At 47.4% G+C, this 57,671-nt stretch carries 44 protein-coding genes and 1 pseudogene (1 of these 45 only partly in view); 22 read left to right on the top strand and 23 right to left on the bottom strand.

What is annotated here, in order from left to right:
- Positions 1-762: the 3' portion of an anthranilate phosphoribosyltransferase gene (gene trpD / locus ACIDITHRIX25_RS92755; RefSeq protein ID WP_052605603.1), read on the top strand. It extends 312 nt beyond the left edge of the window; the window shows 762 of its 1,074 coding nt (coding positions 313-1,074); its start codon lies beyond the left edge, outside the window; its stop codon occupies positions 760-762.
- A gap of 12 nt (positions 763-774) precedes the next feature.
- Here trpD and ACIDITHRIX25_RS92750 read toward each other — a convergent pair whose 3' ends face one another.
- Positions 775-2,565 carry an exonuclease domain-containing protein gene (locus tag ACIDITHRIX25_RS92750; protein WP_201732874.1) on the bottom strand — a complete coding sequence of 597 codons (1,791 nt, stop codon included), beginning with the start codon at positions 2,563-2,565 and terminating at the stop codon, positions 775-777.
- A gap of 524 nt (positions 2,566-3,089) precedes the next feature.
- On the opposite strand from ACIDITHRIX25_RS92750, the gene ACIDITHRIX25_RS92745 reads away from it, so the two are divergent.
- From ACIDITHRIX25_RS92745 to ACIDITHRIX25_RS92700, 10 genes are all read left to right on the top strand, one after another.
- Positions 3,090-3,314, top strand: a complete 225-nt coding sequence (locus ACIDITHRIX25_RS92745; protein ID WP_052605610.1) for a hypothetical protein — start codon at positions 3,090-3,092, stop codon at positions 3,312-3,314.
- 316 nt (positions 3,315-3,630) lie between these two features.
- Positions 3,631-4,401, top strand: a complete 771-nt coding sequence (locus ACIDITHRIX25_RS92740; RefSeq protein ID WP_052605601.1) for an FAD-binding oxidoreductase — start codon at positions 3,631-3,633, stop codon at positions 4,399-4,401.
- Positions 4,402-4,404: 3 nt separating this feature from the next.
- Positions 4,405-4,686 carry a DUF4031 domain-containing protein gene (locus tag ACIDITHRIX25_RS92735; protein ID WP_052605600.1) on the top strand — a complete coding sequence of 94 codons (282 nt, stop codon included), beginning with the start codon at positions 4,405-4,407 and terminating at the stop codon, positions 4,684-4,686.
- Positions 4,687-4,787: 101 nt separating this feature from the next.
- Positions 4,788-5,804: a tRNA epoxyqueuosine(34) reductase QueG gene (gene queG / locus ACIDITHRIX25_RS92730; protein WP_201732873.1), complete on the top strand. Its 1,017-nt coding sequence runs from the start codon at positions 4,788-4,790 to the stop codon at positions 5,802-5,804.
- Positions 5,805-6,140: 336 nt separating this feature from the next.
- The gene (locus ACIDITHRIX25_RS92725; RefSeq protein WP_052605598.1) at positions 6,141-7,322 is read left to right on the top strand and encodes a glycosyltransferase family 4 protein; all 1,182 of its coding nucleotides are present in this window, start codon (positions 6,141-6,143) and stop codon (positions 7,320-7,322) included.
- Between the two features lie 210 nt (positions 7,323-7,532).
- A complete protein-coding gene (locus tag ACIDITHRIX25_RS92720; RefSeq protein WP_052605597.1) occupies positions 7,533-8,000 on the top strand; it encodes an SRPBCC family protein in 468 nt (155 codons plus the stop codon).
- A complete protein-coding gene (locus ACIDITHRIX25_RS92715) occupies positions 8,000-8,926 on the top strand; it encodes an ROK family protein (protein WP_201732872.1) in 927 nt (308 codons plus the stop codon). Before ACIDITHRIX25_RS92720 ends, ACIDITHRIX25_RS92715 begins: the two co-directional genes overlap by 1 nt.
- Before the next feature lie 702 nt (positions 8,927-9,628).
- A complete protein-coding gene (locus ACIDITHRIX25_RS92710; protein WP_052605595.1) occupies positions 9,629-10,813 on the top strand; it encodes an aminotransferase class I/II-fold pyridoxal phosphate-dependent enzyme in 1,185 nt (394 codons plus the stop codon).
- Between the two features lie 403 nt (positions 10,814-11,216).
- Positions 11,217-11,813 (top strand): LysE family translocator, encoded by a 597-nt coding sequence (locus ACIDITHRIX25_RS92705; RefSeq protein WP_052605594.1) that lies wholly within the window; start codon positions 11,217-11,219, stop codon positions 11,811-11,813.
- A 99-nt stretch (positions 11,814-11,912) separates the two neighbouring features.
- The gene (locus ACIDITHRIX25_RS92700; RefSeq protein WP_052605593.1) at positions 11,913-12,566 is read left to right on the top strand and encodes an ACT domain-containing protein; all 654 of its coding nucleotides are present in this window, start codon (positions 11,913-11,915) and stop codon (positions 12,564-12,566) included.
- A gap of 487 nt (positions 12,567-13,053) precedes the next feature.
- On the opposite strand, the gene ACIDITHRIX25_RS92695 is transcribed toward ACIDITHRIX25_RS92700, so the two are convergent.
- The 5 genes from ACIDITHRIX25_RS92695 to ACIDITHRIX25_RS92675 all read right to left on the bottom strand — a co-directional run bounded on the left by ACIDITHRIX25_RS92695 (position 13,054) and on the right by ACIDITHRIX25_RS92675 (position 19,426).
- Entirely contained in the window at positions 13,054-14,526 is a 1,473-nt protein-coding gene (locus ACIDITHRIX25_RS92695; protein ID WP_052605592.1) for an FGGY-family carbohydrate kinase, read from the bottom strand.
- Between the two features lie 55 nt (positions 14,527-14,581).
- Positions 14,582-15,430, bottom strand: coding sequence for a transglutaminase family protein (locus ACIDITHRIX25_RS92690; RefSeq protein ID WP_160291802.1), 849 nt, complete (start codon positions 15,428-15,430; stop codon positions 14,582-14,584).
- Complete coding sequence (locus ACIDITHRIX25_RS92685) at positions 15,427-16,392, bottom strand: alpha-E domain-containing protein (RefSeq protein ID WP_052605590.1); 966 nt, start codon at positions 16,390-16,392, stop codon at positions 15,427-15,429. Before ACIDITHRIX25_RS92685 ends, ACIDITHRIX25_RS92690 begins: the two co-directional genes overlap by 4 nt.
- A complete protein-coding gene (locus ACIDITHRIX25_RS92680; RefSeq protein ID WP_052605589.1) occupies positions 16,389-17,939 on the bottom strand; it encodes a circularly permuted type 2 ATP-grasp protein in 1,551 nt (516 codons plus the stop codon). The genes ACIDITHRIX25_RS92685 and ACIDITHRIX25_RS92680 overlap by 4 nt, the downstream gene beginning before the upstream one ends.
- A gap of 512 nt (positions 17,940-18,451) precedes the next feature.
- Positions 18,452-19,426 (bottom strand): NAD-dependent epimerase/dehydratase family protein, encoded by a 975-nt coding sequence (locus ACIDITHRIX25_RS92675; protein WP_052605588.1) that lies wholly within the window; start codon positions 19,424-19,426, stop codon positions 18,452-18,454.
- A 174-nt stretch (positions 19,427-19,600) separates the two neighbouring features.
- Between ACIDITHRIX25_RS92675 and ACIDITHRIX25_RS92670 the strand changes: the two genes are divergently transcribed.
- On the top strand, positions 19,601-20,092 hold the full coding sequence (locus tag ACIDITHRIX25_RS92670; RefSeq protein WP_052605587.1) for a GtrA family protein: 492 nt from the start codon (positions 19,601-19,603) through the stop codon (positions 20,090-20,092).
- Between the two features lie 227 nt (positions 20,093-20,319).
- On the opposite strand, the gene ACIDITHRIX25_RS92665 is transcribed toward ACIDITHRIX25_RS92670, so the two are convergent.
- The 3 genes from ACIDITHRIX25_RS92665 to ACIDITHRIX25_RS92655 form a co-directional block, all read right to left on the bottom strand.
- Positions 20,320-20,754 (bottom strand): hypothetical protein, encoded by a 435-nt coding sequence (locus tag ACIDITHRIX25_RS92665; RefSeq protein WP_052605586.1) that lies wholly within the window; start codon positions 20,752-20,754, stop codon positions 20,320-20,322.
- Between the two features lie 237 nt (positions 20,755-20,991).
- Positions 20,992-23,823, bottom strand: coding sequence for a putative glycosyltransferase family protein (locus tag ACIDITHRIX25_RS92660; RefSeq protein ID WP_052605585.1), 2,832 nt, complete (start codon positions 23,821-23,823; stop codon positions 20,992-20,994).
- Positions 23,824-24,669: a glycosyltransferase family 2 protein gene (locus tag ACIDITHRIX25_RS92655; RefSeq protein ID WP_201732871.1), complete on the bottom strand. Its 846-nt coding sequence runs from the start codon at positions 24,667-24,669 to the stop codon at positions 23,824-23,826.
- Between the two features lie 701 nt (positions 24,670-25,370).
- Here ACIDITHRIX25_RS92655 and ACIDITHRIX25_RS92650 point away from each other — a divergent pair.
- From ACIDITHRIX25_RS92650 to ACIDITHRIX25_RS92640, 3 genes and pseudogenes are all read left to right on the top strand, one after another.
- Positions 25,371-28,190, top strand: a complete 2,820-nt coding sequence (locus tag ACIDITHRIX25_RS92650; RefSeq protein ID WP_052605582.1) for a vitamin B12-dependent ribonucleotide reductase — start codon at positions 25,371-25,373, stop codon at positions 28,188-28,190.
- A gap of 596 nt (positions 28,191-28,786) precedes the next feature.
- Positions 28,787-29,170: a YggT family protein gene (locus ACIDITHRIX25_RS92645; RefSeq protein WP_082058625.1), complete on the top strand. Its 384-nt coding sequence runs from the start codon at positions 28,787-28,789 to the stop codon at positions 29,168-29,170.
- A gap of 513 nt (positions 29,171-29,683) precedes the next feature.
- A pseudogene (locus ACIDITHRIX25_RS92640) lies at positions 29,684-30,146 on the top strand (transposase); the annotation flags it as partial.
- 442 nt (positions 30,147-30,588) lie between these two features.
- Here ACIDITHRIX25_RS92640 and ACIDITHRIX25_RS92635 read toward each other — a convergent pair.
- Positions 30,589-31,557: a sugar-binding transcriptional regulator gene (locus tag ACIDITHRIX25_RS92635; RefSeq protein WP_201732870.1), complete on the bottom strand. Its 969-nt coding sequence runs from the start codon at positions 31,555-31,557 to the stop codon at positions 30,589-30,591.
- Between the two features lie 177 nt (positions 31,558-31,734).
- Between ACIDITHRIX25_RS92635 and ACIDITHRIX25_RS92630 the strand changes: the two genes are divergently transcribed.
- Together ACIDITHRIX25_RS92630 and ACIDITHRIX25_RS92625 are read left to right on the top strand one after the other, a co-directional pair.
- A complete protein-coding gene (locus ACIDITHRIX25_RS92630) occupies positions 31,735-32,127 on the top strand; it encodes a hypothetical protein (protein WP_152625993.1) in 393 nt (130 codons plus the stop codon).
- A 136-nt stretch (positions 32,128-32,263) separates the two neighbouring features.
- Entirely contained in the window at positions 32,264-34,123 is a 1,860-nt protein-coding gene (locus ACIDITHRIX25_RS92625; protein WP_052605578.1) for a dienelactone hydrolase family protein, read from the top strand.
- Positions 34,124-34,485: 362 nt separating this feature from the next.
- On the opposite strand, the gene ACIDITHRIX25_RS92620 is transcribed toward ACIDITHRIX25_RS92625, so the two are convergent.
- The 4 genes from ACIDITHRIX25_RS92620 to ACIDITHRIX25_RS92605 form a co-directional block, all read right to left on the bottom strand.
- On the bottom strand, positions 34,486-34,869 hold the full coding sequence (locus tag ACIDITHRIX25_RS92620) for a DDE-type integrase/transposase/recombinase (protein ID WP_152625992.1): 384 nt from the start codon (positions 34,867-34,869) through the stop codon (positions 34,486-34,488).
- A 1,558-nt stretch (positions 34,870-36,427) separates the two neighbouring features.
- Positions 36,428-36,640 (bottom strand): transposase domain-containing protein, encoded by a 213-nt coding sequence (locus ACIDITHRIX25_RS92615; protein WP_052605576.1) that lies wholly within the window; start codon positions 36,638-36,640, stop codon positions 36,428-36,430.
- Positions 36,641-36,653: 13 nt separating this feature from the next.
- Positions 36,654-36,827: a transposase domain-containing protein gene (locus ACIDITHRIX25_RS92610; RefSeq protein WP_152625991.1), complete on the bottom strand. Its 174-nt coding sequence runs from the start codon at positions 36,825-36,827 to the stop codon at positions 36,654-36,656.
- A 657-nt stretch (positions 36,828-37,484) separates the two neighbouring features.
- On the bottom strand, positions 37,485-38,048 hold the full coding sequence (locus ACIDITHRIX25_RS92605; protein WP_052605575.1) for an NUDIX hydrolase: 564 nt from the start codon (positions 38,046-38,048) through the stop codon (positions 37,485-37,487).
- 848 nt (positions 38,049-38,896) lie between these two features.
- On the opposite strand from ACIDITHRIX25_RS92605, the gene ACIDITHRIX25_RS92600 reads away from it, so the two are divergent.
- Both ACIDITHRIX25_RS92600 and ACIDITHRIX25_RS92595 read left to right on the top strand, forming a co-directional pair.
- A complete protein-coding gene (locus ACIDITHRIX25_RS92600; RefSeq protein WP_052605573.1) occupies positions 38,897-40,474 on the top strand; it encodes a peptide chain release factor 3 in 1,578 nt (525 codons plus the stop codon).
- A 759-nt stretch (positions 40,475-41,233) separates the two neighbouring features.
- Positions 41,234-42,565, top strand: coding sequence for an MFS transporter (locus ACIDITHRIX25_RS92595; protein WP_201732869.1), 1,332 nt, complete (start codon positions 41,234-41,236; stop codon positions 42,563-42,565).
- A gap of 394 nt (positions 42,566-42,959) precedes the next feature.
- On the opposite strand, the gene ACIDITHRIX25_RS92590 is transcribed toward ACIDITHRIX25_RS92595, so the two are convergent.
- Complete coding sequence (locus ACIDITHRIX25_RS92590; protein WP_201732868.1) at positions 42,960-43,592, bottom strand: FMN-binding negative transcriptional regulator; 633 nt, start codon at positions 43,590-43,592, stop codon at positions 42,960-42,962.
- 235 nt (positions 43,593-43,827) lie between these two features.
- Here ACIDITHRIX25_RS92590 and ACIDITHRIX25_RS92585 point away from each other — a divergent pair, with 235 nt between their 5' ends.
- The 3 genes from ACIDITHRIX25_RS92585 to ACIDITHRIX25_RS92575 all read left to right on the top strand — a co-directional run bounded on the left by ACIDITHRIX25_RS92585 (position 43,828) and on the right by ACIDITHRIX25_RS92575 (position 46,475).
- Positions 43,828-44,265: a DUF1003 domain-containing protein gene (locus tag ACIDITHRIX25_RS92585; protein WP_201732867.1), complete on the top strand. Its 438-nt coding sequence runs from the start codon at positions 43,828-43,830 to the stop codon at positions 44,263-44,265.
- A 547-nt stretch (positions 44,266-44,812) separates the two neighbouring features.
- Positions 44,813-45,313: an SRPBCC family protein gene (locus ACIDITHRIX25_RS92580; protein ID WP_052605569.1), complete on the top strand. Its 501-nt coding sequence runs from the start codon at positions 44,813-44,815 to the stop codon at positions 45,311-45,313.
- A 556-nt stretch (positions 45,314-45,869) separates the two neighbouring features.
- The gene (locus tag ACIDITHRIX25_RS92575; protein WP_201732866.1) at positions 45,870-46,475 is read left to right on the top strand and encodes a TetR/AcrR family transcriptional regulator; all 606 of its coding nucleotides are present in this window, start codon (positions 45,870-45,872) and stop codon (positions 46,473-46,475) included.
- A gap of 633 nt (positions 46,476-47,108) precedes the next feature.
- Here the strand turns inward: ACIDITHRIX25_RS92575 and sat are convergent.
- The 8 genes from sat to ACIDITHRIX25_RS92535 all read right to left on the bottom strand — a co-directional run bounded on the left by sat (position 47,109) and on the right by ACIDITHRIX25_RS92535 (position 57,506).
- A complete protein-coding gene (gene sat / locus ACIDITHRIX25_RS92570) occupies positions 47,109-48,248 on the bottom strand; it encodes a sulfate adenylyltransferase (protein WP_082058621.1) in 1,140 nt (379 codons plus the stop codon).
- A 67-nt stretch (positions 48,249-48,315) separates the two neighbouring features.
- A complete protein-coding gene (locus tag ACIDITHRIX25_RS92565) occupies positions 48,316-48,972 on the bottom strand; it encodes a phosphoadenylyl-sulfate reductase (RefSeq protein WP_052605567.1) in 657 nt (218 codons plus the stop codon).
- On the bottom strand, positions 48,959-49,504 hold the full coding sequence (cysC, locus tag ACIDITHRIX25_RS92560; protein ID WP_201732865.1) for an adenylyl-sulfate kinase: 546 nt from the start codon (positions 49,502-49,504) through the stop codon (positions 48,959-48,961). Before cysC ends, ACIDITHRIX25_RS92565 begins: the two co-directional genes overlap by 14 nt.
- Before the next feature lie 185 nt (positions 49,505-49,689).
- Positions 49,690-50,289 carry an NAD(P)-dependent oxidoreductase gene (locus ACIDITHRIX25_RS92555; protein ID WP_052605566.1) on the bottom strand — a complete coding sequence of 200 codons (600 nt, stop codon included), beginning with the start codon at positions 50,287-50,289 and terminating at the stop codon, positions 49,690-49,692.
- Positions 50,286-52,040 carry an NADPH-dependent assimilatory sulfite reductase hemoprotein subunit gene (locus ACIDITHRIX25_RS92550; RefSeq protein WP_201732864.1) on the bottom strand — a complete coding sequence of 585 codons (1,755 nt, stop codon included), beginning with the start codon at positions 52,038-52,040 and terminating at the stop codon, positions 50,286-50,288. The genes ACIDITHRIX25_RS92555 and ACIDITHRIX25_RS92550 overlap by 4 nt, the downstream gene beginning before the upstream one ends.
- Positions 52,041-52,956: 916 nt before the next feature.
- Positions 52,957-53,793 carry an alpha/beta hydrolase gene (locus ACIDITHRIX25_RS92545; protein WP_201732863.1) on the bottom strand — a complete coding sequence of 279 codons (837 nt, stop codon included), beginning with the start codon at positions 53,791-53,793 and terminating at the stop codon, positions 52,957-52,959.
- A gap of 643 nt (positions 53,794-54,436) precedes the next feature.
- Positions 54,437-55,912, bottom strand: a complete 1,476-nt coding sequence (locus tag ACIDITHRIX25_RS92540; RefSeq protein ID WP_201732862.1) for an MFS transporter — start codon at positions 55,910-55,912, stop codon at positions 54,437-54,439.
- Positions 55,913-56,054: 142 nt separating this feature from the next.
- Positions 56,055-57,506 carry a DEAD/DEAH box helicase gene (locus ACIDITHRIX25_RS92535; protein ID WP_201732861.1) on the bottom strand — a complete coding sequence of 484 codons (1,452 nt, stop codon included), beginning with the start codon at positions 57,504-57,506 and terminating at the stop codon, positions 56,055-56,057.
- Between the last annotated feature and the right edge of the window lie 165 nt (positions 57,507-57,671).

Raw genomic sequence — 57,671 nt, 5'->3', positions numbered from 1 at the left:
AATATCTCAACTATGGCGGCCATCGTTGTGGCTTCTAGTGGAATTAAGGTGGCAAAACATGGAAATCGAGCTGCATCATCGCTTTCTGGTTCTGCTGACGTCCTAGAGGCTTTGGGTGTTCGAATAGATTTGGGTCCCACCCAAGTACGTCGTTGCTTAGATGAGACAAATATTGGTTTTTGTCTGGCGCCTCGATATCATCCGGCAATGGCAAATGTAGTTCCCGTCAGACGGGGACTTGGCGTTCCGACATCATTTAATTTTCTGGGGCCTCTAGTCAATCCAGCCAAAGCCAAGCGGCAGGTAGTTGGCGTCTTCAATGGTTCAATGTTAAAGACGATGGCGGAGGTCTTGTCCAAATTGGGATCAGAACATGCTCTCGTGGCCCACAGCTATGACGGCTATGACGAATTGTCAACAACTTCGCCAAATTATGTTGTAGAACTTACCCGCGACGGAGATTCGAGCGCAATTTTTGACGAGTATGTTTTGGATGCTATGGACTTTGGTCTTCGCAGATGCGATCCAAAAGAGCTTCTCGGGGGTGACGCAAGCTACAACGCATCGATCCTACTTGAATGCTTAGATGGCAAGCAAGGCGCGGTGCGAGATATCGTAGTGTTAAATTCTGGGGCAGGAATCTACGTTGGTGGGGGAGCACGCTCCATCGCCGACGGAATTGAGATGGCTCGAGAGTTCATTGACTCGGGTCGCGCTAAAAGAACCCTTGAAGGATTTATTGCCACTTCCAACATGTCATAGTTTTTCCTGCGACTAGCGAAGGATCATTTTCAAGTTTGAGGCACCACAGAGAAGTGGGTACCTTGGATTAGCGTTGTCGTACCTCTTGTTAGAAGTTGGCGAAAATGAACGGTGCGAAAGAAAAGTCGGTAGTGCTAGCGGAGTCGACGTGGTAAGGACTTCCCAATCATTGACCCTTGTTATGTACTTCCAGAGTAGCCATAGTTCATCAAACGTCTCAGGGTCGGGTGTACCATTTGGGCGCGCAAGCTTTGGCGGATGATCGCCTCTATTTGGTAGCGGTGTGCCTGATGTAATTTTTATTTGAGAACTTCCTGCTAGAGTGGAGATCTTTTTTATCTCTTTGACGGATATATCTATCTGCCCGAAGCTCAAGAGCAGACGAACGTCTTGTGAGGAAGCGTAAAGCTCAAGTATTTCGATCTCTTGGAGGTAGCAGGTTATCCATTGGCGAAGGATACCTTTGATTAGATAATCGGAACCCCTGCGGAGCAACTCGGCTCGTTCGAATTCACATGATGAGGCTAGGGTCATCATCTTTATGTGAAGGTGGTGACTTAGGTATTGTAGAATCCGTAGCGTCTCGTTTGATTTACCATTTGGCGCTGTTGGCTTTGGGGATGTCAAAAGTTCAGTGATTCCTGTGATAATATCAAAATCTTCTTTTGTATTATCTCGCGAGAATAGGTTGGGTTCTAAGATCGACTGCAACGCGAAATTGGCAAGTTTCGCAGATGCAGAAGATCGGAAAGGACCAATCGCTTGGCTATCGGATGACCACTGGGGACTACTCAATCGTCGTATTGGCAATTTGTTCGTCTTGCCTTTGGTGGACTTCCTATTTATAGGAAGCTCAATATAGCAGAGGTTGGATGCCTCAATTTTTCCCAAAGAGTTAAATCGAGGGCGTAGCTCAGCAATGAGTTTTGACTCAAGAAGTAGGGCCTCAAGTTCCGTGGCAGTGGTCGCAATGCCTACTGAGGCTAATGAGCCGAGCATGGGGTCTACCTTTTTTCTACTGTCTGAATTGAAGTAGGAACGAAACCTCTCATTGAGGTTGGTTGACTTCCCAACATAGCTGACCTCTCCGAGTTGATTTTCAATCCAGTAGACTCCGGTTTTTCTTGGAATGTAGTTGCAAATCCTAAGTTTTTTGGCATGCCTGTCGCCTATAAGATTTGGCAGTGCTTCAAACTCTTCCAGAAAGACAACTCCATAGCTCGACGAGCGCTCGATGAGGAGATGAAGTAGATCCACGGTGGCAAGTACGTCAGCCATAGCTCTATGGGCTGGCTGGTGATCAAGTTTTAGGGCACCAGCAATAGTGGACAACTTGAAATTTGGAACTTCACCGCGCAAGAGCCGTCGGGAGAGAGTCAAAGTGTCAATTGTCGCGTTATCAATCTTGGCACTTGGCCAATATCTCGAGACCGCTGCACCTAAAAACGAGAGGTCGAACCTTACGTTATGGCCTACAACCACGGTATCTTCTGTCATCTCATAGAAGCGAGTTATAGCCTCTTCAAGCGAGGGTGCTCGCTCAAGCATTGCAGGTCGGATGCCTGTCATCTCGCTTATAAATGGAGTGATCTCTCCTTTTATCGCCACTAGAGTTTCGTAAGAGTCAATCACCCTACCTCCTTGGACCACAACGGCAGCGATCTCGGTGATCTCGTTGTCGATCGCTGAAGTGCCGGTGGTCTCGACGTCGACCACTAGAAACTTGATTTTATCGAGGTAGGAATCTTGATGGTGAAATTCAAGTTGCATTGTCTGCGTCCCGGTGATATCTAGATAGAACATACGTACGACAATATCTTAGGCTTGTAATATCTGAGATGGTGTTGGTGGAGCCAAGTCAGATGAAAGTCTTGATAGCTTTTCGCATTTGGAGCAAATGTTTTTTGTAGCTGGCTTGGTCGTCGTCGCTTTATGGATCAAAGTTTTCACGAGTTTCAATTTGGCGGTTAGACTGAAAGGTCGTGTAGTGTTTCATCTTGGTTGCGTTGATTGTAGGACTTCGAGGTACCCTTGATTCGAACTGCGGAGTTGTAATGACTCTTGTTGAACGGTTGTTCTTCTCAAGATAAGAGCATTTCTGACGAAGTTTGAAGGGTTCGAGTTATTAGTAGGTGGCATCGCAATGATAGATTTGAGGCGCTTTGGTCCTCTTCGCTTATTTTGCGGTTATCCCCAGAGCCGTGCTTTGAAGTTCGATTGGCGCTGCTCCTAGTTGAAGCGACACGTCAGAGGCCTTAAAAGGTCTCTATTTTACAGGTTTATTTTTAGATAGAAACGAAGATTTTGCCACTATGAGTTCCGTTCAAATGCCTAAATATCGTTGTGATAACTGTGGCAATAAGACCAGATTTGACGTTGTAGCTTCGGAGCGATCGAAGTCTTTCTTCCATTACAGCCTTGGGGGAGAACTTGGTATCGAATCTCGTGAGGTTTTGGAGTTTGTTGTAGAGTCGGTTACTTGCCGATGGTGTGGTTCGAATAAGTCCGTAGTCGACGATAGTGCCGAAGTTGCAGCATCTATAGAGCAGTGACTTTTCTAGGTTGAGCTCAAATTAGGTGAAAGATCTCGCTTGCTACTAAAGCGCTGCCAAGACTTTAGCCTGTGTATTGGTCGGAAGCTATTTATCAAAGAGAACCATGAGGAGCCGTCAGGGACGGCTTATCTCTAAGTTGTTAGATTCATGATGACATTGGTCATGATTGCGATCGAAAGTTTTCACATTCATTTAGGATTAATAACATCTAGATAGTGTTAATTACTGGCGTGGTGGATTACGGACTTGGGCCACAAGTATGGCCTTTGTTCACCATGGTAGGTATTGAAGAATTGAGTTAGGGCAGGAATAGATGGCGAGCGAACTAACTGTAGAGTTGACTACTAAGAAAGAGCGATCCAAGCCAAAGCCGTGGCAGATGGCCAAAGTCACCGATATTATTGTCGAGACACCAGAGACAAATACCCTTCGAATTGCAGTGCCTGAGGCGGATCCGTTCCTTCCAGGTCAGTATTACAATATTAGAATTCCAATTGAAGGTCGTCCTCGCCCTATTCAAAGAGCATATTCAATCGGATCATCTCCGCACCCGGATTCCTCAATAATCGAGGTAGGCATCAGGGAGACTCCAGGAGGTCTGGTGTCGCCGGTTCTGGTGCGACAAGTGGCACCGGGAGACCTTTTGGAGGTACGTGGGCCCTACGGTGCTTTTACTTGGACCCAAAGTGATGGTGGTCCCGTGCTTTTGATTGGGGCAGGTTCTGGTGTTGTGCCTTTGATGGCCATGATTCGATATCAAATTGCTATGGGTACTTCAATTCCTATGCATCTTCTTTTTTCGTCCAAAAGTTACGAATATGTTATCTATGGTCGGGAGTTAGAGGAACTAAGCGCCGAATATGACTGGCTAGAGGTGAGCCATTCATTTACGCGTGATCCGGATGACGCTAGGGCGAGATACCATCGTCGCATCGACGCTCAAATGCTTGAAGAGATATATGGTGAAGTATCCGCTCGCGTTGCTTATATATGTGGGCCTCCTGAGGTGGTAGACCTCTCTGAAGAGATTCTTCTTCGGTTGGGAATGGACCCAGATGGTGTGCGTACGGAAAAATACGATTGATCTATGACCATCTTGGTGGATAGACCAATGTGGGAGTTTCGTGGGGTGATGCATGCGCATTTAATCTCGGATCATTCGCTTGTGGAACTACACGATTTTGCATTCATGCTTGGGTTTCCTGAACGCGCTTTCCAAGGAGATCACTATGACATTCCGGACTTTCTGATAGACGCAGCCCTGGAACTAGGCGCACAACAAGTGGATTCTAGGGAGCTTGTGCGACGGTTGAAGCTATCTGGACTTCGACTAAGTCCAAAGCAAAGAGACAGGGGCGGTCACTCCTAGTACCTGTAATCACTCAAGGCACGTGGATAGCAAATTGACTGGATTTGAAGATCGATTTGGCGATGTCGTGGTCGACCAATCGTCTCTGTTGCGCGGAAATAATGATGGAACTTTATTTAGAACTTGAGGCGAAGTCTCTGGAATTGGGGCTAATTGGCTTTGGGGTGGCACCTATAAGGCGTTTTAGAAATGTCTTGGTAATGCTCAAAGATCGCAAGGAGATCGGTCTAGCCGATTCCATGGAGTTCACCTATCGAAACCCTAAACGATCGACCGATCCCTCGGCGATCTTAGATGGTGCGCGTTCCATGGTTACTCTTGGTCTTTCGTATTATCCATCCACGGAAATTGCGATTGAATTTTCCTCTCCAATTGCTAAATATGCGCGGAGCGACTTCTATTCGATCTTGCGGGATCGCCTTGAGACTTTGGCGAAATTGATTCGATCTAAAGGGTTTAAGGCTGTAGTTGTCATGGACTCTAACGCGCTTGTCGACAAAGAGGCTGCTGTGCGAAGTGGTTCTGGCATCTATCTAAAGAATTCACTGCTTTCCATACAAGGCCATGGAAGTTTTGTCGTAATTGGAACCATTATTACAGATGCTGAGATTGAGAGGTCGCCAAAGCGCTCTCGGATTACGGGTTGTGGGAGTTGTACTTCGTGTATTCAAGCTTGCCCCACCTCTGCCATTGGCCCTAACGGCACAATCGATGCACGGCTGTGTATATCTTGGGTACTTCAGCGACCCGGAGGGATTGACCCTGCCCTGAGGAGCCGCATTGGCGTTCGAATCTATGGGTGTGATATCTGTCAAGACGTATGTCCCTACAATGCGAAACTGAAGGCTAATGAACCTCACTTGGATGAGGTGGTTTCCGATCTTATAGCAATTTTAGGCCTCGGCGATCAGGAATTATTGGAGCGGTTTTCTCACCTTTATATCTACAAGCGGGACGTAAATACTCTACGGCGCAATGCCTTAGTAGGCCTCGGAAACTCTAAAGCATTACAGCTCCAAGAGTTCCACAGGGTATTAGAGGTCTTGAGGAACTACTGCGAAAGTGACGATTTGATCTTGGTGGAGCATGCCAAGTGGGCCCTAGATCAACTTACTTAGTTTCTCGAAGTGGCAGTCCCGAAAGCGACAGTACCTTCTGTGGTGCGCGCTCTTATTCAAATTGAGATCGAGTAGTTTGAATAGCGAGCAGTTTGTCCTTCGGATTTCTTCCGGAGCTAGGAGGTGTGCTTAGGACAAAGTAGCCCATTCAGAAGTCGCTAGACTGTGGAAGATTTTCCAGGGTGATTCGGATAATTTTTAGCTCCCTTTGATCATGCGTCTGGCTCATTGCACTTCTCGAAGGATTTTCATCTTGTTTCACCTTTTGAGATAAAGACCTATTATCATGACTGAGACCAAAAAGTAATCGAATCGCAAGTATCTCAATGGAGGAATGTGACCTTTAAGCGCTCAAAAAAGTCCCTTAGCTGGAAGGCGAATCAAAAGCTAGCGCCTGTGAGGCATTTTTTGGTGACCAACGACTTTCCTCCCAAGGTAGGTGGAATCCAAAACGCATTATTTGAGATCTACAAGCGACTACCACCTGAATCGTTCGCGGTCATAACGCCACACTATCCGGGGGACGATGACTTTGACAGTGGGTTGCCCTTTAAGGTAATTAGGGTTAGGTGCAAGAATCTGCTACCTACTAAATCATTTGTACGAACCCTTGAGGACCTCATTGATCAGATGAATCCCCAAAGCGTAGCACTGAATCCAATTTTACCAATTGGGATGCTCTCCAAGAAGATCGATAGAGATGTAACTATTCTTCTTTGGGGAGCTGAGGCGGTTATTCCCGCTCGACTTCCTGTTTTGAGGTCGTTGGTCAAGCAAGCTCTGTCGGGCGCAAAGGGGGCGATCTCGTGTGCCAACTACACCCTAGATGCTCTTTCGAATGTGCTTTCCCCACAAGCAATGGCCCAATCTACAGTAGTCTATCCCGGTGTAGACAGTGCGAGATTTGAACCTGCGACCAAATCACAAAAGGCGGAGTTGAGGGTCAGATATGGCTTTGCAGATGACGCATTTGTCATATTTTCAATCTCACGCTTGGTCCCTAGAAAAGGTATGGATGTCCTGATCTCAGCTGCGGCCTTGGCAATGGCAGAGATACCTAACCTGGTGGTGGCGATAGCAGGAGATGGAAGGGAACGTCGCCGACTTGAAGCGCTGGCAAAGGAGTCTTCTGCGCCAATTCGATTCTTTGGACGGGTGAGCAACGATGAATTGGTGAGTTTTTATCAACTTTCCGACCTCTTCTCGATGCTTTGTTACAACCGGTGGTTTGGACTAGAACAAGAAGGGTTTGGCATCGTATTTTTAGAGGCAGCCGCATCGGGTCTTACGATAATTGCCGGTGATTCCGGGGGGTCAGCAGAAGCAGTTGGAGGCCAAGGCTTTGGCTTTGTTCTGCGAGATCAAAGAGACCCCAAGGCTGTTGCACAAAAGATCATTGAACTCTATAAAGATCCTAATCTACGCAGCCAAGTCTCGTCGGCGGCTCGAGAGAGGTCGCTTAGGGACTTCAACTATGAGATGCTTGCCGATAAATGGCGTAAATATTTTCAGTTATAGGTTTATTCGGTCGTGTGGTAGGGTCTTGTTTGCTAGATATAGAGATATTTTGGCAAACAAGGGTCCTTGGTAACAGGTTTTTTTTGAAACAATTGATTATGATAGCTTTGGCGTGATTAATGAAGCGTCATTATCAGCGATATGTAAGAGTCCGCTCAATGTTTATTGATGTGTGACCAATAGGTTTAAACTGGAACGGCGAGGTGTTTTATGGACAAGACTGTTGAGACCGCGATTGTAGCAGCAAGTCCTGGCGATTGCTACAACATCGCGATTGACTTTGAACGATATTCAGAGTGGGCTGGCGATATCAAGTCTGTTGAAGTACTTGAGCGTGATGAATTAAATCGCGGCAAGCGCGTCTCTTTCAGGGCAGCTGCCTTTGGCCGTAGCGCTGCATACACCTTGATTTATTCATATGGTGACTCGGATCTTCCTACGATAACTTGGTCGCAAGAGAAGGCAGACCTCACATCTAAATTGGATGGTCGTTATCTCTTTACTCCAACCAAGGATGGAATGACTGAGGTAAGTTACTCTCTAGAAGTTGATCTATTGGTGCCAATTCCAGGGTTCGTGAAGCGTCGTGCCGAGGCAAAGATTGTCCATAGTGCTCTAAAGGATCTTAAGACGCGCGTAGAGGCAAAGACGAATCATGACGGCGCAAACCGACATTAGTGTTATCTTTTAGGGTTGGCTTTGATTTGGGCGGGACAAAACTCGCTGGAGTTTTGGTCGATCAAAATTTGAAGCCTGTTGCTTCTTGCTTCGTGCCTGCCCCCACTCATGGACAGTGGCTAGGGGAGGCGATGATGGACGTAATTGGGCGCCTATGTATGACCGCCAAGATCGTTCCAGGACAGATCGAGGCCGTTGGTGCCGGCTTGCCCGCTTTGATAGCCCCAGGCGGAGCCATTCAAAGCTGTGCTCATCTTCCTAGCCTCGTTGGCATGGACATTCAAAACGAGATACAAAGTGCAGGTCGGTGGAGAGTTCATCTTGAAAATGACGTCAACTGCGCAGCTGTAACCGCGATGGCGAATCACGGTAGTTCGTTTCTGCTTTTGACTATTGGTACGGGTATCGGTGGTGCGCTCGTTGAAGATGGAAACCTGCGACGGGGTTTTAGAGGTTTTGCAGGTGAATTTGGACATATGGTGATTGCCGTAGGCGGAGACCAATGCGTCTGCGGTAAACGTGGCTGTGCGGAGGTCTATGCATCGGGTAGTTTTTTAGCTTCACGAGCTCGACGGGCTATGGAGCAGGGCCGTCTAAATGAAATACCCGATGATGCGGACGCAACGTCAATAACATGGACCAAACGTATCTTTGAGATTGCTGCTACCAACTTGGTCGCAAATCGGATTGTTGAAGAGTTCTGCTCCTATTTGGCAGTAGTCATCTCTAACTTAATTGAGGCAACAGATGCCAAGATGGTTTTGATAGGCGGAGGAGTCTCTGCCTCATTTGATCTCTTTGAGGAAAAGTTGAACCATGCCTATCTCTTGGCGATGCCCAGCGATCGCCTTAGGCAAGATATTGTCTTTCAAGCGATTGAATTTGGACCATTGGCCGGCGCTATCGGCGCGGCTGCAATTGCGTAACCTCATATCCATAACTCCCTAGCTTTGTGAATTGAGCTTTGTGAATTGAGCTTTGTGAATTGAGCTTTGTGAATTGAGCTTTGTGAATTGAGCTTTGTGAATTGAGCTTTGTGAATTCTTAAAGCTTTTAGCCCTGCGATGATGCAATTGCCCCCCCCCACACAAAAGGTGTCAGTTGGCCGTCTCGAGACGAACCCTAAATCTATAGTAGACACCCGTCTTTTACCTGTGGCGTCTTTTTGGTTAGCGTTTTTCCCAAGGCGATTGAGCGGTTTGATTCTTTGGTTGTGGCTGAGGGCCTCCAGGTTTATGGTTACCTTCTTCTACTTTTTGTTGCTTTGTGGCGACCCATTCCAGATTACATTATCTATCCGAAAAGGCTCTATCCCAAAAGGCTTAGTCTTTTCCTGGGTGAGCGAACCCAGGGGATCACAAAGATGAGTTTTTGAGGAAGAGTTGAACGTGGCGACCTAGAACTCTTTATTGGTGATTCGTAATGATGCTCGCAGGGGATTTCCGTCTCTGTATGCGTGGGCCTGTTTGATGGTCGCCATCTAATCATACTTTAATGAGGCAGTCTTGGTCGTATAAGGGTTTGGGGGGCATGTGACAAGAGGATGGACCTCCTTAGAGTTGATTTTATGATTATTCAGCCATATTTTCAAGCTGAACGATCAAAAGCGACCATACTAAACTAATACAATGGAATTTCGCAGAATTAATGGTTTGCCCCCGTATGTCTTTGGGATTATCGATTCGATAAAGAAGGATCTGCGCCGTGCTGGCGAAGATGTAATTGATCTAGGATTTGGAAATCCAGACATACCTTCTCCCGAGCTCGCAGTCGCAAAGTTGACCGAGGCGGCACATAATTCGCGGAATCATCGTTACTCTTCTTCGAAGGGTATCCCCAATTTGAGGCGTGCGGTTTCTAGCCTCTATTTGCGAAAATATGGCGTAGAGATTGACCCCGATACTGAGGTCGTTGCCACGATTGGCGCCAAAGAGGGTCTCTCTCATCTGATGTGGGTCCTTGTGGGACCGGGAGATACAGCATTAGTGCCGTCGCCATCGTACCCCATTCATATTTGGGCTCCTCTCTTCGCGGGTGCGGAGGTTCGTCAAGTTCGTTTGGGCGAGCCCGGGTCGTCACCCGAAACTTTTTGGGAGAACTTGCTGGAGGCATATGAGTCCACCTGGCCTAAGCCTAGAGTAATCGTTGTCTCCTTTCCTCATAACCCAACGACAATGTGCGTAGATCTACCATGGATGAAGCGGTTGGTAGACTTTGCTCGCGAACGTGGGGTGATTATTGTTCACGATTTTGCGTATTCCGATACCGCCTTTGATGGGTACAAGCCACCTTCGATTATGCAGGTAGAAGGAGCTAAGGAGTGCGCGGTCGAGTTCTACACTCTGACCAAGGCTTACTCGATGGCGGGCTGGCGGATTGCATTTATGGTTGGCAATAAGGATGTCGTTGCTGCCTTGACCAAGTTGAAGAGCTATCTTGATTACGGGGCATTTCAACCGATTCAGATCGCGGCAACAGTGACTTTAAATGAGTTGGATGAATATCCGCCACTGGTGAATGCTCAGTATCTAGCACGTCGAAATGCGCTATGTGATGGTTTAGCCAAGATCGGTTGGGAGATACAAAAGCCAGCCGGGACTATGTTCGTATGGGCGCAGATACCAGAACCGTATGCGGAGTACGGATCGCTTGAGTTTGCTAAATTTTTAGCGACTCAGGCAAATGTGGCTACCTCGCCTGGCAATGGTTTTGGTCCTGGTGGCGAAGGCTTCGTGCGGTTTGCGCTGATTGAAAACGAGCTTAGGATTGCCCAAGGAATTAGAAATCTCAAGCGAGCCCTTGTGAAACTTTAGAGTTCGAGCCGATGTGCCGGGTGGTGAACCAGGGTGCTTCCAGACGGTCAGATAGATTTGCTCGAGCCAGGGCGATACAAGCCTTAATCATCTATGGATAGCCTCGACCTCTAGAGTCAGCTGGGGTCCTTTTAACTAAGGAATTGATCTATGGGGTGTTTTGCCTGGCAGTTCGAAAAGGGTAAATGATTGATCGATTTTTTGGTTTTTGAATAGATCGGTTCTGTGCAGTAGCTTTCTTTGATGGCGGCACTGACGTACTATCGAGCAGCGCACTTGGGTGAGTTACTCGAGTAGATCACCTGGCTAATGCGCTTTAGCATCGGTTTTGACTGCTTTGTGGCCTCTATTGTAAAAGGGTGGACGAGTAATTTCAGTTTCGCAGTTTGTTTCTTTTGGAGCGGTGGCGATTGTATTTATCGTTGTTCCTGGTCCAAGTGTTTTATTTACTATCGGAAGAGGCATAGCTTTAGGTTCTAGGGCTGCTGTGGGGACAGTTCTAGGGAACTCGGTAGGAGTGTTTGTCCAGGGCTCTATTGTGGCTTTTGGAGTGGGGGCGATATTGACCCACTCTCCCGCAATAAGAACGATTTTAAGGATAGGCGGCGCTCTTTATCTTGCTTATTTAGGAGTTCGAACTTGGCGTCATCGACACGATAGGGTAAATGTTGAGATAGATGGTACCACCCAAATGCCCATGGCTAAGGTAATTGCAGAGGGTGTTTGGGTTGGTTTTGCCAATCCAAAGACGGCTGTCTTCATGGCCGCTATCTTGCCTCAGTTCGCAAATTCACGTTATGGGAATCTCAGCTGGCAGATGCTAGCTTATAATCTTGAGTTTGGGATCATGGGCTTCATCTCCGATAGCGTATATGGTATTTTAGCAGGTACCTTTAGAGGCTGGCTCTCGGGTTCTAGCCGTCGACTGGCTAACCTAAGTGGCGCCGGGGGTCTTTTGATTGTTGTGATGGGAGTCAGTCTCTTAATCTTTGGCGGATAAGACTAACGATCAAGGGGTTGGTGTTGATGAACAAGATTTACCGTTTTGCGATGGCTGGTGAAATCTGTTCGTAATAGTAGGGATATAAGGTTTTAAATCGTGGCTAAATATGTGATGAGAATATGGTTGGATGATCGACCCGGCGCCTTAGGTGCAGTTGCATCACGAATTGGCTCGGTAAAGGGCGATCTTGTCGGAATAGAGATTTTAGAACGAGGAGGTGGCAAGGCTATCGATGAAATTATCGTCGAGATCTCGAACCCTGACCTTTTGGATTTGGTGATTAGGGAGATACATGAGGTCGATGGCGTAGATGTGGAAGACGTTAGACCGTGGCCACACGACGAGCATGATATCCGCCTAGCGCCACTGGAGATAGCTACGAGGTTGATAGACGAGCAGGAGGTTGATTCCCTGCTTATGTCTTTGACTAAGAATGTCCTAGAGGTTTTTGAACTTACTTGGTGCGGCGTTGTAGATATTGAAAAAGAGATAGTGACAGGTCTCAATGGTCAGGCACCGCCTTTGACTTGGATATGCGCATACGCGCTAGGCGGAAGTGCGCGTGGAACTCTGGATATCTCTAGTTCAGGTTCTGAGGAGATCATGCTATATGGTCTGGACTATGACGGTTTGAAGTTTGTTGTCGCGCGCGAAGGGCGACCATTTAGAGCTCTAGAGAGATCTCAGATTTGGATGATTGCTCGAATATGTGGTCAGCATGCCAAGCTTCTAAGACTCGTATCGCTCTGACTTTAGGTTTAGGTAGTTTTTGCTATCCAGATTTAGGGTGTGCTACTTCTTGCTATCCGTTTTTGACATGTAGTCACTTTTTTTGCGGCCAATGCTTTAAATTCTTTACCGATTGCCCTTGGGCTTTGCTAATAAATAGAGACAACGAGCCGCCATGGCTCATGCCATATATGCAAATCGAATGATTTTCCAACTAGATAGGATTTCAAAAGGTACTTTCGCCCGGCAATCAATTAATGAACCAAGTGCTAACTCGGGTTCTATAACCGCCTAAATTGTGTTGTGCATCTTGCTTGGTGGGTTGTTGATCAACTCTAACCTAAAGGCAGTCTCAGGTCGTGTGAAGATACCTTGTACAATTAGATCTCGTCTAAAGTCAAGATACTCTTCAAGAATCTTAATCGCTGAAGGCGATATTTCCTCGTTGAGCTTCGCGGCGGGTTTTTGTATCTTTATGAGTCTTTGCGAGGTGGCCAAAGTCTATATGCTAGAGGATCTTTGCTATATATTTATTCCAGTTTTCCCTTCTAGCCTTAGCGCTGTAGGCGCTTGGGCTAGGGTTAAAGGTAGAAGTTGACCTTGTTATCTCGGCTACCTGAGGCAGGTCAATCACTTCTTGTGAGATACCCGCCAAAAGCGCTGCTCCAAAGGCAGTTGCCTCTGAGGCTTTGGCTCGTACAGTAGGAATTCGTGTCTGGTCAGCTTGGAGTTGGCATACGAAATTACTTGTGCTCAAGCCTCCATCGGTACTTAGGGTCTCCACCTTTGATCCAGAGGCCCTCTCCATCGCCTCGATTACCTCTTGGGTGCGCATTACGACGCCTTCGATGCTAGCTCGGATGATATGGGCTGGGGTAGTAGCAGTCGAGATTCCAAAGATTGCGCCCCGAGCGTCGGTCCGCCAATATGGAGCGCCAAGCCCTTGAAAGGCTGGTATCACAACCACACCGTCACTGCTTTGCACAGAGGAAGCCATTGTGTCGATCTCAGAGTAGTTCGAGATAAGTCCCAGACTGTCTCGGAGCCAACGCATAACGACACCCGAAGTAAATATAGACCCTTCTAGACAGTAGGTTGGTGATTGATCGCCAATCTTCCAGGCTATCGATTCAAGAACCTCTGTCTTGGGTGAGATACGCTTTTGTCCCACGTTTGCAACTGCGAAGGTTCCAGTTCCGTGCGTTACCTTTGTCGACATCGGCGTGATCATGCCTTGACCAAAGAGAGACGATTGTTGATCACCGATTATCGAACCAATGGTGACTCCGGAAAACGGCATACCAGGGGCGATCGCAAGGGCTATCTCAGCGGTATTTACAAGGTTTGGCAAGTGTTTGAAGTCAATGCCAAAGATTTCTGTTAGTTCTTCGTCGAAGGCCAGCGAATCTAGATTATAAAGGAGTGTTCGCGAGGCATTCGAAGGATCAGTAACCGGTTCGATTGCTGGATTTGCCCCCATCAGATGCCAGGCAATAAAGGCGTCAACGGTTACTAGCTTTGGCCTTCTGGCACTTGCAAGATAACCGTTCTTCGTCAGCCAAGTCATTTTTGTTGCAGAGAAGTAGGGGTTGAGCTCAAGGCCGGTCTTTTGCCGTATGAGGGGTGACAGACCTTGATCGATTAAGTCACTGCAGAGATCTAAACCTCTACCATCTTGCCAGGAGATCGCGTTGTAGCAAGCCTTGCCGCTCTCAGAGTCGAAGGCTATTACAGTCTCTCTCTGATTGGTGATGCCGATGGAAATTGCTCGTGCTGGCATTTTTTTGAGCTCGTTCTCGAGCAGTCTGAGAACTTCAAGGGCCGCACTGAGGATTTCAGCTGGATCTTGTTCTACATACCTGGGCTCTGGGAAAGAGAGGCCGATCTCTTTCGCAAAGGCCGCTTGCGCTTGTCCCTGGAGATCATAAGCGATTGAACGTACCGAAGATGTTCCAATATCTAAAGCAACTAAAAGATCCATGGAATAAACGATAGCCTAATGAAGTGCCTGCGATGTAGGTTTTTTAACTATGAACCTACTGACGGCGAGTAATCGTAACTGTCACAAATGGGGTAGAGGACTGACCTCCAAAGTAGATGCCCTTAAACGGAGGAACGTCGCTGTAATCGCGTCCTTTGGCCACAGCAACGTACCGTTGATCTGTGCGTTCGACTGCGTTGGAGGTATCAATTCCGATCCATCTTCCGAGCCAAACTTCGACCCATGCATGACTTTCGCCGATGGATGATTCGCCTACGATTGGGTCTCGACCGGGAAAAAGATAGCCCGAGACGTAGCGGGCTGGAATTCCACTGGCCCTAAGGGCCGCAGTTGTGGCATGACTAAAGTCTTGACATACTCCGAGCCCAACAGCTAGTGCATCGGCAGCGCTTGATTGGACCGAGGTAATGCCGCTTTGGTAGGAAAGATGCTCAGTGATCCATTCGATTGCTCTATTTAGGCCGTCTATGGGTGTCGATTGGCCTCTTACTAAATCACGAATCTCGCTCGCTTGGTCGGCACTCACGGTGGTGTAGGGGGTCACCATTAAATGTTCGGCAAAGTCATCTTGAATTGCTTCAGATCCAATGAAGTCCCAGGAGACTTCAGATGAAGGGCCACTGTAATTCCGTACCTCCACATGGGACTCGGCGGTGATCTCAAGGTGATCATGCACTCGGTGGAAGTCAAAGGCTGTGACCGCTGTCCCAAAGTAGTCGCGGTAGGTGTAAAGAGTCGCTCGAGGTGAGACATTTACCAAAGAAGAAAGGAGGAGTTGATTGCCACCAGATCGTGGAATCATTCTTACTTCGTTATAGCTAGAGTAAACGGGCTCTTGGTATTGATACCTTGTTTTGTGGGTTATTTCAAGACGCCAGGTCAAATCCAAACCTCCGATCGCTGGGGAATCGCTTTTGACAGATCTCGAAGGGGGGAAAAGAATGTTGAATTGAATAGGTTGAAGAGATCGCTTTGAGTCTCGGTGATTTCATCGATTCTCTCCAAGAGGCTACTACCGGTCATCTCGCCAACACGAGGATATGACAGACGGGCAATGAGCCTTGCGAGCGAAGGAGGTATAATGTCGCTTGCATTTAGATCCCTGATATTGCGAGATAGAGATAGAAGCGCGCTCTCGAGCTGAAGGTTTAGATAGAGAACCGACTTGGGGAAAAGAGTCTCTCGGAGTAAAAAGGTTATTGCCAGTTCTTTCTCCACAGGGCGTTGAACCGCTCGTATGTAGGCCTCGTGACCTCCGATGCACCGTAATACAACTACCCAGTCCTCTTCATTTGGATCTAGAAGTTTTACTCTCAGTAGGCGTGTCGTCAGATCAATCTGTTCGATGGCCCTTCCCATATGCAGAAATAGCCAGGCTTGATCACGATTCATGGTAGTGTCCCCTAGGCCTCGGGCTGCCGCTGATCGATCTTTGATCCAGGCATAATAGGCGTGAGGCGAATGGCCGAGATCGGTAATGAATGTACGTAATAGGCGTGAGTAAGTTACGTTTATTGACTCCCAAAGTTCCAGGGATATGGCATCTCGAGCGCTTTTCGCATTTTCCCATGCCTTTTCCATGCAGCATATTATGGAACTTGGATGGTCTCGATCTATTGAGAGTCTCATTGCTAGTGCTTCGAATGGTTCGTCGATTTGTTCCATGGCGACCATCGCTTGAATCTCGTTGGTCCACCGTTTTTGCTGAGTTGTGGTAGTTCCGATTAGATCGTGTAGATGGACATCCAAAAGGCGTGCCGTTGCCTCTGATCGCTCTAGATAGCGTCCCATCCAAAAGAGCGACTCGGCGGTCCGTGCTAATACAATGTTGAAGCGATTTTTCACTGTAATTGTGCCTTTGACTGGCCCGAATTGGGAATTGATGAAAGGATGTCAATATCGGCTAAAGCTAGGGCGGATGTAGCTTGGGATTCAATATGAATGCGATCTCTATTGTGTCTATCTCGAAGCACCCAGGTGTCCTTGGACCCACCACCTTGTGAGGAATTTACCACCATGGATCCCTCTGGCAGTGCGACACGCGTAAGTCCTCCTGGTACTACCCAACGACCATCTGGACCAGAGACAATGAATGGTCGAAGGTCCACATGTCTTGGGGCAAGGCCGGAACCGACGATCGTAGGTATCGTGGAGAAGTTGACGACGCGTTGAGCTATCCATCCCCGAGGATTTTTTGTCATTGCCTCGGCTACTTCACTAAGTTCGCGGTCGCTTGCAGATGGGCCGATCACTATTCCTTTTCCTCCACTCGCGTCCACCGGTTTTATGACCAGCTTGTCGAGGTTTTCAAGGGAATATTTCATTGCGTCTGGATCTTCCAGGCGATAGGTATCAATATTGGATAGGATGGGCTTTTCATGTAGGTAGTAGTCGATTATGTCAGGTACATATGTGTAAAGCAACTTATCGTCACCCACTCCATTGCCGATCGAATTGGCTACAACTACGTTATATGCACGTGCACTATTCAAAAGGCCAGGAACCCCCAGAAGCGAATCTGGGCGATATTGGGTAGGGTCAATATATTCATCATCGATTCGACGATAGATTACGTCTACCTTTAGGTCACCTTCTGTGGTTCTGACGAAGACCTCATTGCCTCGACAGAATAGATCTCTGCCTTCAACTAGAGGAACACCCATTTGGCGCGCCAGAAATGAGTGTTCAAAATATGCAGAGTTGTAAACGCCAGGTGTCAATACGACTACTAAAGGGTCAGTTACCCCAGCTGGGGCCTGATCGAGTAGTGCTGATAGGAGTTTTGAAGGATAGTCGCCAACCGGTTCAATCTCGTAGCTTTCGAATAGTTCTGGCAAGATTCGGGCCATTGCTCTCCTGTTTTCAAGGACGTAGGAGATCCCCGAAGGCGTCCTAATGTTATCTTCGAGAACTACTAATTTTCCAGTTTCATCTCTAATCAAGTCAAGGCCAGCAACTGTTATTCGAACTTGATTGTGCCCGGAGATTCCTGCAGCTTTGCGCGAATACTGGGATGATCCGACTATTAAACGGCGAGGGATAACTCTGTCCCTTAGTATCTCTTTTGCGCCGTAGATATCGTCTAGGAATGCTTCGATCGCCTTAACCCGTTGCGTTAGTCCTAATTCAACGCTGCGCCATTCGGTGGAGGTGACAATTCTTGGAATTGGATCCAGTGGGAATGTTCGCTCCTGGCCACCGAGTGAGAAGGTTATGCCTCTGGCTTTGAAGCTTTCTTCACACTCCAAGGTGCGCCTTTTGAGCTTATCTATGCCCATGGATTCGATTGCTCGTGTCAATAGACCCCAGTTGTCAATGCCGTCTTTTGAATCGTTTTTCATCTCGTCAAAGATGCCGATACGCGGTGAATAATTCTGAAGTGGACTTTCCATTATAGCTATTTAAAGATAGCCGATTTTTTAGGCGTTTTCAGGGAGAATTGTTTCTGTTTTATAACGAGTAGAGGTCTTTCGACTATATGGTTCCCCCTGTCCAAGGAAGTTGGCGAAATTCTCCCTCGATGTTCTTGGAATCAAAGCGAACTAATCAGCTGTTGATTTATCACTTCAGTGGAATCGGGCGCTAAAAACAGTGGAATTTCTATCGCGCTCAGACGAGGCGACGCCTGCGGTTCATGTTCATCGAATGAGCTAACCAATGGCCTTAAGCCACCTTTTGAGTTGTCAATGTTGATCTCTTAAAGTGGCTCTTTTTGGGCATAGCAGGCCAAGTGGTCGCGCCATTTGTCTTGAATTTTGAGCGAAGTCGAGATAGGCCGAGATGGACAGTAAGAGCCAAGGATTGAGAATAAGGTACATAGCTGATAAAAAAGACTGTGGCCGAAGTATCCTTGGCTCCATTGACTCTAGATACAAGTCAAGGCCATCCTGAAAGAGATGACATTCTAGCTATTTTTTTTATTTGCAAAATCTTCAAAGACCTCTTTGAGACCGTGTCTGATATCCACTTTAGGGGCATACCCGAGTGCCTTTGCCTTTGAGATGTCTACCTTGACACCGCGCATCTCTCCGGTTCGAGCCGGGCCGAAGTTCGCTGGTACCTCTATACCTGTTACCTCTTGGGTGAAATCTATTATCTCTTTTACGCTAAAACTTTCACCTGAGCCAATTGAGACGGGGCCAACCCAATTGCGGGTAATTGCTAGCTCGAAGGCGTCGGTCACGTCACTTAGGTATACGTAATCTCGCCACTGCAAGCCATCGCCGTAGATTTCCAATGGTGGACCTCCCAAAAGGGAGCGCATGATACGGGGAACGATCGAATCTTTCTTGAACATGTCGGTTCCATAGACGTTGGTGAGGCGAAGTGGAGCGACAGTCATTCCGTATGAGTCTTGATATGAGGCGCTTAGCATTTCGTTGGCCGCCTTAGTGGCTCCGTATGGCGTGAGAGGATAAAGGACGTTTTTCTCACTGAGAAGTTCATTGGAGGCCACTGTGGAGGAATCGCTCAGCGACGGAATGGCGCCGTTGCTCTCTTGGACTTGAGTTGGGGGTTTTGAACTTCCTACTACGGCATTGGTAGATGCAAAGGCAAAGGTCGTGATTCCTCCAAGGCGAGCGGCCTCGAGTAGATTTTGAGTACCGATTACATTTGTGGAGAAGAAGCCCATAGGGTCTTTTTTCGACTCAAGTACGGATGTCTTGGCAGCGAAGTGCGCTATCGCATCGACACCTTTAGTGACTATTTTTGAAACGCTATCGAAGTCTTGAATGTCGCAATTGACACTTTGAATTCCTGGCAAATCTCGATCGTTGCGATCCAGATTTATTACGTCGTAGCCCAGATCTCGAAAGCGAAGTGCAATTCGGGATCCTATGAAGCCACTGGCGCCTGTTACTATAATTCGTTTAGTCAATTGGTTTCCCTTTGTCTGTCTGACAATTCCTAGTCTTACCGGTCGATGCTACCCGTTTGTTTTTCGGTTATTAGATCGAATCTTTAGCGCCCTTTGGTTATAGCAACGTTAAATCTTTCCTAGCGAGGCTATCTCGTTTGAGCAAATGCGGCACTTACCATTAGGATAATCGTTGTGATTAGGCGGATAGTGACGCTCTTGGCATGGATCAAGACTGAAGAAGGTAAAAAGGCTTTTCGTTATAGTCTCACCTCGGTAATTTCGGCAGTTATTTCACAGCTTGCATTTCTTGCCCTTTATGGACTATCGATCCTTGGTGCTAAGTATTCGTCCATTAGCGCCACCCTAATCGGCGCTGTTCCTTCTTATTTTTTAAATCGTTATTGGGCGTTTGAGAAAAAAGAGAGAAATCACTTCTTTTCTGAGGTGGTTCCATACTTTATAATGGCGGTTTTGGGTCTTGTCGCTTCCACCTGGTCGTCAGACTTTGCAGACTCTCATCGTAGCATTGTGGGAAATAGTCGTTTGGCTCAGATAATTTGGGTAGATGGAGCTTATTTTGGTGCCTTTGCTGTACTTTGGGTGGCTAAATACTTTTTCTTGAGGAAGTTTCTCTTTGGACGCGACCAAAAAAAGAGCCAACCCGTGGTCGACACCTCTAACTAGTAGTCTTAAATTTGAGTGTGGCTTTAGTCTTTGAAGTCTTGGTAGATCTTCGAAGGCAGTGCCAGGCGATCTGTTATCTTGTGTGGTTCTCTAACAACGATCTCGCTGTATCCCCACAGCCATTATCTGGGGACAATTTGCGTTGTCATGATTTGGCCTTAGGGTTATGTTGTCGTCATTAGCTGGACTATCAATTTCGGCTTTCCACTCACTCGGCTTAGGCGACTCTATTCAAGGGTCTTTCTTGCTGTGCCATGGGAATCGTCGATCTTGATTTGATGTTCAAAGGCGGTCATGTGATCTGTATCAGCTTGCCGGTTGCGCTCCGAATAGGGATTGCGCCAGCCAAAGCTATCTCTACGTTGGTTGTCCGTATGGACTGATCTACACGCTGGAATTAGGAGACACTTGGCTGGTGTGGAGTGGTTGTGGGTCTCTATATCGTAGGTCCCAATTCGAGATTGTACCGAAGGTTCTTTATCGCCGCCTCTGTCCAATGAGGCCTGCAGATGAGAATCCTTCTTTGGTTTGGCTCTATGACGCAGGCGGGAGAGAACTTCGGTGAGGATGGAACCCAGCGGATTGCTTGAAAGTTTGGCAACCCTGCTAGTTGCCCAGTCCGATTCACCTCTAAAAGGAGGCTTTTTTCGGGGCTTTACCAATATCGTCTACAGCAGATCGTCTTTAGCTGTGCCTTTGTGCGTCTAAGTCCATCCTGGTGCATCGTTGTGTCGTTAGCACTTCGTCTCTAGTGTGCGTCGAGAAATATTTCCACCTATATTTTTAGACATGATATTTCTTTGATATTACTGCAATGTCGGCTCGAGCCTCTTTTATTGCCGTGGGTCTAGGAAAGTATTTTCTGGATCGTATGCCTGAATCGCCCAGGGTTTTGGTGGTTATTTTTGTCTTTTGATCGATTTGTTCTTAGTTCGTTTTGATTCACCGCTATCGCTATCCTTAGAAAGTAGCAACAGGACTACTATTAGGATTAGCCCAAGGCCGGAAGTGGCCAAGGCTAGAGATAAATGGGGCTGTTTGTAGGATGCGTGGATATTGCTTACTCCTGCAGGAATGCTAAAACATATAAATACCCCACATTCTTGGGCAGGCATAGCTTGTGACCCACTCGAACCGCTAGCTGCTTGGTTTGCTATCATCCATCCCTTGGCCCAGGTTTGAGATATTGTAACGACAGTTGGTTTGCTAGCAGAGAACTTGTACGTCATAGAACCATCAAGCTTTATAGATGAAGCGATCAGGCGAGGCATATTCGACGCATTGACAATAGGTGGTGCGGCAAATTCACTTGGATTGGATGGATTTGCAACCGCAGGCATCGTTACTAGAGGAGCGGTGTTTCTTTGGTAGATTTCTAGGCTTCCCAACGTGGTAACTAAATGGTAATGTTGTGGAGTCAGATATTGCGTCAGGGGTGAATTTAGCGTTATATAGCCATTTGCCACTGGAAACGAGATCCCAGCTTCGATGCTTTGGCCAAGATTTCCACTCTTTGGTATGGTTTGCGTTGCCAATACTTGATTGAAGGTCGTCGGTTGATTTAAGGTGTAGGTGTATTGAATAATGCCAGTGGTGCCAATGGCCGATTGTGATGTTAAGCGGCCATAGTGGATCTTCTTCGATCCATTTAGCGAGACTCCGATCGACTTTATAGAACGATCGTAGAGCGTGGTTGAGTTTTCTAGCGATCCTGTGGCAGGATTGAAAACTGCGAAATCTATCAAGATTCGATTGGTTTTGATCGTCTGTCCAACAAAGTTAGACTCGTGCACCGTGGTAAGTGGCGAGTTTGTTAGCCCTGGGGTCATCTGTGATGCATTTGGAATTGTTACGGGATTCGGGCTACCTGTATTGAAGTTATTTAGATATAGCGATCCCGTAGCGACAATGGAAAGCGCGATTGCTTTACCCAACGGCGATACCAATAGCGTGGGATCGAAGCTGGCTTGTTGATGAGACGAAGTGACGGCCTCGTAGTTTCCCAAAGATAGAGATGAGTAGCCCTGAATGCTGGAGATCGAATTGTAGACGTTGAGATTGGGCGTTCCGATCTTTAGGAGGTCGCCGTAGTAGTAAAGGTTGGGGTCATAAAGTCCATAGCGACCATAGCTTTTTTTGACGATGTTGGCAAAAGTTTTGGCGTAGGAGTTGGTTGCCATTATGGTACTAGTCGGAGTATGTTCTCCAAGGTAGCTCTGAAAGGCAAATCCAGCACTATCCAAGATGAAAAGCCCTACCAGAAGCCTCCTTTGGATTACCTTTTTTAATCTCGGGCGCTTTGTGGCAAAGATGCCAATAAAGCCAACTAAGAGAAGGATCTCGAAGAGACTTGACAGGAGGATGGCTTTGAGTGGGTAGTGCGTCCTACCGCCACCGTCAACTGCGGCCACGAATGTCTTGGTGAAGGCTAAAAGAAGTCCGTTGGCCATGGCGATGGCGACTACGAGACCGCCGACGATCCAAAATAGTGTTTTATCGATTCGACGTCTCGCAAAAAGATTACTTAGAGCAGGGACGCTGTAGATGGACAGAAGAAAGTCTAATGCGAAGATGTTTCTTGAAGGAAGTCGCTGGCGATTGTAGATTGGCACATAAAGCATGAGACTTTCTAGCGGAGTAAAAGCCGCTAGCGCCAATAGTGTGGAGATCACAGCTGCTATTGTAAGAATCCGAAGGTACCGCCTAGTTTGTTGCTCCTCGCTTCCAAGATCTATTGCAGGAGAAATGGATCCTGTAGGGATGATGATTCTGAGAAGGGTCCAGATAGCTAGCGCTAAAAAGATAATTCCGATGTAGATGGTGATCTCTTCAAAGACATATGGCCCAAAATAATTGGGTAGGACTGATCCTGGTCCGCCAAAGAGGAAGGGTGCGATAAGGGAGATAAATGAGATGGGATAGAAGGGTCCTGCGGCGGCATAGTTGAAAGGGTGGCTGCCTCTTTGGGATGCTGTGATGAAGGAGTAACCCGGTATCAACTGTGCGCTGGAAAGTAGAATCGCCACTAAAGCTGCAATCGCCAAGAAGGTGACCAGGCGTTTGACTCGTATCTTGAAGGAGATGGCCACCATCAATAGGACCAAAGCCACAAAGATGCCCTCATACAGCATCGCTTCTGGTGCTCCGGAAAGAACCACTAGTGCATATGAGGTGCCAAAGATGACACCTTGCCTCAGTGAATTTTTAGCGCTTGGTTCCTCCGAAAGTCGCAATATTGCACTAACCATGAATGGGAGCATGGCTAGGCCGCCAAGCATATCGAGATGGACGCTTTGCGAGGCAAAGTAGCTCAAAATTGGCGCAAAAAAGGCAACTATTCTTGAGGCTTGAGGGTTGAAATGCAGTCGCTCAAAGAGGCGGAGCATCCCGATTGCGAAGGTGCATTCTAAGATAGAGATAAAGATTATGAAGGCTGGGACTGGGGCAAGGACTAGGTAGAGAACTTCGAGAGGAAAGAAGACTCCAGCGTTGAACCCCGCCAGTAGCGGCGTACCCGACCATGCAAAGATATTCCAGGTTGGTAGGTGCCCACTTCGATAGATCTCACCGGCAAGAAATCTAAGCGGGTTATTTTGCGTTAGGTTATCTGATACGATTACTGGATGGCCCAAAAGGGCAGGCAGACCATTTATAGCTAAATATAAGCCAAGAAGAATAAGCCCAAAGCTAAGGACTCGGTATTGGTCTTGGCGAACACGCAGATAACGCAATTATACGTGTTCCGGTTGCGTTCTGGCTGTTTTGGTATGAGCTAGGACGCTGGTGATGAAGTGCTCTCTAAGGGCAGTCTTTAGCACCACTGCGCTATAGGAAAATGCATATCTGAGATTTTTGCCCTTCTTCGTGACGCCGCCGAAACGGGGTTCCATCACAACTGGAACTTCAGCGAGCTTGCCGCCAGAGATCAATGCACTTATCAGAAGTTCCGAGGACTGGTATTGCGGTTGGTTCAACCGTAGCTCCTTGAGCATCTCTACAGACATTGCCCTGATGCCACTTGACGTATCGGTTACCTTTGTCTTTGTTAGAAGACGAATTAACTTCGCAAAGAAGACGACGCCAAAGTCTCTGAATCGATCTCCGACACGCGTTTCGCCGAGACTTCTTGAGCCTTGGGAGATCGTAGCGTTTCCCGTGATGATTGGTTTCATGACGGCTTCAAGGTCTCTTGGGTCCCACTGTCCGTCTGCGTCCACTATGGCTACAACTTCAAAGTCGGCGCTGATGGCTTCTAAGTAACCTGTTCGTAGCGATGCGCCCTGACCCCGGTTTATAGGAGAAGTGATAACATTTAGCCCCAATTGGTTAGCTATGGCTTCTGTCTTGTCGGTAGATCCGTCATTTATGACAACTATCATCGGCCTATGACCATTTATTTCCTCGGGAAGCTTTGAAGCTACATAGGCGAGGGACTCTTCTTCGTTAAAGGCTGGAATAACGATGAGATATGGAGAATGAGTGCCGTTAGGGAGCATCGACGAAAATTGCTGATGCATGATTTGCTCAATTTCATCTCGCTCAACCGCAAGCTTGCCTAGAGTCTTTGGAAATTTCATATACAGATCCGTCCGCCTTCGTAATCTTCCTTTGACCGCCAGATCTTCAGTTTACCTATCTTCAATGGTGTTTCGTATACCGAAAATGAGATGTCAATTGTGAGATATCAGTTACCTTCATCGAAACATTTGAAGCTGAGATATAGTTGTGATTGAATTATTAATGCAATAAATGCCTGCTCTCTAGTATAGGTGACCCCAAGGCGCTCTCTTTCATGATGCAATGTTACAATGATAGGTTCGCCTAGAAAGCTCCGTGGTCTTTTTGCTGTGAAGGCTGGTTCGATGTGAATGTTTGGGCGATCCAATGGCTAAATCTTTAAATTTTTCCCTTACGGCGATCCAATCTTTAAATTAAATTACATCTTTGTCATTATAGCCCTATTGCGTACATGTAGTATTTGATCATTGTGTAATCACAATATGTTGTGTCTAGAGAGTGATTTGAGGATCGAGGCGGCCATCTCTCGAATAGTGTATTGAGGGTCAACTTTTTCACACTAGTTGCTCGAGTCTTTTGATTTATTGTGAAGAGATTTTGGAGCGATTCTAGAGCCGAGGTGCTAATGCGCATCTCGATGATTGAGTTTTTGGACCCGTTATGGCGCTACGGTGGCATGATTCGTCCATTTGGTTTTTCGTATGATGACCCACGGTTAGTTCGACACTTAGATGACGAAATTGGATTGAAAGGATGAGGGATGTCAACAATTCCACAAAGTTTGAAGCTTGGCATAAAGAGACACTTTACTGAGGCCGGGGTTGATCCTTACTCTTATGTGCTTTGGGAGAATCGAGACTCAAAGATCTCGAACTATCGAGACGGTTCGGTTGCCTTCGAGCAGAAAAATGTGGAGGTTCCAGCTTTTTGGTCCATTAATGCCACCAATATTTTGGCCCAAAAGTATTTTAGAGGAACCCTAGGAACCCCAGAGCGAGAGCAGAGTCTGCGCCAAGTCGTAGATCGAATCGTCGATACGATCACTGCTTGGGGTCGCAAGGATGGCTATTTTAGTGATGATGAATCAGCCATGACCTTCAGTGATGAATTGAAGTTTGCGCTTGTAAACCAAATGGTTGCCTTCAATTCGCCTGTATGGTTCAATATTGGCGTTCAAGGGGTGCCTCAGCAAGCTTCAGCCTGCTTTATTTTAGCGGTAGACGACGATATGAATGGAATCCTCAACTGGTACGCCGAAGAGGGCGTTATCTTCAAAGGTGGTTCAGGCGCAGGAATAAATCTCTCTCGAATTCGATCCTCCAAGGAGCATCTCAAAGGCGGCGGAACCGCCTCTGGTCCAGTTTCGTTTATGCGTGGGGCCGATGCTTCTGCTGGAACTATTAAATCCGGCGGTAAGACTCGTCGGGCAGCCAAGATGGTGATCTTGGACGTTGATCATCCCGACATTGAAGAGTTCGTATGGTGTAAGGCTATAGAAGAACACAAGGCGCGGGCCCTAAAGGCTGCTGGTTTTGATATGGATTTGGACGGTAAGGATTCGTTTTCAATTCAATACCAAAATGCAAATAATTCAGTACGTCTTACCGATGACTTTATGGACGCTGTAGTTGAAGATCGAGAGTGGAACCTTAAGGCGGTGACTACTGGTGAGGTCGTAAAGACGATGGCCGCACGCGATCTATTTAGGCAGATCTCCAAGGCTGCTTGGGAGTGTGCCGATCCAGGAGTGCAATACGATACGACTATCAATCGCTGGCATACCGCCCCTAACTATGGCCGTATAAGTGGCTCTAATCCATGCTCGGAATACTTGCACGTGGATAATTCGGCATGCAACTTGGCAAGTTTGAACCTAATGAAGTTTTTGCGCCATGATAACAGTTACGATCTTGAGAGTTTCTTGCACATCGCAACCTTAACCTTCATCGCACAGGATATCCTCGTTGGAAATGCAGATTATCCAACTGATAAGATCGCTGAGAATTCGCGACGTTTTCGACAGCTAGGGATAGGCTATGCAAATCTTGGCGCACTGCTAATGACACTCGGTTTCCCATATGATTCAGATCCAGCAAGGGCTTATGCGGGAGCTATTACTGCGATTCTTACAGGGAACTCCTATTTGACTTCGACCCGCATGGCTAGAACACTCGGATCCTTTGCAGGCTTTGCAGACGATAAAGATGCGATGCTTCGGGTTCTTTCAATGCACCTTGACGCGGTTGAGAAGATCGACTCGTCACATGTTCCTCAACCTTTGATGGATGCCGCTAGGTCAATATGGAAGGAGACAACCGAGCTAGCCCAAGTATATGGAGTTCGAAATGCTCAAGCTTCTGTTCTGGCTCCAACTGGGACCATCGGTCTCTTGATGGATTGCGACACTACTGGAGTTGAACCAGATCTTGGTCTTGTCAAGATGAAGAAGCTAGTTGGCGGTGGAACGATGTCGATCGTTAATCAGGGTGTTAGTCGTGCCCTTCACCAACTTGGATATTCGACCTCGGTTGCAGATGGAATCGTCAAGTACATTAATGAGAATGGAACGATCGTGGGAGCTCCCGGTCTGGACCCTCAAGATCTTCCAGTCTTTGCCTGTTCGATGGGGGATAACACAATTCACTATCTAGGACATGTGAAGATGATGGCGGCAATACAACCATTTATCTCTGGTGCTATCTCTAAGACGGTGAATCTTCCAGAGGATGCAACTTTAGAGGAGATCGAATCCCTTTATATAGATGCTTGGAAGATGGGTGTCAAGGCGGTCGCTATCTATCGTGATAACTGCAAAGTGGCACAGCCGCTATCCACTTCCAAGAAGTCAGATAATGAAACCATCATTGAGGAGATCGATCCGTTGTCAAACGATCGAAGCGCCCTAGAAACTCGAATTGCGCAATTGGAGATTGCAGCATCAAAGGCGCCTGGAGTTCGCCAGCCTGTGCGCGAACGTCTACCACGTCGGCGCCGCTCATCTACCTTTGCTTTTAGAGTTGCTGACTGCGAAGGTTACGTTACGGTCGGTGAATATGACGACGGTAGGCCCGGTGAGGTTTTCATGAAGGTCTCTAAGCAAGGTTCGACACTTGCCGGAATCATGGATGCTTTTTCAATCTCTGTAAGTCTTGGTCTTCAACATGGTGTGCCATTGGCAACCTTTGTTAGAAAATATACGAATATGAGATTCGAGCCAGCCGGAATGACCGATGACCCAGAACTTCGAATTGCCTCTTCTCTGGTGGACTATATCTTTCGACGTTTAGCGATCGACTATCTCTCTTTTGACGAGAGGACGGATCTGGGTATCATGACCTCCGGTGAGAGAATGCAACCTAGCCTTTTCCCCAATGTTGAAGATGTTGACTTTAGCTACGGCGCGACCGGAGGATCATCGTCTGGAGCGGAGCAGATCTCTAAGGAAAAAGATACACCACAGCTGATATCTAGAACTGCGGGCCTTGATGCTCCATATTGTTATCAGTGCGGAAACGCTATGCAGCGAGCTGGATCATGTTATGTCTGCACAAGCTGTGGTACAACGAGCGGATGCTCCTGAGTCGAAAGATGCGGCGGTTTGGTCGTGGGTTTGATCGGTAGCACGATCGAGACTATGACCAATAGCAGTTCATAAGCGGCTATACAGTTAACAAGATACAATAAAAGACAGGCTCTTCCTCGGTGGCGCGTGACCATTGAGATCTAGAGCTTGTCGTTTTATGTGCACAAATATGTGGCTCTTTTGATTGAACAACCATTTAGAAGTAAGGATCTCCGTGGCTAAAGAGTCAGCTCGGGTATCTGATGGCACGAAAAGTTGGATTAGGGGTCTCTTTGTTGGGAGTGCGATCTTGAATTAAAGTTGACTGCTCTGGCAGCTGGCCACTCGCCATGGGGTGAATATCGCTTCAGCTATAAAGAGTGCTTCGTGTGGGCCTGTGAACTAATCGTAATTGTGAGATTAAAAGGTTTTTTATATAATAGGGCAGTCTTGGTCTGGATTCTGACTTTTAGCAATGCAGGAGTAGCGAGAGCTATTCGGTGGGGTGTCGGATGGCGGTAATGGTGCTCTTTGGTGGTGCTGGGGTTTGTGATCACTAAGCCACCTTCCAATGGACTAGAATAGTGGTTAACTCAAGAAAGAGGTGATTTCTTATGAAAGAACCACGTCAAGAAGTTCAAGAGACGGTTACCGTTGTGGGTCATACAACTCAAAAGCGACAGGAGGTCCTTGTCCCTCGTCGACAGGGTGTCCCGACTAAAACTATAATTCCTAGGGTAATTAGATACGTGACCGGCGTCTTGTTGGTCGTTCTAGGATTGCGATTTGTCTTAGCACTACTCGGTGCTAATCCTACTAATGCATTTGCCAATTTCATCTATTCAGCTAGTCATCCGTTTGTCTCGCCATTCTTTAGCCTGTTTGGTTATTCCATTCACTACGGTGTATCTCAATTTGAGATGTTTACATTAGTGGCGATGGCAATATATGCCTTAATAGCCTACGGTTTAGTGAAATTGGTAACAATCACAAGATAGAAGTGGTTGGTTGCCCGGATCATCTGGTACGACCTTTCACCTCGCTATGTTTTCTGGCTCCCAGCGCTCATTTTGGGTAATTTGGGGGCTAGAAATATTTAAAGATAGCGACCATCCAAGGCGGTCAATTGAGTCATTTGCGGGTCATAAAAGCAGCAATGACGGGTGGATCTAGCTCTATAGGTAACGAGATTGTGCTGATGACAAAAGAGCCTAAACCATGTGGGGTCTTTAGCTAGTCGATGGGACCGAAGGTTCTAACTCATCTCAGTTTAGGGAGCTCATAGTCGCTCAAGGAGCCTTGGCACCCTGGTGATCTTGGTGTTGATAGCAATGGACAATTAACGCGCGAGGTCGCAAAATGTATTTTCGTGAAGGAGTGGTAAGCCCGTTAGCGAAGGTTTTCATACTTATCAACTTTCGTAAGTTTCGCCTCCACCGAGACCAGATTGGAGCTAATCCATAGTAGAACAGATGCTCAATAAAGCTGTCTAGGTAGATATCTCAGGCTTTATGGTACGCTTCCGCGTCGCAAGAAGCATGTGAAGATCATTTGATCAAATTGCTTATGCTATGAGGGGTTTAGATGTCCAAAGTGTAACTTCGATCAATTTACTTTAGTAAGGCCAAATCATTTCAAGAAATGCAGCGTTTCGAGCTCCACAGTTTCAATGTAAATCTTTTCACCGCCAAACTAGCGTTACCTCCGGAACTATCTTTCATCGAAGTCATATCTCTTTTTCCTAGTGGTTTTCTGCTATCTATCTATTGTCCAACGACAAGCGTGGTCTTTCAGCTACTACCTCCCCCAGCCATCAGAGCCCTTGCTAAATTCGTTCAAGTATCTTATTCAACTGGATGGTTGATGCTAAATAAGCTACCTAAGGCAATGGCTGAGCGAAATGGTTTATACAAACTTGGAGGAAACATACAGGTAGATGAGTTCTTTTTGGGTGGTGAGAGTCATGGTGAAGGCTAAAGAGGAAAGGGAACCCCTAGCCCTCAGAGTCCGTGCCGAAAAATCTACTACAGTCATATATAGGGCGAGGATAGAGGAGTCATGAAAAAGGTATACCCAATAAAATAGAAGAAACGAGTGCTGAGGAAGCTCTTAGAGCTTGGCGATGGTGGAAATGCGCAGAGGGTGCTATTACCGAGCTTTCTAATGCTGAAGAAATTCCACTCAATACGCTCTACACCCAGAACGCGTCACTGAAGCGAACTGGTGCCATTGGCAAGTTCTCCGCATCTGCGAATCCGTCGCTTACGCTTTCGTTCAAGGCAAAGTACGAGAGAAGTTGTTAGAACTGAATCCATATAAACATATTCATGCGTTGCCTAATGGCCGTTGCCATTAGGCAACGCAAGGCAAGACTGAGGACCCAGTTGCTATCTCGGATGGACTTGCTGGAGAAGCCTCAGCCGTCGAGATTACGGAGGTTAAAAAGGGCAGATGCGGTTTGCTCATCCACAACCAGATCAGTGACTAAGCGTCCGGCGATCGCTGCCTTGAGCCCCCTCGCCTTATGCGCCCCAGAGACGACGCACAGCCTCCGCGCCGCCTTGCGGATGACCTCCGGCGGTGGGCCGCTTGAACGCGCGTTGAGCGGGATGCTGTCAGCGCTTCCATCGCTGCGCAGAAAGTGCGTGGCAACATCGCCGACCACCTGGTATCGGGTTATCGTATCAAGGTCTGCTTTCTCAAGAAATCCCCCCGAATAGACATGGCTTGGTAGCCCACCTTGTACAGCGCCAACACTAAAGATCAAAACATCGGATCGCTCTTGGAGCTTAAGGATACGAATAATGCTGCGTTCCCGCCAGAGCGCCTCTTTCGTCTCGGCGAAATCAAAGAAGGTCGGAACGGGAAATTGCTGGACCCGAGCGTCTAGCGCCGTTCCAAAGCGCCCGAGGATATCGCTGGCGTAGTCGATTCCTGTGGTAAATGTATTCCCAGCACCGTTGAGTTGCACCACGATCGACCTGCGGGTGGCCTTTCGCGTGAGGTGCTTACTGATCGCGGCAATAGTGGTGCCCCAGGCCACACCGATGACCATGTCTGATTCGCACAGCGAGGTAAACAGCCAAGCGGCCGAACGAGCTACCTGATCTAAAACTTCGACTTCGGTCGTGTTCTGGAGCACCGGGACTACTTGAGCTTCGATACTGTAGCTTTCGCGTAGTCGGTATTCAAGTTCGCTTGCCTGGGCATTTGGAGTATGCAGGCGGAACTCTATTAGTCCTTCCGCTTTCGCCATCGCGAGTAGTCGGGAAATCGTCGATCGGGAAGTGCCCATATCCTCAGCGATCTCTTGCATCGTCCTGTCCTGGACGTAGTACTGGCGTGCCGCTCTGAGAGCGTCGGTTAACTTCTGATTGTTCACCATCTCGTTATATCACCTAATGAACGTATCTGTCCATGGCAAATCGAACATTGAAAAAGAAACTGCAATTATGTGCAAAATCCTTGACACTTTGTGCAAATTGAGGTAAGTTGTGATTAGCAGCCGACTGGGGGGTCAGGTAATTGTGAGTAGCCGACGTACTTTACGCGTATTCATCCCATGACGGGGCATGTCCGAGATTCAAAGGGCAGAGCGATATGGCGCCGCCCAAGACACCTGGGCGTGATCGATACCCGCGCAGGAGTTTCACTTCTGCCCGCCTCTGCCACCCGGGCAGCCGGATCAGCGGTGTTCGACGACTGTGTCGATCGGCAGCGATCGATGTGGGCCAGAGCTGGCCGAGTTCGGGCCATTGCCGTTTCGATCTCGGCTAAGTGGAAATCGCTTTCCGACGTTCACATCGAAGTCCTAGACCGTTATCGGGCCAGCTCGGATCCTCACGCTCAATTGGGTGTTGTTGGATCGGAGCGAGGCGAAAAGCATTCGAGAACGATCAGATGCATTGTAAAGAAGGGGGTCTTCAAACCAAATAAAGATGGGTCTGTCAGGTAGCGCCAGTCATTGTACAAACCGCAGCGCGATGGTGAGGTTTCTGACAGTCCTCGTCGCTCAGGTTTGTTCGCAATGCTGGCTCTAAGCAAACAGGTGCCGGCGAGAAGCCGCATAGGGAGAAAATGAGGAGGCAAGTATGACAGAAACAAATGATTCGTCTAACAACAACCCCGGTACCGAGGTATCCGCACAGGGGTCAAAACAACCAGCACAGACGGTTCGAAAACGGCGATGGACGACGCGTAGCGCCCTGCTAGGTGCTGTACTCCTGATCGTGGTCGGTGGGTTGGTCGCCAATACTGCGCAGACGTCTGGTGGCAAGGTCCGGATTGTTGACGTTCACTATCCGACAGCGTCCGGTCTAATCGAGGCTGGCCTGCTCTACGTCCCGCCTAACGCAACAGCCAAGACCCCGGCATGTGGAGTTGTCGCAATCCATGGATATATCAATTCTCATGACACCATGGATGGTGTTGCGGTGGAGATGGCTCGGCGTGGTTGCGTAGTGCTGGCTGCGGACCAAACCGGTCACGATACCTCGCAAGGCCCAGCTTTTGCCGACGCTTATGGCGGTCCTGCAAGCTTAGCATTTCTGAATTCGCTTCCGATCGTCAAGAAGGGTGATATCGGGCTAGTGGGACATTCGATGGGGGGCTGGGCGTCGGTCCTGGCTGCAGGCCTCAGTCCCAAGGGCAGCTATCGTTCAGTTGACCTCTTGAGTTCGTCCACCAGCACCCCGGGACTCGAGCCCCTGCCTGGTACGCCGACGTTCCCGCGAAATATCGAGGTCGTCGAGGCAAAGTATTCCGAGTTCTCCCAGCTCATGTGGGCCGTACCTAAAGGTTCCCTGATACCAGACTCTCCTCGTCTCATGGCGCTCTTTGGGACAAAGTCCCCAGTAGTGCCGGGCAAGGTATATGGCTCGATTGCCGCAGGAACAGGGCGTGAGCTCTTTCTCCAATCGACAACTCACCCTGGGATCACATTTGATCCAGCGGTAATTTCGCACGTGGTAAGTTGGGAACAAGCAACTCTCACCGGAGTCAGCCCACTCTCCAATTCAAATCAGATCTGGCTTTGGGATGAAATTGGAACCTTCCTTGCTCTTATTGGAGTTGGCCTCTTCCTCTTCGGAGCCGCGGGAGAACTCCTCAGACTGGACTACTTCGCAGGGATCATCCGAAAGCTGCCGCCAAGTCGCTCGTTGACGGGCCGCGGATGGTGGCTTGGAGCACTGATTTTCGCGATTCTCGGACCGCTTACCTTCTTCGACTTTCAAACTTGGGGCGAGAACACCTTCAAGGCAGGCCCGTTCTTTCCGGAGAATATCCCTACTGGAGTGATCGTCTGGGCAATCGGTGACATCATAATTGGTCTGGTGCTGTTCCTCATCTGGCACTTCACTACGCACTCTGATAAGCGAGGCGACCTCCATAGCTACGGCTTAGCGGAGCCGAACTTGAAGATCGAGTGGCCAATGATTGCAAAGACAGTGGTCTTTGGTCTAGCTACGGTCGTTGTGACCTATATACCGGTCTACTTCTTCCATTGGGCATTTAACTCTGACGTTAGGCTGTGGATCTTCAATATCAAGCGCGTCGATTACACTCACGCAAAGATTGGACTCGACTACGTCTTGTTCTTTGCCCTGTACTTCATCGGGCTTTCGGTGATCATTTTCGGCCAATTACGACCGCGCTCACACTCGCTCGCAGGGTTTATGGCCAAGACGATAGGTCTCTTGGTGATCGGCTTTGCGGTCTTCATCGCTTTAGAATACGGAGTATTGTTTGCCACCGGTGAACTGCTGACCTCAAGTCAACCGCTGTTGGCGATTGTCGCGTTCCAGTTCATCCCGCTATATCTCCTTATCGGTGCAATCCTCGGATACTTCTTCTACAAAACCGGGCGGATCTACTCCGGTGTGGTGGTCGCTTCGCTGTTTGTCACAGCGATCGTGGTCGCTGGGACGGCCACCCAGGGAGTCGTATGGTAGGAGACTAACGGACCGCTCACCGATCCGTCAAAAGCGTTCCCCTCAACGTCGCTGGTTTCTCCTGCGACGTTGAGGCACCAACGGCGGCTTTCGAAGGTCGACAGCCTAAGGAGTACCGAATCCGACAAAGGCGTGTCCGCAGTGGAATCGATGCAGTGACTCGTGAATTCACCGTCGGAGGTGTTGAGGCGCAAGATTGGGTGTCGGGCGCCTCTAGCCGATCTTCGAAGTTTGAGGTCACCCATTAAAAGTAGACACTGACTTAAGCAGTTTTTGCTCTTACTTCTAAGGCTAACTCATAATTGACTGGTGAGATGTTCTTAGGTCTTCGAATGTCGCCGTTTGCTGTTGTAAAAATTCATTTACCACTTTATTCCAGCTCTTAATTCAGAGATGTCTTTGAAGACATGTCTCAAGAAGTATTCATGCTTGAAGACCGACCAGAAGGATTCAGCACTGGCGTGATTGTAACAGGATCCCATTTGCGCCATGGAGCGAATGATTCCATTTTCTTTACAGAGAGGTTCTGTGCGACGATCTAAGAATTGGCTTTCTCGATCGCTACGGAACACCGCTCCTCGGCAATTGCTACCTCTGGTATTAATTGCCTGACCTAGAGCTTCTAGCACTATCTCGAGCCTCATATTTTCATAAGACGCTATTGGAAGGCTCCCATTTAATTGATCCGCGACTAATGTGAGCTTTGTATCCATAATGTAGATGGAGGAAATTATTGTGAAGTCCAAAAGGCATACCCGTTCTACTCAAGGTAAGCAGGGCGCAGGTGCGCAAGAAGATCGCCGAAGGGGATAAGATGCTAAATGACGGTGCAACCATAAGTGAAGTTGCCGCTTTGCCATGAAAGCCCTAAGGCGCTGCACTTACCGAGACGACCTGGCACCGATGGAAGAGTACCTACGCTGCATTGAAGGGAACCAAAGTAAAGCTTACTCATTGAACTTGAATCTAAAGAACCGTCGTCTAAAGAGCATCGTTGCTGACCTAGCTCTTGATATTGCAATGCTTAAGGAGATGGCGATAAGAAACTTCTAACCCCGAATCGTCGTCGCATAGTAGTTCGCAAACTACAGATACGATTCGGGGTTTCTAAAGAGACGAGCCTGCAAAGTAGCAGGTCAAAATCGTTCTACGCAGCGTACCGTAGCACCTGAACGCAAAAGTGCAGATCTAGACGGTCGTCTCATTCGTGCTCCTCCCTGTTATGGCATCAGATACAACATTATGCACTCTGACCCAACTTATTAGATGTATCATTATTGCATCTAACTGACTACAGGTGTTATATATCCATTCCCACCAGCGCTTTGGTGCGCGATGGACAAACTCCTATAGAACTGCTCAAAACTGTTTTCCCAGGTGGGAACCAATCACGAACCATGCTGAATAATGCATCAGACCTAACATTGCTCATTTTTCGCAAGCGATAATTGGAATGTGGAAAACGCTTCGCGTTTACGCACAATCCAACGATCTTCGCCCACAGGCTCTTTCAACCAGCTACTACTACTAATTAACAAAAGGCTCTATGGGTTTCCCTTAGAGCCGCTAACCCCTAAAAACAACCCTATCCAAAAATCACATTAATTTTGGACCATTAAATGGGGACCCGCCACATCGTTGCCCTTATGGCATAGTGAAGGCCAAGGATTCGCCAGATCTCTTGGTAGACAAGGTCGCGGGATTGTGGGTCTTGAGCTCCTCAAAGAGCGACTTTATCCGCCAGCGTTGACTATAAGTGCTCCTAGGTGCGATGCTGGGGCCAGATTAGGATTCGTGATTGATGTGAAAAGACGGTAGGAGGTATCTGGGTTGTTGCATTGGGGGCTTTATTCGAACGTGCCTTCGATCACTCGAAGCTGAATCGAGTTTAGTCTATTTCGATCTTGGTGGTGATAGATATTGCCAAGATAAGATCCATCGGCTAATTCAACTACAGTTTCAATTTCATGATTGGCACTAGCTTCAAATAGCAGCTCAGAACCCGTCTCAAGAGCTTGTTCCCAAAGGCCATAGCTAAAGAAATCCCGATCAGGCTAGCATAAAATTTCTGGCGTAAGAACCCCAATGATCTCACGAAGTGCCATTTGTTCAGATTGTGAAGATGGTTCCGGAAGAGCAGCTATTACCGCACACGCGCCGCATTTGCCAATAGCGGTTATACGAGCATTGGCATAGACTGCCTCATCAGATTGAGTTGGTGGCTTTGAAAAATTTGCCGTATTTTCTGGAGATTCAAATACGTCCAGAGTGGTGGAATCGATGGCAATTAGGGCCCAGGTTTAATTAGAAGGTTCCTTTTGTTTGGATGATGGCAAGGAGCTTGGCAACTCTTTTGTAGAGTTCTGCCATCGGGGCACTACCAAGTTTCACCCGCGCTTTGTATATACCAGCCTTGGACTGGACCTGCCAAGAATCACTAAAGGTGCCCTGCCATGCTAAACCTTGAGTGAGATGACGCATTACTTCTTCGCAAGAAGCTTGAGGGAACGTTGCCATGGATGGCTATTACTTAACAAGTAACCATGCGAGCGGGCATTAAGCGCACTCGTTGTTCTAATTTATCCGTCTCGTTGAGGATATCGTCGATCAGATCTTTAATAAACGTCCTCGTGAGAACACCGATTGAAATGTGATCAGCGAGTAGTGCATTATCTGGTTGTCTTCTCCACCCGGGTCTTGGCATCTCTATCTCCCGGCGCAGTAATAGCACGCCACTTTTGTTAAGCACGCGATATTTTGATTTGGCTTTTGGGGGTAAGTATTTTAAATTCTCTATTTCTTATTAGCAGCACTTGTTCGAAGTCAGCAATCTACCTGGACGGCTCCTACAATTTCGATCCATTGTGGCGTGAGTTTGCGTCCATAGCGTGGATTCGTGAGTTTTTCGGGAAGTTCGATGGTCCTTTTTAGAAGATGTTCCAGAAAGATCGGCAAGTGTTTCAAGATGGCCAACAAGGATTTACCTATTGCGCAAAGGTTGAAGAAATAGAACTCGATCGATCATCATGTGAAAACTATGGTTGGTCTTTAAATAGGGACAACCTTTTGGTGAGCGATCTCTCTTTCTTGGCCGATTTGGCTAAAGCTGCGGTCTGATTGAGCCAAATCGGCCTTTGAGGGATTGTCTGAGCTATACCTTTCTAAATAGTCGTTCGTATCGAGGAAGGTCGCTACTTTATCTAGCCTTTTCGACTCCTATAAGGGGTATTGATAGCGCTGGAAAGTTGTCCGAGATTAATGCCCGGTCCAAGATTGACGGTGAGGATTTTATCCAGCGAGGTAATTGATCTTTAAAGCTTTAGAAGTTGTACCTTTTGGTGCAGCGAGGGTCGCTTTGATCTTATCTTTGGCCATCTGAGTCAAATTGGGTTAGGTAGTTGGCTAGCCCCGATTGCGTGATGCGAAAGATAACGTCGGGTATCACTTCGTCCGCAATCTTGAGGGCATCTTCGAATTGGAACCACTCAACCTCTTGACTCTCACCAGGAGGAGGAGTCGGTTCGGTGTCTTGACCCAGAAGGAGATACCTGATGTCCAAATGGTAATGATCAAAAGCATCGTGGCAGGAGAGATTGAAGAGCAGTGGGCCGTTTGATGGATGGATCACTGTCAGTCCAGTCTCCTCTTTTGCCTCTCGGATGACGCAATCCCAAGGACTCTCGCCGTTATCGATGTGGCCGCCCGGCTGAATCCATTTTTGGAGTTTTTTGTGCCGATGCAAAATTATGCCTCTGGGGCCAATTATTATCGCCGATGCCGTGCAATGGCGCGGATCGGCGTAGCGATCAAAGATATTTCGTCGCTTTTCGGCTTCTTCTAGGATTATGTGCTGGGCGTTTTTCTCTTGGTTGGTAATGGGCTCAAAGTCGACGATAGATTGGAGCCAAATTTCATACCAGGGCATTGCTGGCGATCTCCTTTTGTTTTGAAACCTTTTACGGGTCTCTACGGCGGCTAATAGTTCAGAGTGCAAACTCGGTTGATGGATCCTCATTATGCTACAACAATATGGCTAGCTATCATGAGAGGCTGAATTCGAGGATATGTCTTTGAAAATCCACGGTTTGCTAATGCATTTTACTAATTCATTAGGAGCTTTTACTGCAAGCAGCCATTGAAAAGATTTAGGATGAAAACTGCGAGGTGAGCAAAACCATCTTCCTGTGGATCCTTATCAATATTGGCCGATAGGGCTATTTGGCCGATGAATTGTTGGAATTACCCGGAGGCTATCTGATTTTTATGGCCCTTGGTGAAATGGATGGATGGACTCCAAGTGGCTGTTTTGATCGCCTCTTTGATTCGAAAGATCGTCGTCTTTGTTTTATAGCTTCAATAAGGTGGACTTGTGAATATCCGCCTCGTTTAGATGCATTTCGGAGCTTCAGGAAAATTCCAAATCAATTGACGTGTAGCACTCTGATCGTATGATCTGTTGTCTGGTGCGACCACTAGAATCTCTGTTCAATGTAAAAGATAGGTTTCATGGGTCGTTTGCCCGATAGGTTGGGCAATTGGTCAATATTTTATCAATTGGTCAACGCCTAATAAGGAAGCGACAATTAGAGATGATTCCACCACTATCTGTCTGGGGTTACTTTTGTGGCAGACTTGGATGGGCAAGTATCGCTTTGACCATCTCTTAGTGCTGTTCATTTTTTGGCATGTAGTGGTTGAAGCTTATTAAACCCTCGTCTAGCGCATGGTTGTCGTGTGCGGATTTTCATGTAATTTTTTTGATAGGAGTGCGTTTTGGGTACGCCTGAAGACCTAATTGTTCAAGCGTCGCAACGTCGACGTACCTTTGCTATTATTAGCCACCCTGACGCTGGCAAAACTACGCTGACGGAAAAGTTTCTCCTTTATTCGGGGCAGATATCTCAAGCGGGGGCAGTAAAAGCTCGCTCTGGTGGGCGAGCAGCGGTCTCTGACTGGATGGCCATGGAGCAACAGCGAGGGATTTCAATTACCTCTACTGTCTTGCAATTTAGCTATCGCGATCACGTTATTAATCTTTTGGATACTCCTGGACACCGTGACTTCTCTGAAGATACCTATCGAGTACTTTCTGCAGTCGATGCCGCAGTGATGGTTTTAGATGTCGCCAAAGGGATTGAACCTCAGACTCTCAAGCTCTTTGAAGTTTGTCGAACACGGGAGGTGCCAATAATCACCTTTTTGAACAAACTAGATCGGCCCGGGCTCGATCCACTTGAGGTTTTGGATCAGATCGAATCAAAGATCGGGGTTCGACCTACGCCGATTACTTGGCCTGTTGGTATTCCAGGGGATTTCCGAGGTGTGATCGATCGTAGAAGTGGCAACTTTATCAGATTTTCTCGAACTGCTCATGGTGCCCAGGAGGCTCTAGAAGAAGAGATTGATCCAACGGCCGCAAGCCACCAGGAAGGTGAAAATTGGAAGCAGGCGGTAGACGGCGTGTCATTGCTTGACGAAGTAGGGGCGACCTACGATAAGAAGTCTTTCTTGGCCGGTCAATCTAGTCCTGTATTTGTGGGATCGGCGCTTACTAATTTCGGAGTCCGTCACCTTTTGGATGCAATTGTGGATCTAGCTCCCGCTCCGAGTGATCGACATGATCTAGATGGGAATTTGCGGCCAATAGAGAGTGAGTTTTCGGGATTTGTCTTTAAGATTCAGGCGAATATGGACCCATCTCACAGAGATCATTTGGCCTTCGTGCGCGTCTGTTCCGGTAAATTTCAACGTGGAATGGGAGTTACCCATGCGGAAAGCGGTCGTATACTTTCTACCAAGTATGCGACCTCGGTCTTTGGATCGGACCGTGACACCGTCGAAGAGGCATTTCCGGGAGATGTAGTAGGGCTAGTAAACTCCAACGAATTGCGGATTGGTGACACGCTCTATGTGGGTGATCGAGTTGAATTTCCACCTATTCCGACTTTTGTGCCTGAGCTTTTTGCGCTAGCTAGGGCGCGCGACACTGGACGCTTTAAACAATTTAGAAAGGGCATCGAGCAACTTGAAAAGGAGGGAGTGGTACAGGTCCTCTTTGATCCTTCTGGAGATCCCACGCCTATGGTTGCCGCAATTGGTGAGATGCAATTCGACGTCTTTTCTCATCGTATGCATTTCGAATTTGGTGCTGAAGTCGAACTGACTCGCACCTCCCACAAGGTCGCTCGGCGAACTGACCAAGCAACGGCCAGTGAACTCGGAGGACTTGGCGGTGTTCGTGTGAGAGTTCGGCGCGATGGCACCCTTTTAGCACTCTTTGAAAGTCCCTACTGGCTTGCGCGGCTCCAGAATGATCATCCTACGTGGAAACTCGACGACCTTATCGCATGAGAGTGCCATTTCAAATAGTTCAAATGGCTAAGTCAAGATAGTCTTTTGATGGATGCCAAAGGGCGCTGATTAAAAGAGCGACCTGTTTTGATTAAAACGAAGTTCGTCAGAGAATTGTGGTCTTTGTCGGATCAATCACCGAGAAATGATAAAGCAACTTTCTGATTTGGCTATCTGGCAACAATCTAAGATCATAAAGATGCGGCCTTTGGATTTAGTTGATTTAGGGTTTTTGAATTTTACGGTTGACGCGGTTATCATCTCTGGGCGTCGTAGTTTTTCGCTTGATGTGCGGTTTGATCGATGACTCCGAGAGTGAGAGATAGGTTCAAGAGAGTCGCTCGTGTGGCGCCTTTTACGGCTTATTTGAACTTGTTCTTTTCCGCAAAGGCAGCAGTTGCAATATAAATATCGTTTGCTCATTACGATGATCGGGAAGTTTTTCTTGTACTAATTTTCGTTGGCTGAGCCCCTTTTCGAGTGCCCATAGCGATAGTCGACACTTAAGCCGGGTGATTGTCCTCTCGAATACGAGTCAAACGAAGGACTATCGGTACGGTTTTGTTAAGTGAGATTTTCAGATGCGATCCTTTTGATGGCTGATTTTATGGAGCGGCCTACCAAGTGGGTTGGCTTTGATGGCGACAATGGTATATGGCTCACAAAGCTGTCCGACGTAGAATGCCGAATTCATTTATCTGTTTTTGCTCTCTGATTGGCAGTTTATGGATCAATTGGAATCTGATTTGGCCCGTTTTCATGCCAAGAGTTAACTTTGTATTTCCCAAATGGTGTCAAAATCTTCAACTTGAAACAGCTAGCCTTGTTTGGACAAAGCAAGCGAATGGAAGTGTCATTAGTACTATCGGAGCAAGTAACCCACAAAAAACCGCGATCGCCCTCCTTGGCGCTCGTACCGTACGCGAAGTGGCATTTGGATTCATCTCAATTGCTCTGCCATTTTATTGGCAGAGTAAAGGGCTTTCTATCTTTTCGATCGGTGTTTTGTATAGTGCTGCATTGATTGGTTCGGCATTGATAACGCTACTCTTAGGGCGTTATATCGATGTCATTGGACGTAAGCGAATTCTCATCGTCAGCAGTCTTCTTTGGGCGGTAGTCACTCCTTTTTTGGCCTTTACTCAGGATATATATCTCTTATGTTTGATAATGGTCTTTGGCAGCGTATCGCCAACTGGTAAAGAGATAGGAATCTATCAGGGTGTGGAGCAAGCCATGCTTGCAAAGCTATTCGCGGGTCACAATCGAACGAAGATCTACGCATGGTTCAATCTTGTTGGATATGGTGCAGTGGCGCTGGGAGCCTTACTCGCTGCGCTAGTGGGAATTGGTTCGGTTGGCTCGGGCCAAAAGAACACTTTCATTTGGGTGGCCATCGCCTATGCGTTTGCCGGGGTAATCCAGCTGGTTATCTATTTTCTTGTTGACGATGTCGTAGAGCAAAAGCACGAAAAGCCCATCGATGAAAAAAGTGGATATCGGCCACAAAAAAGCGTAAGGACGCTGGTCTATCAACTCTCGGCTCTTTTTGCCTTGGATTCTTTTGCGGCAGGGTTAGTCGTACAATCTTTGATCGTCTATTGGTTTCGAGTAAATTTCCATACGGATTTAACTCAGTTAGGGTTGATCTTTTTTGGTACCAATATGCTTTCAGCGCTCTCGTCGCTCGCCGCCGCTAAGGTGGCCTCCAAGATCGGTCTTTTGAATACGATGGTCTTTACTCATTTACCATCGAACATCCTCCTGATATTGGTTCCCTTTATGCCAAATGCCACACTTGCAGTGGCGATGCTTTTGGCGAGGCATATGCTCTCTCAGATGGATGTCCCGACGCGAGCAGCTTATTCAATGGCGATGGTCTCGCCCGATGATCGAGGATATCTAGCGGCATGGACCAATGGAGCCCGAAGTTTTGGAACGGGAGTTACCCCAATATTGGCGGGTTTGATGCTGTCGGTTTCGCTGAGTGGCATACCGTTCGTTGCGGCTGGAGGGCTAAAGGTAATCTACGATATCTCGCTCTATTTTCGTTTTAAACGGGTTCCAATCGACTTCGCTAACGAGTCTTAGGTCGATTTCCTAAGTCGATTCCTGTGCAAGATGGTAATCGTCTCCGTTCAATGGACCATAGATCGATCTGGTGGCCACCTGTGGCGTTTGTGTTATTCGGTAAATATTAAGTCCATTTCTGTTGGAGAACCGAAAATGGTGAGCTTTGGCGATGAACATCGGTGGTCTTGGACATGTTGACGATGTCGATTTGAAGATGCCGACCAAAGTTACTTTTGGCGAAACTTAGGTGCCAAAGCAAGAGCGGTTGAGCCAAATAAAAGACTTATGGATCCATTTTGGTTGGATAAGACGATTTGATCTGGTACCTTTCGATCGGGCCTTGAGGCGCTATATTGCCTTGCAAGGTTGTCGGTCCTGATCTTGGGTGTAGATTTGGTCTGAAGTTTAGGGATTATTCCGGGACGCTAAATGGCAGAGCCTTTTTCATCAGGAGTGAGGTCTCTTGCGAACGAGTCGAAGGGGAGGCCGCGAGATGGTTGATGACATTTAATTGATCGATTTCGTCTTTATTTTGACTGAGTTTGAACTTGGCTTCAACTTTGGTCACCACAATCTCAAAGGCGACCACGGCCTCTAGCATCTTTGATTGTGTCGGTGAATCGAAGTCACTTCGCCATGGCTCTATTGATGAGGACTCATGGCGATCGGTAAGCTTATCCAGGACTGCGCGTTTTTCGCCTCGGTCGTGAATTATGGTGGGTTTGCCATAGATGTGCACTACCGAGTAGTTCCAGGTTGGAACGCTCTCGAGGTGGTACCAGGATGGCGAGACATAGGAATTCGGTCCACTAAAGACAACTATTGCCTCATCGATATCTTCTAGCTCTCGCCATTGTGGATTTGCTTTAGCGAAATGGCCCAGTAGCCTTCCCTGTTGAGCGTATTCGCGTTCAAAAAGAAAGGGGAGGTGACTGAGTGAAACTTTTGATTCCGAGGTTGTGATCAGGAGCCCAAGTGGAAATAAATCTATTAATTCGAAGATGAGATCTCCATTATCCTGTTTGAATTCTTTTGGTGTATACATCTGGTCTTCCTTCGAATGCGAAGTCTTGCTTGTTGTCTAAGTAACAATAGCCGATGGCAAACCAGAGTTTTATATTTCGACTTAGTATCGGTTCTAATACTATGGCTATTTTTCGCCTTCCACTTGTTTGGCATCTCCTCTAGCATGCCGAGTAGTTGTGAGTTGGCTTGTAATGCTCGACGATTAACTAAGTTCGGACAATCTTCGCGCTCCGACGGAGCGCTATCATATTTCCATGAATTACAACCATGTTGCACATCCTCGCTTAGTCGACCGAAAGAATACCAAGCCCGTAAAAGTCTCCGATAATGCGGTTGGCTTCAACGGTAAATTGGCCATGTGGATTACCAAGATTGTGGGTTCGATGTGGTGTGCCTACGCCTTTGGCCTCTTTGATCTCCTGAGCCTTCCATCTGCAATGCGAACTGGGATTCAAGCTATCGTAGCGTGGGTCGCTCAGACCTTTTTGCAGCTGGTCTTATTGTCTATCATTATGGTAGGACAGAACCTACAAAGTGCGGCATCAGATCGAAGGGCTGAACAAACCTATAACGATGCCGAGATGATATTGCATGAATGTTTAGAGCTGCATCGACACCTCGACGCTCAAGACCAGACGATCAAAGATTTGATCAAAAGAATTGAACTCAATGGCTCCTCGCCCACAAATTGATCTACTTCATGCGTGTCCTCGAGCCTGCGGTTGGGGTGCTATCGTATGAATCCAATCATAAGTACAATGCTAGATAATTTGTTTCTATTTTAGGTTGTCTGTCTCTGTGATTGGTCTCAATTCATATCTGTTGGAGACTTTTCTGATCTGGAATGTTTGGCCTACCTGGGGAGATAGGTAATATTTAACTTGGTGCTCTTGACTTTGTTGAATAAAAATGAGATAGTTACTTTGTTGAGTAACGTAAGGATCTCAATATGCACAGGTCAAATAAAATTGTATCGCTATCTCATATAATCGAAATTCATTTTACAAATCAATCTATGCAGTTTTCACGTAAGATTGCGGATAGATTGCCTATCGAATGGACGAAACGGCACCACTTCAATGGTTCCGCGGTGCCTAGCTTACTTAGTGGGCACGTTTTGCAGCGGGCTGTGGCAACTGGGACTCGGTCTTACAAGACCCGTAAACATAGGCTTTTACCCTTTTATCGAACTGATTTATTTTATGTAATCGCTCAATTATAAAGGATTGGAAAAGGCTCATGTACCAACGCAGACTTCAAATAAACTCCCCAGTTGATGTTCCGATAGTTATCTACCATAACTTCTTGAAAGTTGCACCCGCCCACGCTTTTTTGGCTCTAACCGATCCGTCTTATATAGAGATATGGGGAGATACCATCGGCTACAAGGTGGCTCTTTTTAATATCGATCTTTCGGTTGGGGGTCGTTACGACATTGCCTATAGCGACCCCAGTGGCATTCTTCGCCAAGCATCGGGAGAGATCTTAGAGTTTCAGCCGCCGCGTTGTTTGGTTTTTACACGCGAATTGGACGTAAAGAGTGGGGAAGAGACCTTAGAAACATTGATTTTTGACTCCATGGATGGTGGCACTTATCTTACTGGTATCTCGAGGTATCCTTCGATCGAGGTTCGTGATCGCATAGCCAACGTATCATTTATGAGCTTTGTGGCTAATGCATTTGAGTGCCTAGATGAAGTGGTGGGTGATAGTTGGGTTGTCGAAAACCTCAGTGTATAGGGATTTGTAGGTAAGATACATCTATTGGACAACTCAATTGCTTAGATCGAGTTACTGATTTATTTCATCTGGATGAGTTCGCAGACGGATAGCCTTGAATCAGTTCGAGCCTCATTCAGCCAGTGGTGGGCGGGTAGGATTCTGAGGAAGCTCTACATAATTTTCCTTCGGCTGGCGAATTATTTTATTCCATATAATGGTTATTCAATAGGCTACGGCGTTCCTAGGGGGCTATTGTTTTGGCCTTGGTTAGGTGGCTTTATTTACATAATTCGATTTTTGAAAATATGTTAATGGGAACTTAGCCCGGTTTTGATTGGAGGATTCCCGGAAAAGGCGAAGCGGCATTCCCTGATTATGGAAACCTTTGGCCAGATTGGCACTAAGCTTTAGTTAAGTTCGCTCTCTTTGGGCAGGGCAAGTTACTGATCTTGAACGTTTGGATGAAAATTAAACTGACTTCTCATGTTTTTTTGACTTCTCAACTTTTTCCGCATGTGTAGCTGTCCCGATGATTTTTAGCCTTGAACGAATCACTACTTGACGGGGTGGTCTGGTGGAATTTGCAAGCTCTGTAATAGATGGACGTCGTCTGGTTATTGTTGACGGTGCTATCACGGTCTTAGGTAGCCATGGCTCACGATGGTTGACTCATAGGGCGGTTGATCAACTCTTAGGATTACCAGAGGGATCAACCTCAAATTATTACAGGACTCGCCAAGCACTAGAGGCCGCGATCTTTGTGAGAGTTTGCGAGGTGGATATCATCTCAATTCGCATGGTACACGAAAAGGCTTCCCTCTATCCTTCCGACGGGCAGGGAGCGTTGGCTATATTTCGCGATCTCTTGTCTTTAACTTCTACAACCCAAGAGGGAATTTTGCGACAACGGGCTCGTCTCGAGGTCTTTTTGGCGGCTACTAATCGCCCGAATCTCTTTGAATTGGTCAATATTCACAGACGTGAGATGCGAGAGGCACTTGGTAAGGTTCTTGAGGCTGTTGGCCTCCCTTTGAGCGCATCCAAGTTACTTGCTCTAGAGGCTTTCACTCAAGGTTTAATTGTTGATGCGTGTCTTCACCATCCAAAGCCCGAGCCCCTGGTGCTAGATGAAGCGCTAAGTTGCTATGGTGAATTTTTTGGCGCATTGAAGGACCACTAGATGCCTGGCCTACGAGAAAAAACTGACCTGCCTTGGCATGAGCGGAGTGGATGGGACTGATCGCTGGACGCTTGGTTGCGGAGGAGCTTTCAATTTATCCAAGATTTGGCTTTAGTTGATCCTAGATGGAAACGCCTTTGGGAATCTCCGGTGCATTGCTAGAAGCTATGGTCTTTAGTGGGCAAAATAAACACCTGCATTGGTGATGGTTTCATGCGGTCCAAATGACCTGATGCTCCCTTACGAGAGTGTTGCTTGATTCGCGGCTATGTTAGATAGCCCGAAAATTGAGTGGGACCACTAATTCAAACGTGTTGGGGCCATTGTGGTCACGCGTTTCCAGTCTTTGCCTATTCAGATGTGTATACAGCCAAAGTGGTATCTTGTGTGCCTAGCCGAGAGCCCTTGGAATGGTAGTGATTTTATCTTTCCGTCCTTAGCCCCACGAGCATTAGTCGAGAAAATAAGTCGTACCTAGTAAACATGCTAGGTACGACGGTGAATTCAAATGTCAGACCGAAATTTTCTCGGTAGTCTCGTTGGTTTAGGTTGGGTTATGAAGGTTGACCAAATACCATGATTTATCGATCTTTGATTGTGAGTCTACAACATGGCGGTCTGTCTTTTTTCTTATTAAAGATAAGCCGCGGCTAGGACTGATGCGACTTCGGGTCGAGAGTACTGGGAAGGTAGTGCCACTCCTCTGCTGAGCAGTTCTCTGACCTTGGTGCCTGAGAGTATCAAATGGCTTGATTTTGGATGGGGACAGGTTCTTTTAGAGACCACTTGTTCGCAGACAAGGCAAAAGAAACTATGTTCGAACTTCATTATCTCGATTCCCAATTGAGATGGATCTAAGGTGCTAAAGATCTCTTGGGCTGCGTAGGTGCCATAGTAGTCTCCAACCCCCGCATGATCTCGGCCAACGATAAAGTGGGTACATCCGTAGTTTTTACGGGAGAGGGCATGAAGGATCGCCTCCTTAGGTCCTGCATATCGCATCGCTGCTGGATAAACTCCAAGGAGTACTCGATCCCTCGGGTAATAGTTATCTAAGAGAGTTCGATAAGCTTCCATTCGAACTTCAGAAGGTACGTCGTCATCTTTGGTATGGCCGACTAACGGATTAATAAAGAGGCCATCGACCAACTCCAGAGCTACTTTGTGGAGGTATTCATGCGCCCTATGGATCGGGTTTCTAGTTTGGAAGGCGACGACGGAGTTCCATCTTTGTTCATGAAAGTAACTGCGGGTCTCAGTTGGCGTTAGATATTCGCTACCACGAAAGTCTCGTACGGGTTGATGAAAAAAGAGTTCCCCAGCAATGGCAATGTCCCCTTCGTTGATGAGAGTAGCCACTCCAGGGTGTGCGCTATCGGTGGTACCGTAGACACTCTGCGCTTCTTGATGGAGTTCTACTGGGAAACGCTCTCTAATAATCATCGTAGCCACGTGAACACTCTGAATGTGTAGTTTTGCTGCGGCGGTTCCGGTAGCTAGTTCCCCTGAGGAGACAACAAAGGTGATTGGAAGTGGCCAAAGTGTCCCATCACTTAATTTCATCGAATCCAGAACACAGTGGTAGTCATCTCGTCCGAGAAAGGAAGAAAGGGGAGAGTAAGCACCAACGAATATCATCTCAAGGTCGGCTCTTTGTCTTGGCGAAAGTTCGATATCGATGAATTTATCTACCTTAAATGGCGCGGTAATCTCAAAGTGGATTAGTTCTCCGCCATGTGGCGGGGCGATTGGGTCGCTTGGATTAAAACTCACGTCTTGTCTCTTTCATTAGTAACCTTAGACGGTTGTGTCGTGGTATTTGGAGTCGTATTTGATACAATTAGGCTTCTTGAGCGGGCGGCTTTGTCTTAGTCCAAATTCCACATTCAGTGCGACCTTGGCCAACGAATCTGCCAGCACGTATGTCCTCGCCTGCCTTGACAGCTGCGGTACATGGCCAGCACCCCATTGATAGATAGCCTTGGGAATAGAGAGGGTGAAGTCTGAGATCGTAACTCTTGGCATAGGATTCTAGGTCTTTTCGCTCCCATCGATATAACGGGTTTAGCCTGATGGGATTGCCATCTTCAAGTGCACCCAGAGTATTTCGTGTTGAGGCGCTTTCGCGAGTCCTTCCATTTAGGATGGCGCTTGGCATGGTGGCCGCGAGAAAGTCCTCAAGCGGCTCTACCTTGTTTTGACTACAGCACGCGACTGGATCAATCAAATAGCCGTCTTCGAAGGGAGCTTTTGGCTTTAGTGTGATGAAGTTAGCACTCTGGTATCGAGATTTGAGGTAGGCGAAGAATGAAAGAGTTTCACTAAAATGGTAATTTGTATCAACAAAGACGACGTCACCGTCGAACCCTTGTGAGACGGCAAGGTCAATTAGTACGGTGCCAGCGATATTTAGACCGGTGGTTATCTTTAGGTCGATGTGGTCTTTTATGGCGGATCTCAGGATCTCTTTAGTTTCTTGGAAGTTAGATTCCAGCATCGGCGAGCTCTTTCTCTAAAAATCTCATTACTAGCTCTTTGGCTTGATCTAGCTCTAATTCTGCAGTCGGAACGAATAGGTCGGGTTGGGTTGGAGCTTCATAGGGGTCGTCGTATCCAGTAAGACCTTTTATCTCACCAGCTAACGCCTTTTTGTAGAGTCCTTTTGTGTCTCTTTGAAGGACGGTCTCAAAGGGTGCGTGTACGTGGATTTCGCGGCCACGTTCACACATTGAAAGAGCTTGGTTCCTTGAGCTTTCGTATGGCGAGATGGCCGAGACGAGTACCACCACTCTGTTTCTCGCCAAGAGCGAGGCGATATATCCAAGCCTTTGAACCTGTAAGTCGCGATCTTTCCTGGAAAAACCGAGGTCTGGAGAGAGAACGGCGCGAATCTCATCGCCATCGAGCAGTTCTACTTTGATCCCTCTATTGGTCAGTTCTTGGTGAATCTCCCTGGCGATCGTTGTCTTGCCTGCGCCAGATAGGCCAGTAAACCAAAGAACGGGCGCGTGTGTTGGAATTTGTGGCATATTATCTTCCTGGTAACTTCTTTTTCGATTGTGCATTTGACATCAATTACCTCTTTTGTTGAAGCTTTGGATTCTTAGCTTCCAAGACTATGACGGGTTTTTCTCGCCCATTAGGGCCCTAGGTAGCATATCATTTCTTTGTTGGCGGACCTTAGTCTGCTATTTGAGTGCAGGTTCGGCGTTGGTCAAAGGTTCACCTGGTGGTGATTTTTCGAAGTCGGATTTTCCTTTGACCTTAGCGTGGAGTCCAACTCTCGCCAATCGAAGTCGAAGGTCGAATATCCATTTTCCTTCAACTCTTTTCGGGTGGTTTTAAATTGCTCGTAGACCAGTTGGTCTGTATCTTGTGTTCGACTTTTTAGATGGTCGACAAAGATTCCGCCGAAAGCTGGAGATGTACCATTCGTCGAAATTGCAATGTCGACTGAGCCAAAGAGTCGCCTAGTGGCAACGTGGCTAAAGTTGGCGGTCTTTGGCTCGTCCAAGGTATTTAAAAGGAATCTCTTTTTGAGGCTTTGGCGATGGATCCAACGGTTTAGCTTTTTATCGCGGTCACATGCTATTACCAAGAAGGGCTTTCGTAGCTCGCGTCTTTTGGGCCTGCGATCAACAACTATGATATCGTCATCTATCTCGTCGGTATTGATTGATTCCGTGGTCTGTCCGTACCTAAAAAGTGTAACAATCGCACCTTCCGCCATGGCGACGCGAGCCCGCATTAGAGCTTGTTTTGAGCTTCCTATAATATAGACGTCGCGGGAATGCAGCTCTAGAGCGATAATCACAACGACTCCTTCGAGCTTGCCGACACCTTTATGCGTTGGCGCCTTGGGGCAGGAACATATGCAGTTAGTCTCGATCGCTCGAGACGATAGATGAAGTCGCCAAAGCGTTCGGACTCTTTTCGTTCATCTCGCCATGCAATTAGTAACGGAGCGAGAGAGTCGACTATCGACTCTTTTTCGACGTCCTCTGCAAAGAGTTGATTTAGGCGGGTACCCTCGCGATCGGAGCCAAGAAAGATGTCGTAGCTTTTCTTGGTCCGTCCAACTATACCAATCTCGGCCAAGTAGGGACGAGCGCACCCATTGGGACAACCAGTCATTCGAACTTCGATATCATCATCTCCGATGCCAAGGAGCTCGAGGCGATCTTGGAGTTGGCCCAGGAATGTCGGTAGATATCTTTCGGATTCGGCGAGGGCTAATCCACAGGTGGGAAGGGCTACACACGCAAAGGAAGAGACAAAGATTGGCTTTTGCCGCTTCAGGGATGGGACCCCTAGAGCTTCAAGATCATCTTGAAGATTTGGTGCGATCTCTGACGCTAAGTCGGTAAGGATAAGGTCACCTTTGGCGGTTACTGCGAGATTTGGACGGTACCTTTGTACTATTGTCGATATCGCAGTCCTATGGTTGATTGGGGCTGTGTCGGCAATTCGACCAGAGGGTAGCTTTATACCTAGGGCATAGCTATTGTTGAACTTATTTCGTGTTAGCCCTAGATGATCGTTTGTGGCCAAGAACAGGTCTTTTTCGGCCGGCTGGAATCGGATATCTACCTTTTCCTCTACGAGTCGGCGGAATTCGTCTACTCCAATGCGAGCAATTAGGTACTTTAGGCGTGCATGGGCCCGATCGTTTCGATCTCCAAGGTCACGCTGGAGCTCGATTATTGCATCTGTGAAGGCGAAGAGACTCTCAATATCAATCTCTCCCAAGAGATCACCGAGGCGAGCAAATGTGCTTTCATCGGTTCCACTTCGGCCCAGGCCGCCTCCGGCGTAGAGTCTTATTATTTGGGAATTTTCGTTATCGACTACGATCCCGAGATCGTGACTGAGCACGTCGATACAGTTGTCGATCGAAGAGACCACCCCGATCTTGAACTTTCTAGGTAGCATGTTTGCCCGATAGATAGATCGCTCTTGTGTCTTGGCACCTGAGATGGATTCAGCTACTTTTTCTCCGTCGATCCAAAATTCGAAATAGGCATCCGATGGTGCTTTATAACGGTTTGATATCTCGTTGGCGACTCTTTCGACGACCGTCTTCACCCGGGGATCCTCCACGTTTGGACATGCTGTGACATTTCTGATTACGTCACCACATCCACCCCATGTCGTTAATAGTGTCTCGTTGATGCGAGAAAGTAGTTCTCTAACGTCTTGTTTTGTCACAAAGTGAAATTGGATTCCCTGGCGAGTGGTGAGGCGAAGGGTCGAGTTCCCAAGATCATTGGCGATTTGGTTGAGTGCTAAATATTGTTCTGAGGAGATGCGTCCACCAGGTATTGAGACTCGGGCCATAACTAAATGCTCAATCTCTAGTCCAGCCTTCAGTCGAGTTGAGCGCGAGTCACGATTATCTTGGGTGTAGATCCCGTGGAACTTTAAGATCTGACTTGCTTCATTTGAGAATTTTGGGTCATCGTTTTCGAGTTCGGAAGCGATCGTGCCTCGAAGAGAGTTAGAGTTCTCTTTGACCTTTTCCACCGCACTAATGTTTTTGATTGTCTTTTGTATATCGGTTTCCATTCACACTTCCTTTCGCATTTTCAATTCTCGATAATTCTAATCAGGTTTGTCATAATTAGACGGCCTTTTGCAATAAATTGCTCCTCAAGATGAAATAATACGAGATTACTTCGCTGCGTCCTTTCGGCTTTGATTGCGTTTGTGCCGTAAGATTTATCCTGGTGAATGCGCATATTGTCGCGCTTGGAAACCACTATTGGCCTAATAGATTGCAAAGTGGATGGTTTGGATCACATCCCCGAGTTATCAGCTGAGTCGGAGTTTTTCATACGCGAGATGGCTCAGCTCTGGCCATGGTCACTTCTGCCGCTCTGATGTGGCAATCAAACTTACTATACAAGATATGAGTTTTGTACTTCAACCTATGCGAGGTGTGAAGAGTAGAGGATCTTAGTTTTAGGTGGTTCGATCGCTCTTATCGGTATTTTTGAATCTACGATTCAAGGCGCTTCTCTATAGCTCGGCCAAGTCGACTACTATCATGGTTTTCCCTAAGAGTCAGATACAAGCGGACATTTCTGGGGAATCGTCTAGCCGCTTGTGATGTTGGCTGAGATCAGCGGAGGTTCTCCTGCTGTGATTATATATATCGATTCGATTTTAACTTCGATCTTGCCTACTTAGCATGAGTTTCATCGATTCTGAGATTGATGAGTTATTTAGCTATTTCGTAAGTATCGGCCTTGTTATTTATTTGATTGCTCTTCTGGAGTGGTTGCAATTTCAAGTGCTAACTACTTTTTTAGATTCTTCTTGTTTTTAGTTTGTGGAATGGCCTAAACTTACCCTCTGGTCCGGGCCAAATTACCTTGAACAACAGTGGCTTTCGTTAAAATAGGGTGTTGTTTAAGCCTTTGTTGAACCTTGAGGGTCCAAGTAGGCGAATTTTATCACAAGATATTTTGCGATCGGGCGATCACCCAAGGATGAACTCTCCGACTCTTTCCAAGGCGAGATCTGCCTCGGGCATTGGAAAGCTTGGCCATACGTGCCAGAGCCCTTCGCCAACCTCTAGGGTTGCTTCTACGTTGCAATCGTGGAATTTTTCTATAAGTCGGAATGAATCATCGAAGAGAATTTCATCGGTTCCAACGAAGACAAGGTGTGGAGGTAAGCCCGAAAGGTCACCAAAGAGGGGAGATGCGCGGTGATCGCTGGCATCGGCTCCATTTAGGTAGATCTGAATGGCTGGTTTCATCCCTTTAGCATCGAGCATTGGATCAATATCGTTTCGCAGGCGGAGAGAGTCGCCAGATGCGGTTAAGTCGGTCCAAGGACTAAAAAGGAAGCTTTTACCTGGGAGGCTGTGGCCTCCATCGCGAATTGCGACTTCGGTTGCAAGGCTCAGTCCCCCACCAGCTGAATCGCCTCCTATGACGATATTTTGAGGGTCGACACCATTTGATAACAGTCCCAAGTAGACCTTCAATGAGTCTTCTAATGCCGCCGGAAAGGGGTTTTCCGGTGCTAGTCGGTAGTCAGCCATTACTACCTTGGATTCGGAGGCTAAGGCTAGGCGTGCCCCTAGTGAACGATGACTTTTTAGTGAGCCGGCCGAGTATGCTCCTCCATGAAAGTAGAGTATAACATTTTTACCAGAGCGATTGAGTGGATCGATGTATTCAACGACTACCCCTTGGATCTCTGCTTCGGTGATGACCACACCATCAGGCACGGGGCTAAAATCGCTAACGGAGTCGGTCATGACACGTATCTCTTCAACGCTTTGAGGTGGATGATCGGAGTGTTTCATTTGTAGAAGAAGATCTCTGAACATATTAGCTTCATTTGAGAGCATGTTGTCTTTACCACCTAAAAGAGTTCAAAGGTATATAGGCCGACGTTATATCACACCAACTCTATCACAGTGATCGAGATAGATCTTTGACCTAAGTTGATTACGGTTATGCGCCCGGAAGGCAACAATTTAGGCTTTAGGTTGTTTTACGCTTGATCTCTTTTTGTGTCATCGGACTTGAATATCAGGCATATGAGCCTCGGAGCGATATGCGACCGAGGATTTGATTTTTTTGAGTGTGACCAAGCACACGCCGGGGCCAAGTGTGTAAGAGCTCTTGGCTCCCTAAAGTTCTCACTTTCTGTCAAGCAAGCGCAGGTCTAAGCGACTTTTTCTCAAGGGTTGCTTTTTCACCTCTATTGGAGTGATTGAGAGAATTCGAAATGATGTGCCAAAGATTCTCTAAATTGGATTCAGCAAGGTTATCGGGCTGAGCGGGATGTCAAGTTCTATTGATTGAGAATCCTTTGGAAAATGACAAGAAAGAGCGATTTCCAAAGGAAACACTAGATTGTCGCGATCAAAAAAGGCAGACATCTAGAGGATAAGGTGACTTTTGCATATGGCTTGTAATTTCTGTCTTAGATTTGATTTGGTGTCAATTGGTGCTAGAGACCTCTGGGTTTCTTGGCAGGATTGTTATTAGGGCGAGCACTGCTATGACTAGAGCTATGTTGACTAAGAAGGCAATCGCTCCAGCATGAATATATCTATCTTGAGAGATAATTCCGTTCTTGGTGTGGGGGAGTTGGCCTGCGAGCACGGTGAAAAATACGGTTCCAGTCAGTGCGACGCCAAATGCACTGCCGATTCTTTGAGCAGTCTGAAGAAGACCGGCTGCGGTGCCAGCTTGGCTTCGTGGGATTGATCTCAAAAGGAAGTCTTGGTTCGGAGCGATAAAGATTCCATTTCCAAAGCCCCCTATGAAGAGTGGAATAACCAGCGTGATGGATGAGATATTTGAATTAGATGAGTGAAATATAAGCGCAAGAGAAACTACCGAGGTCGCTAACATCGAGGCAGCTAGAGTCAAAACTCTACGTTTTAGTCGCGCTGAGAATTTATCAGAAATTGATCCAGAGATTAAGGTTCCCAAGGCGAAAGGGGCGACGGTAAGACCCGAGGCAAGGGGTGAGCGCCCTAGACCTACCTGCCAAATGAGAGAGATGATAATGAAAAGAGAAGAGAAAGCCCCGAAATAGGCCATCGCTATAGCAACCCCTCCCGAAAAGGGCCGTTGGCGTGCTAGTTTGGGATCAACAATGGGTTCACGGCCCGTTCTGGATGCGAATTGCTCCCATTTGGTCAGAGATATAAATATTATGGCTCCGAAGGCTATCGAAAGATAAGTCCACAGAGGCCATCCGATACTTTGTCCTTCTATCAATGGTATGAAGATGGCCGCCAGTCCAACGGTGATTAAAGCCAGACCAAATGGATCAAGCTTATGGGTGATTTTGGGTCTATTGTTAGGGATGAGCACAACCGCCATGGGGATGGCTATAGCGCCGATGATGAGGTTTACAAAGAAGACAAGGCGCCAACCCAAGGCTGAACCCGCTAAGGATAGAATTACTCCACCCAGAATCGGACCGAGTGCCGATGAAACCCCAATCATCGTTCCTAGAATTCCAAAAGCTCTGCTTCGGGCCCTGCCTATAAATAGAAGTTGAATTGTCGCTTGGACTGAAGGGCCAAAGAGCCCAGCTGCAAGGCCCTGAATTACTCTGGCGATAACTAGTTCGGTTGGATTTATTGCAGTTCCACATACGACACTAGCGATTGTAAAGAGGCTGATACCTGTTAGGAAGATTGGCTTGTGGCCAATGCGATCTCCAAAGCGACCAGCCGGCACCAGGATAAGCCCGAATGCCAATAGGTATCCCGATACGATCCACTCTATATCGCTAGACGTTGCATGGAGATTGTTTGCAATCGATGGGAGTGCGACATTCACGATGGTTGAATCAATTACAGCCATGAAGGTACCGCTCAACACGACTATCAGCGTCTTCCAATCTTTAGAGGTTGGCGTAGGTTCGAAGTTGTCTTGATAGGTGCTGTTTTGGTTCAAGATTTCCTAGTCTTTGAGTTTTGCTAAAGCAATATTAGTTGTCACCTACACCTTGATGACCTCCAACAAAGGCGATGTAAGCAAAACGAGCGACCCAAAGGGTCGCTCGTCGATCTGAAGTTACTACAAATAAAAGGTTTAGTTAGCCAGCACTTCTATAGCCTCGTCGTGGCTCGCGGTCATATCCGCCCCGTCCACCGTATCCACGGCTTTCAGTTCCGTTTGCGTCACTTGGCCGTCCGAAGCTGCTGCTTCTATCGTAGGAACGAGATTCATCGGATCTTCCTGATCCCGATGATCCAGAGGAAGATGAACGATAACTTCTCGATGGACGTGAGGAGTTTCCGCCATAAGATGATCCAAATCCACGTCGTCCTGAGTTCATCCCAGTACCACTTCGTGCGCGACTTTCGTCCAACTCCATTACCTCGCCATTGAATTCTTCCAAGAGTGGGATATTTCCAAGAGTTGGCTCTTCGGGATTGCCTCTGAACATCTGCTGAGGAAGGCCCAGGTTCTTCTGCAAACCTTGGACGGTTCTCATCTGTGATCTACCTAGAAGCGTTACGACAGCTCCATTGGAACCCGCGCGGGCCGTTCGTCCTGAACGGTGGATGTAAGCCTTGTGGTCATCTGGAAGTTCGTAGTGAACAACTAGATCCAATCCGACAACGTCTATACCTCTTGCTGCTACGTCAGTTGCGACAAGCACAGAGGTTCTTCCCTTGGAGAATTTCGAAAGAACGCGTTCACGTGCATTCTGTCGCATATTACCATGGAGGGCGTCTACTTGAATTCCGTCGTCGTAGAGATGACCGGCAAGGGTATCTGCGTTGTCACGAGTACGCACAAAGACGATTGTTTTTCTAGCCCCTGCGGTGATCTTCTTTAGAATTTCGAGCTTATCGGTCTCTCGGGTCACAAGGAAGAAGTGGGACATATTGTCGATGCTTCGAACCTTCGTGGTCGTCTCATGGCGAATTGGATCGCTCATGTGGCGCTTGATTAGGGTTTCAACATCACCGTCTAAGGTAGCTGAGAATAGCATTGTCTGGCGATCTGCAGCTGTCTTCGAGAGTATCTCAACTACAGGTGGAAGAAAACCCATATCGGCCATACGGTCGGCTTCGTCGATGATTACGGTTTTAATGTTTTCAAGATTGATCCTACGTCGATCCATAAGGTCGATTAGTCGTCCAGGTGTGGCAACTACAACTTCTACGCCTCGGGTGAGGTCGCGGATCTGTCGTTCCATTGAACTGCCACCGTAGATGGCCGCAATTCTTGGCTGGCCTTTTCTAGGTTGAGTAAGGAGGGTCATAAAGACGTCTCGAACTTGTGTTGCAAGTTCGCGAGTCGGCACCAAGATAAGAGCGGTAGGGCTCATAGGCTTGGCTTGTTCACAGTTTTGTAGGATTGGAATGAGAAAGGCCAAAGTCTTTCCCGAACCCGTACCTGCCATTGCGCATATGTCTTTGCCTTCCAAGGCGTCTTTGATCGTGATTGCTTGGATCTCAGTTGGTGTTGACATACCGTTTTCGGACAGGCGATTAGAGATGTGGCTAGCCACACCTAGTGATTCAAAGGTGGTCAAAATATTTGTTTTCCTTGTTCTTCGTTTTTTTCAGTTCGGCATTGGGGACAAGGCCTCGCCGATTCCGATACGAAGCGGAAAAAATGAGGATGTCCAGAGTCTCACATGAGCTCAACCGACATATAACACTATAGCAACCAATTATGGTTCTTCTGCAGACGGGTG

It is taken from the genome of Acidithrix sp. C25, from assembly GCF_904848545.2.
The sequence above is the reverse complement of the archived record's forward strand: the minus strand, read 5'-3'. Positions and strand labels throughout refer to the sequence as shown.

Bases quoted from the DNA above. Each gene is read 5' to 3' on its own strand.
- ACIDITHRIX25_RS92735 (WP_052605600.1), top strand. From the start codon at position 4,405: ATGACCATCTTGGTGGATAGACCAATGTGGGAGTTTCGTGGGGTGATG.
- ACIDITHRIX25_RS92585 (WP_201732867.1), top strand. From the start codon at position 43,828: ATGAATTACAACCATGTTGCACATCCTCGCTTAGTCGACCGAAAGAAT.
- ACIDITHRIX25_RS92615 (WP_052605576.1), bottom strand. From the start codon at position 36,640: ATGGCAACGTTCCCTCAAGCTTCTTGCGAAGAAGTAATGCGTCATCTC.
- ACIDITHRIX25_RS92580 (WP_052605569.1), top strand. From the start codon at position 44,813: ATGTACCAACGCAGACTTCAAATAAACTCCCCAGTTGATGTTCCGATA.
- ACIDITHRIX25_RS92630 (WP_152625993.1), top strand. From the start codon at position 31,735: ATGACGGGGCATGTCCGAGATTCAAAGGGCAGAGCGATATGGCGCCGC.
- ACIDITHRIX25_RS92695 (WP_052605592.1), bottom strand. From the start codon at position 14,526: ATGGATCTTTTAGTTGCTTTAGATATTGGAACATCTTCGGTACGTTCA.
- ACIDITHRIX25_RS92745 (WP_052605610.1), top strand. From the start codon at position 3,090: ATGCCTAAATATCGTTGTGATAACTGTGGCAATAAGACCAGATTTGAC.
- cysC (WP_201732865.1), bottom strand. From the start codon at position 49,504: ATGCCACAAATTCCAACACACGCGCCCGTTCTTTGGTTTACTGGCCTA.
- ACIDITHRIX25_RS92595 (WP_201732869.1), top strand. From the start codon at position 41,234: ATGCCAAGAGTTAACTTTGTATTTCCCAAATGGTGTCAAAATCTTCAA.
- ACIDITHRIX25_RS92645 (WP_082058625.1), top strand. From the start codon at position 28,787: ATGAAAGAACCACGTCAAGAAGTTCAAGAGACGGTTACCGTTGTGGGT.
- ACIDITHRIX25_RS92680 (WP_052605589.1), bottom strand. From the start codon at position 17,939: ATGGAAAGTCCACTTCAGAATTATTCACCGCGTATCGGCATCTTTGAC.
- ACIDITHRIX25_RS92750 (WP_201732874.1), bottom strand. From the start codon at position 2,565: ATGTTCTATCTAGATATCACCGGGACGCAGACAATGCAACTTGAATTT.
- ACIDITHRIX25_RS92590 (WP_201732868.1), bottom strand. From the start codon at position 43,592: ATGTATACACCAAAAGAATTCAAACAGGATAATGGAGATCTCATCTTC.
- ACIDITHRIX25_RS92655 (WP_201732871.1), bottom strand. From the start codon at position 24,669: ATGAAATTTCCAAAGACTCTAGGCAAGCTTGCGGTTGAGCGAGATGAA.
- ACIDITHRIX25_RS92565 (WP_052605567.1), bottom strand. From the start codon at position 48,972: ATGCTGGAATCTAACTTCCAAGAAACTAAAGAGATCCTGAGATCCGCC.
- ACIDITHRIX25_RS92605 (WP_052605575.1), bottom strand. From the start codon at position 38,048: ATGCCCTGGTATGAAATTTGGCTCCAATCTATCGTCGACTTTGAGCCC.
- ACIDITHRIX25_RS92740 (WP_052605601.1), top strand. From the start codon at position 3,631: ATGGCGAGCGAACTAACTGTAGAGTTGACTACTAAGAAAGAGCGATCC.
- queG (WP_201732873.1), top strand. From the start codon at position 4,788: ATGATGGAACTTTATTTAGAACTTGAGGCGAAGTCTCTGGAATTGGGG.
- ACIDITHRIX25_RS92710 (WP_052605595.1), top strand. From the start codon at position 9,629: ATGGAATTTCGCAGAATTAATGGTTTGCCCCCGTATGTCTTTGGGATT.
- ACIDITHRIX25_RS92625 (WP_052605578.1), top strand. From the start codon at position 32,264: ATGACAGAAACAAATGATTCGTCTAACAACAACCCCGGTACCGAGGTA.
- ACIDITHRIX25_RS92650 (WP_052605582.1), top strand. From the start codon at position 25,371: ATGTCAACAATTCCACAAAGTTTGAAGCTTGGCATAAAGAGACACTTT.
- ACIDITHRIX25_RS92610 (WP_152625991.1), bottom strand. From the start codon at position 36,827: ATGCCAAGACCCGGGTGGAGAAGACAACCAGATAATGCACTACTCGCT.
- ACIDITHRIX25_RS92550 (WP_201732864.1), bottom strand. From the start codon at position 52,040: ATGGAAACCGATATACAAAAGACAATCAAAAACATTAGTGCGGTGGAA.
- ACIDITHRIX25_RS92720 (WP_052605597.1), top strand. From the start codon at position 7,533: ATGGACAAGACTGTTGAGACCGCGATTGTAGCAGCAAGTCCTGGCGAT.
- ACIDITHRIX25_RS92545 (WP_201732863.1), bottom strand. From the start codon at position 53,793: ATGAAACACTCCGATCATCCACCTCAAAGCGTTGAAGAGATACGTGTC.
- ACIDITHRIX25_RS92635 (WP_201732870.1), bottom strand. From the start codon at position 31,557: ATGGTGAACAATCAGAAGTTAACCGACGCTCTCAGAGCGGCACGCCAG.